The organism is Streptomyces asoensis (assembly GCF_016860545.1).
Lineage (GTDB): Bacteria > Actinomycetota > Actinomycetes > Streptomycetales > Streptomycetaceae > Streptomyces > Streptomyces asoensis.
On sequence record NZ_BNEB01000002.1, the window covers coordinates 1,545,315 to 1,602,397 of the forward strand.

Below are 57,083 nucleotides of genomic sequence, written 5' to 3' on the forward strand. Positions count from 1 at the left end.
AGCGACGACGTGGCCCTGCTGCTCGCCCGCACCCGGGTGCTGGGCGCGGACCGGGTCGCGACCTGGGACATCGAGCCGGACCCCGCCCACGTCGCCGTCACCCGCCAGGCGGCGACCGAGCAGCTGACCGCGTGGGGCCTGGAGGAGGCGGCCTTCGTCACCGAACTCGTCGTCAGCGAACTCGTCACCAACGCCATCCGCTACGGCGCGCCGCCCATCCAGCTCCGCCTCATCCGTGACCGGAACCTCATATGCGAGGTGTCGGACGGCAGTTCCACCTCGCCCCATCTGCGCCGCGCCCACGCCTTCGACGAGGGCGGCCGCGGCCTGCTGCTGGTCGCGCAGCTCACGCAGCGCTGGGGCAGCAGGCAGACGGACCGGGGCAAGACGATCTGGGCGGAGCAGACGCTCGACTCCGCGTGACCACGCGCACGACCACCCGCACGGGTGAGCGGGCCCGGCCGCTCAGAACTCCTCGTGCACCTCGGGGTCGCCGCCCAGCCGCCGGTGCGGGCGCTGCGCGATCGCCGCCAGCTGCGCCGGTCCGAGCTCGAAGCCGAAGAGGTCGAGGTTGGCGCGCTGCCGCTCCGGGCTGGAGGACTTCGGGATGGGGACCGCGCCGAGCTGGACGTGCCAGCGCAGCACGACCTGGCCGGGTGTCACGCCCAGCGACTCGGCGACGGAGACGACGACCGGGTCCTCCAGGAGCGCCGAACCGCGGCCCAGCGGGCTCCAGCTCTCCGTGCGGATGCCCTTGGCCTCGTGGAAGGCGCGCAGCCCGTCCTGCGGGAAGAGCGGATGCAGCTCGATCTGGTTGACGCAGGGCAGCACCCCGGTCTCCTTCTCCAGCCGTTCGATGTGCGCGGCGGTGAAGTTGGAGACGCCGATCGACCGGACCAGTCCGTCCTCGCGCAGCTTGATCATGGCCCGCCACGAGTCGACGAACCGGTCGACCCGGGGGAGCGGCCAGTGGATCAGGTACAGGTCCACGTAGTCCAGGCCGAGCCGCCGACGGGACTCCTCGAAGGAGGCGAGGGTCTCGTCGTGCCCGTGGTGGCGGCCGGGGAGCTTCGTGGTGACCACGATCTCCTCGCGGGCCACCCCGGACCGGGCCACGCCCCGTCCGACCCCGGTCTCGTTGCGGTAGTTCGTCGCCGTGTCCACGAGCCGGTAGCCCAGACCGAGCGCCTCGGCGACGGCCCGCTCCGCCTCGGCGTCGTCCATCGGCCAGGTGCCCAGCCCCACGGCCGGGAGCCTCGTACCGTCGTTGAGCGTGTGCTCCGGGATGTTGCTCACCAGGGGGACCTTTCCTCGACCGTGTCGTCCCTCCAGCCTCACCGATGATCCGGCGGGCGGACAACCGGACGCCGCGCACGGCGTGTCCGCCGCGGCCGGGGGCGGCCGGGGCACTGTCGCCAGGCCGCCGATTCGCTGTCACGATCTTCGGGAGCGGTGACGGCCGACGGGTGAGGACGAGCGGAGCACGCATGACGACGGACAGCCGGGCGACCCCCTTCGACGATCCGGCGGCCGAGAAGGCCGCCCGGGCGGCCGGGGTCGAGGTGAAACCGGTCGCCGGACACACCGGCGCCGAGATCGGGGGCGTCGACCTCGCGGCCGGGCTCGACGACGCCCAGGTCGCCGTGATCAGGGCGGCGGTGCTGCGCTGGAAGGTGGTCTTCTTCCGGGAGCAGCACCTGGACCACGCCGGACACGTGGCGTTCGCGCGCCGGTTCGGCGAACCGGTCGTCCTGCGCAGGCGCGGCAGCGCCTCACCGCCCGACTTCCCCGAGGTCGAGACGACCGCCGACCGGCTCGAACTGGGCGGGAGGTTCGGCATGGAGCACGAGGAGTGGCTGCGCCGCCGCCGGCACACCCTGCTGCGCGGCTGGCACTGCGACCACGGCGCCCGGGTCGACCCGCCCGCCGCGACGATCCTGCGCGCCGAGACGGTGCCGCCCTACGGCGGCGACACGACGTGGTCCAACCTGGCCGCCGCCCACGCCGGACTCTCCGCACCCCTGCGGGAGTTCCTGGCCGGGCTGCGCGCCGAGCACCGGCTGGGCGTCGGCTACCAGCCCCGCCCGGGCGACGACGCGTACGTCCGGCACCTCCTCGACCACCAGGTCGCCTCGGTGCACCCCCTGGTCCGGGTGCACCCCGAGACGGGCGAGCGGGTGCTGTACGTCAACGGCTACTACCTGGAGCAGATCACCGACCTCTCCCGCGCGGAGAGCCGGGCGATCCTGGACATGCTGCTGGAGGAGGCGACCCGCCCCGAGTACACGGTCCGTTTCCGCTGGGAGCCCGGCAGCGTGGCCTTCTGGGACAACCGGGCCACCATCCACCTCGCCCCCGCCGACAGCGCGCACCTGGGCTTCCCGCGCACCATGCACCGGGTGATGATCGGCGGTGAGGTACCCGTCGGGGCGGACGGCAGGCCGTCCGAGCCGGTGACGGGCACCGAGGCGGGCCGCTGGTGAGGATCCTCAGGCCGGGTCGGCGCCGGGCCGCCAGCCCAGCGCCGGACCCAGCTTCGTCGCCGTGTCGGTGAGGATCTGCACGTAGTCCTCGTGCTCGAAGGTGAACGGCAGGGCGAAGGCGACCTCGTCGATCTCGCGGAACGCGGCGTGCGCGTGCAGGCGTTCGGCGATCTCCTGCGACGTGCCGACCAGGTCCGGGGCGAAGAGCAGCCGGGCCGGCCCCTGCGGCGACGTCGTGCGGGGCAGCCGCTTCGCCGCGAACTCCTCGTACTTCGCGCGCTGTGCGGGCGAGGCGGAGTCGGTCGGGACGACCACCAGGCCCTGCGAGACACGGGCCGCCTCGCCGTCGGGGTGGGCGGCCCGGAAGGCGCGGACGTGGGAGAGCTGGATGTCGGCGAAGTCCCTTGTGTCGTCCGGGCCTTCGGCCTTGACGACACTGCTGGTGAGGAAGTTCATGCCGTGCTCCCCGGCCCACCGCGCCGAGCCGGTGCTGCCCCCGCCGTACCAGAGACGGCGGCCCAGGCCGGGGGAGTGCGGCTGCACCCGGTCGGAGAACACCTCGAACCCCTCGACCCCGCTGAAGTCGGTGGCCGGCTTGCCTCGCACCAGGTCCAGCAGCCGCCGCACCCGCTCGTAGCCGAAGTCCTCGGCGTCCGCGCTGTCCGGGTAGAGGGCCTCCTTGACCTGCTCGTAGTGCATCGGCGGGCCGACGCTCACCCCCGGGTTGAGCCGGCCCCCGGACAGGATGTCCACGGTGGCCAGGTCCTCGGCGAGACGCAGCGGGTTCTCCCAGCCCATCGGGACGACCGCGGTGCCGAGCTCGATGCGCCGGGTGCGCTGCGAGGCGGCCGCCAGCACGGCGACGGGGGAGGAGATGCCGTACTGGAGGTGGCGGTGGCGCACCCACGCGCTGTCGAAGCCGAGCCGCTCGCCCAGCTCGATGATCTCCAGTGTGGTCTCGTGCCCCCGGCCCGGGTCGTCCCCGTCGAACAGCCCGATGGTGAGGAACCCCAGTTTGCGCAGGGGGCGTGAGGTCGACGGCAAGGGTTCCTCCATCGTTCGACGGCCCTACGGCCGTGCGGCGGTTCTCCGGTGATTGTGGCACCGGTCCTCAGCCCAGCGGGATCACGACCTCGTCCTCGACCGGCGGGTTCAGTTCCTGCGCGCGGTTCCCGGTGGCCGCGAAGCAGCGCAGCCGGACCGACTCCGGGGTGACGTCCAGCCGCAGGAAGCTCTTGAAGAACGGCGGGCTGTACGTCGCCGAGCTCGGAGAGAAGAGCTGGGTGTAGATCTTGCGCACCGGCAGCCGCAGCCGCCTGCGGCGCTCCGGACGGCTCCCGGTGCCCAGCAGACCGGCCAGCAGACGGATCCGCCGGGTCACCCGCACCTGCGGGCCCGGCGCGCGGGTCGGCGGGATGCCCAGCCGTTCGGCGACGACGGCCTGGGCCTCGGCCTCCGTCAGGGCGAAGAAGCGCCGCAGCCGCAACCGGCGCCCGTAGAGCCGGCTGTAGAAGGCCAGGGAGTCGCCGCGCAGCGGATAGCAGCGGAAGTCGCGCTCGGTGACGCCGGCGACGGACACCCGGGGAATGGTGTGCGTGGCGTGCATGAAGGCGCCCCCGCCGCCCGAGACGACGTACTGGAGCGTCCGCCCGTCCGCCAGACGCACCGGATAGCGCTGGTAGTTGTGGATGTCGCCGCCTATCGCCGCGACGTAGTGGTGCTCGGGCGCGGTCACGATGTCGTCGACGGTGCCGCCCCCTTCGACGGGGCACGGGTGGTGTTCGCCGTCGACGTAGAGGGGGGAACCGGTGACGAGGATCTTCGGGCGCGGCCCGCGGGACACCTCGCGGAGCCAGGCGCCCTGTTCGGCGTCGAGGGTGCCGAGCAGTCCGGTGTCGATGCCTATGATCCGCACCGGTCCGGCGTCGATCGCCCAGTACGGCCCGGGCTGCACGGCCCGTTGCCCCGCCGCGGACCTCAACTCGCCCGCCTCCCGCAGGCGGAGGCCGTCGTGGGCGCGGCGCCGGTGCCAGAGCAGCGCCCGCAGCCGGGCGCGGCTGAACAGGCGCGGCGCGGGCTCGGTGGGCAGCGGCGGGGCGTCCGCGCAGAAGACCCGCATGAACGCGCCGAGGTCCTCGTACCAGTCGTGGTTGCCCGGTATCGCGTAGAAGGGCGCCGGGTAGTCGCGGTAGGGGCGGAAGAACTTGGTGCCGTAGTCGTCGGCGCTGCCCACCGGGTAGATCACGTCACTGGCGAGGACGGCGAAGGACGTGCCCTGACTGGCCCTCAGGAAGCCGGGGACGACGGCGTACTGGGGATCGTCGCCCTCTCCCGTGTCGCCGATGACCATGAAGGAGAAACTGTCGGGGTCCGCGCGCCGGATCACCTTGTCGGCGGGCGCGCCGGCCGCCGCCTGCTGCGCCACCAGACGGGAGCGGGTGCGGCCCGTCGGATCCCCGAACCACGACGCCAGCACGCCGTTGCGGGCCGCCCACAGCATCCTGGGGTCCAGCCACGAGATCTTCTGGGTCCGGTCCGGCATGAGGCGCCGGTACGTGCCCCGTTCGGCGCCCGACCAGCCGGCGCCTTCGGCGGTATCGCGTGAGGAGTCAGACACCGGTGCACCGTAGCAATGATCCACAGTCCGTCAGAACCCGTACCGCCGAGTTCATGCACCGTCATCTAATGCCCTTGACGGCGCCCGTCCCGCGGCCTGGCGCCGCGCCGCCCCCTCGCCCCGACACCTGCTCACGCCCCGCCGGGTGGCGCTCCTGCGTCCGCCGGGGCGGTCCACGGGCGCCGGTCGCAGGCATGCGGATGTCCGCCGTCGGGGTCCGTCCCCCAGAAGAAGACCTCGGTGCCCGGCCCGCGTGCGGAGAAGAGGCCGGTCGCGGACGCCTCCCGCAGGAGCCTGCGCAGGTCCGCCTCGAACGCGGCGCGGCGCGGGCCGAAGAGGTGCGGAGCCGAGAACGACATCGAGAACACCTCCGCGACGACGTCGTCCGGCGTGCGCCGCAGCAGCTGTCCACCGGGAACGACGAGCCGCCGCGGACCGGTGAACCCGGCCCGGGCGAGCACCGCGGCCTCGCCGCCGGGTGTTCCCTCCGGCAGCACGCCCCGGCCCGCCCGGCGGACGGGCCCCAGGTAGCGCGTGACCAGGTCCCGGATCGCCGCACCGGGCACCTCCGGGTACGGGAGCGCGCCCGCCGCGGGAGTCCCGGTCCTGAGATCCGAGACGTGCACCAGCGTCCCGCCGGGCCCGAGCAGGTCCCGGGTGGCCGCCGCCACCCGTGCACGGTCCATCCAGTGGAAGGACTGGCCGAAGGTCGCGACGTCGAACGTCCCCAGATCCGGGGGCAGTTCCTCGGCGCGGGCCCGAACCCACCGGACCCTCGCCCCCGTTCTGCGCGCCGCGGCCTCCCGTCCGGCCTCGGCGAGCATGTCCGCGTCCGGGTCGACCCCGACGACCTCGGCGAACAGCGGGGCCAGGTCCAGGGCGAGGATCCCCGGCCCGCAGCCCATGTCGACGAGGCGCCCGCGCCCGTCGGGACGCAGGACGCGGGCGAGCGCCTCCGCCAGTCCCGGGGCGTAGGGGAGCCGGCCGCGCCGGTAGTGGGCGGCGGTGCCCGCGAACAGCGTCTCGTCCCACTCCCACCCGTCCGCCACCCGCGCCCACCGCCTCCGGGCCGATCCCGTTCGTCCGAGCGTCGATGATCCCACGGTCCCGAGGACGGCCGGATCCCGTCGGTCCTTCGCCGGCGGCCCGGCGCGGGGCGCCACCGCACCCCGGCGTGCGGGTCCACCGGCAGGACAGTGAACGCACAGTTCACTCACAGCGGGGCCGGGGGCGGGCGGCCCGGCCGTGCGGGGAACCGAGGGATAACCCTTGAAGCGCCGGGCTTTGGCTGACATGCCACTGTCAAGCCTGCCATTCTCCACCCGACTGCCGCGTACCGGCGGCACGTCGTCTTCTTCGTGTTCACGGTCCCGCACCACTCAGCTCGTCCCGGACAGCACAACCCGTCTGCCCGGTCTGTCACCGGCCGTACCCCGCGGCCGCCGCAGGAGGAGAACGAGTGAGACCCAACCCCCGCAAGCGGACCTCGGTCGGAGCGGCCCTGCTCTCCACCGCCGCCCTTCTGGCCCTCGGCGTCCAGACGGTTCCGGCGTCCGCGCTGCCCGCCGCCCCCCACCCCGGCCCCCTGCGCACCGGCGGACTGCCCGCCGATCTCACCCCCGCCCAGCGCACCACGCTGATCAAGAACGCCGACGCGAAGGCGCCGGACACGGCCCGCTCCCTCGGCCTCGGCGCCCAGGAGAAGCTGGTCGTCAAGGACGTCGTGAAGGACAACGACGGCACCCTGCACACCCGTTACGAGCGCACCTACGCCGGACTGCCGGTCCTCGGCGGCGACCTCGTCGTGCACACGCCCCCGGCCTCGCTGGCGGCCGGCACGGTGAGCACCACCTTCAACAACAACCGGCGCAGCGTCTCGGTCAAGTCCACGACCGCCGTGTTCAGCAAGGCGGCCGCCCGGACGAAGGCCCTGACGGCCGCGAAGGCGCTCGACGCCAAGGACCCGGCCGCGCAGGGCGCGCGCAAGGTGATCTGGGCCGGCGAGGGCACCCCCAAGCTCGCCTGGGAGACCGTGGTCAGCGGCCTCCAGGACGACGGCACGCCGAGCAAGCTGCACGTCATCACCGACGCGGCCACCGGCGCGAAGCTGTCCCAGTTCGAGGGCATCGAGACCGGCACCGGCAACAGCCAGTACAGCGGCACCGTCAGCCTCAACACCACGCTGTCGGGGTCGACGTACCAGCTGTACGACACCACGCGCGGCGGCCACAAGACGTACTCCCTCAACAACGGCACGTCCGGCACCGGCACGCTGATGACGGACGCCGACGACACCTGGGGCACCGGGTCCGGCTCCAACACCCAGACCGCCGGCGTCGACGCCCACTACGGCGCCCAGCAGACCTGGGACTTCTACAAGAACACCTTCGGGCGCAGCGGCATCAAGAACGACGGGGTCGCCGCCTACTCCCGCGTCCACTACAGCACGGCGTACGTCAACGCCTTCTGGGACGACGACTGCTTCTGCATGACCTACGGCGACGGCAGCGGCAGCACCCACGCCCTCACCTCGCTGGACGTCGCGGGCCATGAGATGAGCCACGGTGTCACCTCCAACACCGCGGGCCTCAACTACACGGGTGAGTCCGGCGGTCTGAACGAGGCCACCTCGGACATCTTCGGCACCGGCGTGGAGTTCTACGCCAACAACTCCTCCGACGTGGGCGACTACCTCATCGGCGAGAAGATCGACATCAACGGCGACGGTACGCCGCTGCGGTACATGGACAAGCCCAGCAAGGACGGCGGCTCCGCCGACAGCTGGTACTCCGGGGTCGGCAACCTCGACGTCCACTACTCCTCGGGCCCCGCGAACCACATGTTCTACCTGCTCTCCGAGGGCAGCGGCACCAAGACCATCAACGGCGTCACCTACACCAGCACGACCTCCGACGGGGTCGCGGTCGCGGGCATCGGACGGGCCGCGGCCCTCCAGATCTGGTACAAGGCGCTGACGACGTACATGACGTCCAGCACCACGTACGCCCAGGCCCGCACGGCCGCGCTGAACGCCGCCTCCGCGCTCTACGGCAGCAGCTCCGCGCAGTACGCCGGGGTCGGCAACGCGTTCGCCGGCATCAACGTCGGCGGCCACATCACGGTCCCGTCGACCGGTGTGTCGGTGACCAACCCGGGCAGCCAGTCCGCCACGGTCGGTACCGCGGTGAGCCTCCAGATCTCGGCCAGCAGCACCAACAGCGGCTCCCTGACGTACGCCGCGACCGGGCTGCCCGCCGGACTGTCGATCAGCAGCTCGACCGGCCTGATCTCCGGTACGCCGACCACGGCCGGTACCTCCAGCACCACGGTCACGGTGACCGACAGCACCGGCGCGACCGGTACCGCGGCCTTCACCTGGACGGTGAGTTCCTCCGGCGGCGGCGGCTCCTGCACCGCCACGCAGCTGCTGGGCAACGCGGGCTTCGAGTCGGGCAACACCACCTGGACGGCGTCCAGCGGCGTGATCACCAACTCCAGCAGCCAGGCGGCCAGGACCGGCTCCTACAAGGCCTGGCTCGACGGCTACGGGTCGACCCACACCGACACCCTGACGCAGTCGGTGACGATCCCGAGCGGCTGCACCAACACCACGTTCACCTTCTACCTGCACGTGGACACGGCCGAGACCACCACCAGCACGCAGTACGACAAGCTGACGGTCACCGCCGGGTCCACCACCCTGGCCACCTACTCCAACCTCAACGCGGCGACGGGCTACGTCCAGAAGTCCTTCAGCCTCGGGTCCTTCGCGGGCTCCACCGTGGCCCTGAAGTTCTCCGGCGTCGAGGACACCTCCCTCCAGACCAGCTTCGTCGTGGACGACACCGCCGTGACGACCGGCTGATCCGTACCTCCCGTCCGCCCCACCCGCTCCGCACGACGACGTCCCGCACGCGGCTCCCGGCGCGTGCGGGACGTCGTCGTGTCCGCTCAGTTCAGCGGGTCGAGCGTCAGATAGGCCTGGCGCGGCGAGCCGTCGTGGACGAGGGACTCCTGCTGTCCGACGTCGTCGAAGGCGAACGCGTACGCCTTGCCGTCGGCCATCTGCGCGTGGATCTTGCGGGCGTAGTGGTTGGTCACCGTGTCCTGGTAGAAGTTCGCCGTCGTGGTGTCCGGCTGGTTGGGGTTGACCAGGAGCGTGGAGCGGTTGAAGCCCGCGCACAGGGTGCGGGAGATCGGTCCGCGCACGGCGTCGTTCGGCGCGTCCAGCAGCCGGTGGCAGCCGAAGATGCTGGAGGCGTCCGGCTTCTGGAAGCTGGTGACGACCGCGCCGGAGGAGTTGGTGAAGTTCATGACCCCGCCCGAGACGCGCCCGAAGTACTTGGTGCCGGGCTGGTCGGCGAACGGGCTGACGGTCAGCGTCGTCGTCGCGTACTTCTGCCAGACGCGGTTGACGTAGTCGTCCATCACGTTCGCCGGGAGGGCACCCGTCTCCACCCCGTACAGCGGGGCGAGAGCGCGCAGCACGGTGCCGTCGGACCGGGTCTGGATCAGGTTCGCCCAGCCGCCGGGCTGTCCGCGCAGGGCGTTGAAGAACCCGTTGTAGCCGCCCGACTTGAGGTGCCCGGTGCTCACCGTGCTCCCGTCGGCGCGCTGCACGCCGACCGCGTACGGCGCGGAGAACATGTCGACCTGGGTGCTGTTCAGCCAGAGCCCGGAGTCGTTCAGCGTGTACTCCGACCAGTTGAACAGGATGTCGCGGTTCGGGTCGCTCGGGTTCTGCACCGCCGGCTGCACCAGCCCGCCCGTGGTGAGCCGGAAGTCGAGCTTGCGGCCGTAGGAGAAGTAGATCCGGCCCGAGAACTTGGGGATGCGGATGGTGGTGGACTGGCCGGCTGCGGGGCCCGCGATCGAGGCGTCGGGAGCCGGTGTGGGCGGGTTGCCGCCGGCGGGCCAGGCGTGGAAGGAGCCGTTGGCGTCCGCCCAGCCCTGCTGCCCGGTGCTGAGGAGAGTGCCGAGGTTGTAGACGTAGAGGGCCTCGCCGCGCCCCGAGTTGTTGGTGATCTTCAGTGGGACGGTGGCGGGGACGGCCGCCTGCGCGGGCGGGCCGAGCGAGAAGAGCGCGCCGACGAGGGCGAGGGCGCCCGCGAGTCCGAGTGCGCGCCGTCGGGCGAGCGTGGGCGTGATCGTGGAGAGCACTCTCCACCTCCGTGCGGGTAGGCCTGTGGGGTTGGTCCGTACCATGTTGAGAGCGCTCTCAAAATCGCATCAGGTTGTGCGCATGTCAACGATTTGAACAAAAGGAGACGCCCGCGGACCGAAGCGGTCCACGGGCGTCCGGGTCCTCGGCGGGCGCTCAGGCGGTGGTCACAGGGTGCGGCCGAGCAGGTCGAGGAGTGCGGCCCAGTGCCGTTCGGCGCCCTTCTCGTCGTAGGCGGAGGTGTCGGCCTGGGTGAAGCCGTGCTCGGAACCGGCGTAGACCTCGCAGGTGTGCCGTACCCCCGCCGCGGTGAGGGCCTCCTCGAAGCGCTCGATCTGCTCGGGGGGCAGGCCGTGGTCGTTGTCGGCATGCCCGAAGTACACCTCGGCCCTGATCCGCCCGGCGGCCAGGTGCGGGCTGTCCGGCGCGTCGGTCACCAGTCGGCTGCCGTGGAAACCGGCCACCGCGGCGATCAGGTCCGGATGGGCCGCCGCGGTCGGCAGGGTGAGCCGGGCGCCCATGCAGTAGCCGGTCACCCCGAACGGGCCGTCCGCGACCAGCGGGCTCTCCCGCATGAACCGCAGGTACGCGGCCGAGTCCCGGACGATCAGCTCCGGGGTGAGGGCCAGGATGAACGGATACAGCGTCTCGAAGATCTCCGGGCGGGCGGCGGGGTCGATGAACTCCGGCAGCTCCATGAGCGGGGCCCGCCCCTGACGGTAGAACAGGTTCGGCACCAGCACGGCGTACCCGGCCCCGGCGAGCCGGTCGGCCATCGCCCTCAGGTGCGGGCGTAGTCCGAAGGCGTCCTGGTAGAGCAGGACGCCCGGCCGGGGCGCCCCGTCGCCGGGACGGGCGAGATAGGCGTCGGCGACGCCGTCCTCGGTGGTGATCTCCACGGCTGTGCCCTGTACGGAGGTCATGCGGGTGCCTCTCTGCGCGGTGCGTGACGGTGAGCGGACCGGCGATCGCCGGGCCCGGCGGGGTCCGGGGCGGCGACCATCGTTGCATGTACCATCCACCCGCCCGCCGGGACCCCCGCCGTGACCGGACGCGGCACGGAGCGTGCCGGCGGGGTCACTCGAAGCGCGAGGTGTCGCCCGCCCCGTGGCGCACGATCTGCGCCTCGCCGTCGGAGAAGTCGATGACCGTGGTCGGCTCGGTGCCGCAGTCCCCGGAGTCCAGGACGCCGTCCACCACGTGGTCGAGCTGGTCCTTGATCTCCCAGCCCTGGGTCATCGGCTCGTCCTCGCCGGGCAGCAGCAGGGTGCTGGACAGCAGCGGCTCACCCAGCTCGGCGAGCAGGGCCTGGGTGACCACGTGGTCCGGGATGCGCACGCCCACCGTCTTCTTCTTCGGGTGCTGGAGCATGCGCGGCACCTCCTTCGTCGCCGGGAGGATGAAGGTGTAGCTGCCGGGCGTCGACGCCTTGATGGCGCGGAAGACGTCCTTGTCCACCCGTACGAACTGGCCGAGCTGGGCGAAGTCCTGGCACACCAGGGTGAAGTGGTGGCGGTCGTCCAGGTTGCGGATGGCCCGGATCCGGTCGATGCCGTCCTTGCTGCCCAGCCGGCAGCCCAGCGCGTAGCAGGAATCCGTCGGGTACGCGATCAGCGCGTCCGCCCGGATGGCGGCCGCGACCTGGGAGATGGTGCGCGGCTGGGGGTTCTCGGGGTGCACGTCGTAGTACTTCGCCATTGGCTGAGCTTATGCCGTCCCGCCGGGCGGCGGCCGCGCAGGACCACCGCCGGTGGGCCGGTGGTGGCGGCGCCCCTCGTCGCCGGCAGTGCAGAGGCCCTGACGGCGCCCCTCGCCTCCGCGGGTGCCGAGGCCACGGTGAGGCCGGTACCCCGGACGACGGCAGTGCCCCTGTGCCCGCGCGGTCGGGGCCCGCCGTCGGCGAAGGCGGCCGACAGGGCCTCGTGAACGGTCTGCACGCCGCCTCGGCCGTCACCGGCCCGCCGCGCCTCGCCGGGGCCGCCGTGGCCGCAGTCGGCGTCCGCCCGTCCGCCCCCTCCGGCCGACCTGCGCCGCTTCCCGGCCTCCCGGGCCCGAGAGCGGACACGCCGGCCCGCGTGAGGTAACGTCCCCGACCGATATGACTGGTTCGGCCCGAACGGGCCGGGAGCGCCGAGGGACGAGGAGAGCGCCGACATGGCGGGCCGGGACGACGGGAAGCCCCACACGCACGCGACGGACGGCGCAGGACAGGACTGGGCGCGCGAACTCCTCGGACAGCTGCGCCCCGCGGACGGCGACCCGCGCCGGGTCCTCGACTGGCTGGCGGAGACGCTCGACGCGACCGTCTCCCTGCGCGACGACACCGGCACCGTCCTCGCCGGTCCGCTCACCGGACTCGACGAGGAGCTGGTCGCCGCCGTCACCGGCGGCCGGCTCGCCTCCGCCGCCTGGGAGGGCGAGGGCCGGTTCGTGCGCCTGCTCAGGGTCGAACTCCCGCGCCCCGCCTCGGCGGGCGTGCTCGCCGTGACCCGGCGCCACCCGTTCGACCGGCGCGCCGCCGCCATCGTCACGCACACCGCGGGCGTCGTCGAACTGCTCCTGCGGGCGCGGGAGACCGCGGCCACCGGACACCGGCTGACCCGCGCCACCGCCGACCTGCGCCTGGCCATCCTGCAACTGCTCATGGTCGAGGACACCGTCGCCGCCCGCCGCGTCGCCGCGGGCCTGTGGCCCGGCCTGCTCGACACCGACACCGCCTGCGTCTACGTCGTGGAGACCACCCCCGAGGAACGCGACCGGATCGCGGCCGCCTGTCTGGAGGCCACCCACGACGAGGCCCTCGTGGTGCGCTGCCCCGCCATGGACGGCCATGTCATCCTCGTCGTCCCCGGCGACGAGACGGGCCGTGAGCTGCGCGCCCTGTGCGGCCGTCATCCCGGGGCGTTCCTCGGCGGCAGCGCCCGCCAGAGCCTCGCCCGCACCGCCACCGCCTACGGACAGGCGGTCAGCGCCCTCGCCGTCGCCCGCTTCCGCCCCGACGAGGCGGCCGTCTACGCCGAACGCACCCATCCCGAACGCCTCATGGACCCCGAAGTCCTGCACACCTGGACGACCCGCCTGCTGCGGCCCCTCGACACCCTCCCGCACCACACCCGCGCCGAACTCCTCGCCACCACCCGGCTCGGCCTCGAGTTCACGGCCGTCAACGCGGCGAAGGTGCTCGGCGTCAGCCGCAACACCGTCCGCGCCCGCATGGAACGCGTCGAGAACCTCCTGCACGCCGACTTCTCCGACCTGACCGTCCGCGCCGTCGTCCATCTCGCGCTGCACGCCCAGGCCGGTGCCGCCGGGCCCCTCCCGGGGGCGGCGCCACGACCGGCGCGGCTCGGCGAGCTGCTCACCGGACCCGGCCTGCGCGCCTGGGCACGGGAACTGCTCGCCCGCCTCGACTCCGACGGACGGGACCTGCGCGGTACGCTCCGCGCCTGGATCAGCGCCGGCGGCAACGCCGAACGCGCCGCCCAGCTCCTCGGCGTGCACGCGCAGACCGTCCGTGAACACGTCCGCAGCGCCGAACCCGTCCTCGAACGCCAGCTGCTCGCCGCGGGCAGCGACCTCTACGAAGTCGTCCTGGCCCATGTGGCGGCGGGCGACCTCGACCAGCCCGACCTGCACGGACCCGCCCCGCGGACGGAATCGGGCCATCCGGACCCACCTGTGCACGGGTGAGTGTCCCGGCGCCCCGAGCGGGCATCGACACGATTCCCAAGCCGTGCGCCCGGGACGTACGTTCGACGGGCCGCGGGGGGTCGACCGGAACGGGGGACCGGTCGCACCCCCGCGTGCTCAGTCCCGCAGCCGGACCGGGATCTCCTGCCAGCCGCTCGCGATGAACGAGGGCACCTGACGCAGCTCCCCGGCCCCGCCGTCCAGCCGGATCCCCGGGAAGCGGTCGAACAGCGCGGGCAGCGCCGTGAGCGCCTCCATCCGGGCCAGCGGGGCCCCGATGCACCGGTGCACACCGATACCGAACGCCAGGTGGTCGTCCGCCGCGCGCGCCGCGTCGAACACGTCCGCGTCCGCCCCGTAGTGCGCCGGGTCCGCGTTGGCCGCCGCGTACGTCGTGATGACGGCGTCCCCGGCCGCGATCGTGACGTCGCCGACCGTGATGTCCTCCACGGCGAACCGCAGCGGCAGCGTGGCGATCGGCGGGTGCACGCGCAGCGTCTCGTCGACGACCGCGTCCCAGCCGATCTCGCCCCGCCGCACCGCCGCCAGCTGCTCGGGCCTGCGCAGCAGCGCCACCGCCGCGTTCCCGATGAGGTTCACGGTGGTCTCGAAACCGGCGCCGATCACCAGCAGCAGCGTGTACAGCAGTTCCTCACCGCTGAGCCGGTCGCCCTCCTCGTCGCGCACCCGGATCAGTTCGGTCGTCATGTCGTCGCCGGGGTGCTCGCTCTTGTACGCGATGAGCCCGCCGAGCACCGAGCCGATCTGCTCCTGCACGAACGCGGCGTGCTCCGGGGACGGGTCGGTGGTGTCCATGATGGCCGCGACGAGGCGGACGTGCGCCTCCCGCATCTCCTCCGGCACGCCGAACAGTTCGCAGACGATCCGCATCGGCAGCGGGTGGGCGAAGGAGGCCTTGAGGTCGGCCGTGTCGCCGCCCTTCTCCAGCACGTCCAGCAGTTCCGCGGTGATCGCCTCCACCCGCGTGCGCATCGTCTCGGTGCGCCGGTGGGTGAAGCTCGGCGCCACCAGCTTGCGCAGCCGCGCGTGGTCCGTGCCGTAGGTGGAGAGCATGTTGATCACGCCCACCCAGCCCAGGATCCAGCCCCAGGAAGGGCGTTCGCCGACCTCGGGCCACTGCCGCCAGTGCTGCCGCGGGTCCTTGCTGACCCGTGGGTCCAGGATCAGCGCCTTGAGTGCCTCGTACCCGGTGGGGGCCCAGGCCGGGATGCCGCCGGGCAGCTCCACGGGCACGATCGGGCCCAGGGCGCGCAGCCGGGCGCTCTCGGCGTGCACATCGGCGCCGAACGGGTCGAGGACGATGCGGTCGGTCACGGTCACGGACGGACTCCTGAGGATTCGGAAGCGGGGGAGCGGGGGCTGAAACGGACCGGCAGCGCCGTCAAGGACCGGTGGAACGGACCCGGCCGCCAGGTCAGCCGGTCGCGGGGCACGACGGGTTCGAGGTCGGGCAGCCACTGGGTGAGCCGCTCGATCGCCTCGGTGACGAGCAGCAGCGTGTGCTGCTTCACCGGACAGGCGTGCGCCCCCGCGCCCCACGACAGGTGCGAGGCGTCGTTGGGATGGCGGCCGCCGGTCGCCTCCCGCTCGGCGAGGATGCCGAGGGCCCCGTACGACACCACCACCGGCACCGCCTCGCGCAGCCACACCCCGTGGAAGGCCACCGGTCTGCGGACGTAGTAGATGCCGTAGTTCGCCAGCGGTGTCTCGTGGTGCAGCACCTCCACCACCGCGTCCATGACGGGCCGGGCGCCGTCGGTGAGGGTCGAGTAGTACAGCGGGTTGCCCAGGATCCGCGACAGGGTGTTGGAGAGCAGGTTCGCGGTCGGCCCGTACCCGGCGCCCAGGGTGAGGAACACCTGCCAGGTCACCTCCTCCCGGGTCAGCCCGGCGGGATGGTCCAGCAGCCGGCTCGTCAGGTCGTCGCCCCGCCGCTCGGTCTTGGCCGCGATGAGGTCCAGCACGTACTGGGCGTACTCCGCCTCTCCCGCGGCCGCCCGGTCGCCGCCCTCCATCATCTTGCCCACGCCGGAGTGCAGCCGGTCGCCCTGGCTCTCCGGCAGACCGAACAGGTCGTTGAGCACCAGCGCCATCAGCGGCTCGGCGAAGTCGCCGACCAGGTCGGCCTCGCCCCGCGGCCCGATCCGGCCCACCAGCAGCCGCACCGCCCGGTGCACCCGGCCCCGCAGGTCGTGCGGTTCCACCAGGTCGAACACGTCGATGAGCGTGGTCCGGTAGCGCAGGTGCGCGGCCCCGTCGGCGAACAGGGCGTTGGGCCGCCACCGCATCATGCCGAGCACCGGGGAGTCCGCGGGGACGGTCGACTCCCACGCGCGCGGGTCGTGCGAGAACGTCTCCTCGTCGTGCAGCAGGTCCAGCGCGGCCCGCCGGTCCGTGACCACGTACGCCGGCACCCCGGGCGCCAGCTCGGCCCACCCGACGGCGCCCTGCGCGCGCAGCGCCCGGTAGCGGCCGTACGGATCGGCGGCGAAGCCCTCGTCCCACAGCCGCACCGGGACGGAGCGGGCGAAGTCGTGCCGGTCCGGGGGATGGATGGTCACCGGGCCTCCATGGTGTCGTGTCCGATCAGATGGTCGACGAGCGCGAGCAGCGCGTCGACCGAGGAGTCGGGGTCCCGCGCGTCGCACGTCACCATCGGCGTCCCGGGCTCCAGGTCCAGCGCCCGCCGCAACCGCTCCTCACCGTGGTGCCGGGGCGCGTCGGGAAAGGCGTTGAAGGCCACCGCGTACGGCAGTCCGCTCTCCTCGACCAGCCCCAGCACATCGAACGACGCGTCGAGCCGGCGGCTGTCGACGAGCACCAGCGCGCCCAGCGCGCCGTACGCGATGTCGTCCCACAGCGCGCGGAAGCGCTCCTGGCCGGGCGTGCCGAACAGATACAGCACGACGTTCCCCGGCAGGCTGATCCGGCCGAAGTCGATGGCGACGGTCGTCGTCGACTTCTCCCGCACCCCGGCCAGATCGTCGACCTCGGCCGAGGCCTCGGACAGGTGTTCCTCGGTGTGCAGGGGGCGGATCTCCGACACCGAGTCGATCAGGGTCGTCTTGCCCACCCCGAACGGCCCCGCGACCAGGATCTTCACCAGGTCGCGTGCGGTGTCGGGCCGGTGCACGGCGCCGGGCGCGCCGGCGTCAGGTGCGGTGTTTGAGGGCGCGGAGGCCATCGGCCACTCTCTTCAGCAGGTCGGGGTCGAACCGTTCGGCGGGCGGGATCGGCGCGCGGGCGAGGACCAGGTCCCGGTCGACGAGATCGGCGGCCAGCACCCGCACCGCGGAGACCGGCAGCCTGAGCAGCGCGGCCGCCTCCACCACCGCGAGCGAGCCGTCCTCCAGGGTGTCGAGCAGGGCGAGTTCGGCGGCGGGCAGGCCGGCCGGCAGCGGCTCGCCGCTGCGGACGAGCACCGACAGCCGTTCCAGGTGGGACCGGCTGGGGCGGGCCACACCGCCGGTCGACAGATAGGCGGGGACGAGCGGCCGTCCGGCCGGGCGCGGGGTCATTCCGGCGCGGTGTCGTCGGCTCCTCGGGACGCGGCCGCCATGGCCTTCTCGCCCAGTCGCGCCACCTGGGAGTGCACCCGGTGCGCCAGCAGGTCCAGCCGCGTCTCACCGCTGCCGTACGCGGCCACGCAGGTGCCGTGGTCGGTCGGCACGATCAGGACGTAGCCGAGGTCGGACTCGATGACGATCTGGCGTACGTCGGCCCGCTCCCGGTCGGCGAACGCGGCGGCGGCCGTCCGGCAGGCCCCCTGCACGGTGCTGGTGATGGCGGCCACCCGTTCGGCCGACGGCTGGGACAGGGCGTCGGTGTAGCCCGTCACGAGTCCGTCCCGGGTCAGCATGACGGCGGCCAGCACGTGCGGCACCTGCAGGATCGGTTCCAGCACCCATGCCGTGTCGCCCGTGTTGCGGCTGGTCATCTGGCCGCTCCCCCTTCGTCGTCGGTGTCGTTGCGGTGGCCGGTGTGGTCGGTGTTCCCGGCCCGGTCGGCCCGGCCGGAGTCCCCGGCGGGGTGAGTCGGTCCGCTGTGCGCGGTCCCGTGGGCGCCGTCCGCCGCACCGGCGGGTTCCGTTCCGTCGGTGCGGTCGGTGCGGTCGGTGCGGTCGGTGCCGTCGGACGGGCCGGTGGGGCCTTCCGGGGCGATGAGGGCGTCCGGGGCGGTGCGCGCGGCCGGGACGGTCGCGCGGCCGTCGGCGGCGGCGCTCGCCGCGGCGCGGGCCGCCGCCGTGCCGGATTGCAGCGCGCCGAGCGCGGCCGCCGCCTGCTCAGGGCTGCGCCCCGGACCCTCCGCGGCGAGCGGACCGGGTGCGGGTGCCGGCGCGGGCGGGGCGGCCCTGCCGCGGCGGCGGCGCTGCGGCAGGCCGTCGGTCTCCGGCGACTCCTGGTGCCCGGGGGCCGCCTCGGGGGCGCCGGCCTCCGTCCCGTAGGCGTGGGAGGGGACGGGGGAAGGGCGTTCGCCGTCCGTGCGGCGGGTGGTGCGCGGCGCGCTCGCGGCCGGCGGGCGGTCCGCCGGGTCCAGGCGGCTGAGCAGATGGCTGTCGACCCGCAGCACCGCGCGCACCCCGCCGTAGGGGGATGCCGAGGACACGTCCACGCTCAGGTCGAACTGCCGGGTGAGCCGGCCGACGGCGGCCAGCCCCATGCGCGGCGGATCGCCGAGGTCGGTCAGCAGGATGAGGTCGTCCCCCGCCACCAGCCGCTGCGCCCGGTCGCGTTCGTCGCGCGTCATGCCGAGGCCGGCGTCGTCGACGGTGACGCACACGCCGTGGTGGACGTGTTCCAGGCTCACCACGACGTCGGTGTCCGGCGCGGAGTGCCTGAGGGCGTTGTCGAGCAGTTCGGCGACGATGATGGCCACCGGCTCGACGGCGTGCGAGACGAGGGCGGTGCCGGTCTCCAGGTGATTGTGGACCCGAACCCGGTGGTACCCCGCGAGCCGGGCCTGACCGCCGGTCACCGCGTCCACCAGGTGGGACTCCTCGCGCGCCAGTCCGACCCAGGCCCCGCACACCACGGCGGTGACCTGCGCGCGGCGCAGGGACTGCTCGTTCTCGTGGTCGAGCCGGAACAGGGTCTGCGCCAGCTCGGGGTCGTCGTAGCGCTGCTGGAGTCCGCGCAGGGCGTCCTGGAGCCGGTAGAGGGCCGCCTGGATCTCCCTGGTCGCGCCCCGCATGCCGGCCTGTGCGGCGGCGTCGACCCGGGTGCGCTGGGCCGCCACCTCGGACTGGAGGGCCAGCACCACGTTCTCCAGCGCGGTGCCCAGGGAGGTGCCGGCGGTCAGCGGCTGGAGCGGGCCCGGTTCGGGCAGGTGCGGATGGGCCACCTGGCGGGCCGCGGCGGGCACGCGCCGGTCGGCCAGGTGTTCGACCTCCGCCGTGAACGCCCGTATGGATCCGTCGAGTTGGGTGCGCAGCGCGGCTGTCTCGGCCCGCTGGCGGGTCAGTTGCCGCCGCAGCCGCAGCAGACTGCCGCCTAGGGCGAGCGCGGACAGGGTGCCGGCGGCCAGTCCGCCGGCCACGAGGTCCGGTAATTCCATCATCGATTCGGTTCCAGGGAGGTTCGGGCGTCGTCTCTGAACTCGGAGCAGGGGTGGATCCGGCCTGTCGCGACCGGGTACTCGCTGCACAGTACACACCGTCATCGATCGATCCCGCACGGTTGAGCGATACTTGCCTCTCGTAGTGACCGGTATCTGTTCGCTTCTGTGCCGACTGTCTGAATTGCCGTACGCGGTAAGCGAGTTCTATCGGCAGCCCAGCGGGGTCAGGACCGCCAGCGTGCCGTTGGCCTGGCGCAGGGCGAGCTCCAGGGTGACGGGCGCGTGCAGTGCGCCGGTGCCGTCCGGGGGGACCAGCCACTCCAGGAACCGCGCCGCCCGGTACGGCGGCGGCACCGCCACCCATGAGCCCCGGCCGGCACTGCGCAGCCCCGCGCCGATCCACCGGCTGCCGGGATCCGGCGGGAGGAAGAATCCGACCCGGTGGGCGGCGGTGTCCACGAGGGTGGGTCCGGGGAAGGGGCGCGGCGCCTGCCACAGCAGGTCGAGGGCGAGCATGCCCAGCCGGTCGGGCACGCTGAGCACGTCCCAGTAGCGGCCCGCCTCCAGCAGGACGATCCCGTCGCCCTGGTCCCACTCCCGCTTGCACAGCCGCGGGTCCGTCGCGGCGGCGGCGAGCCATTCCACGCCGCGCGTCCACATCGCATCGCTCATGTCGGCTCCGAGTGACGTCCGCCCCCGGCCGCATGCCGATCGGGCATATGCATGCTGGTGGATATTTCTACGTGGCGGAAGGGGTGGCGGACCGTGGCGTTCAGGTGTGTTTCGTTCGAGTTCCGAGCCCCTGTTCGACACCGCCTCCCGCGGCGCCCTGCGGGTGGTCTCAGCGGCCGGTCGCCAGGTGCAGCTTGAGCAGGTCGACGCCGTGGTCGCCGCCGTCGGGTGTGCGGACGATCGTGTGGATGTGCTGCTGGGTCGGTGTGCCGCCGGGTCCGCCGGGAGCCGGCGGACCAGCCGGTCATGGCCGTGATCGCGGCGACGCCGCCCGCGAGCAGCGCCCTGTTCGTGAACCGGCGGCGGTCGCGTCCGGTCGCGGGAGTACGTGGTCGGTGTCCATGCATGCGCCCACGGTTCAGGACGTACCTGAAGGAAACCCGAGGCCGCTCACCCCCGCCCCGTCACGGGGGCGCGGGGCCGCCCCCGGTACCGGAAGCGGCGGGTCGGCCTGGCGCAGTTCCGCCAGCAACTCGTTCTGTCCCGCCAGCAGTTCGGTGAGGATGCGGCGCGCGGCCCGCAGCAGTTCGGCCACGTCGCCGCCGGCGAGCGCGTAACTGACCGTCGAGCCCTCCCGGATCGACACCACGATCCCGGAGCGGCGCAGCACCGCCAGCTGCTGGGACAGGCTGGACGGTTCGATCTCGATCTCGGCGAGCAGGTCCCGTACGGCGACGGGGCCGCCCTGGAGCAGTTCGAGGACCCTGATGCGGACCGGGTGCCCGAGCATGCGGAAGAACTCGGCCTTGGCCTGGTAGAGGGGAACCTGCATGGTCGATCGCTCGCTCCCTGCCGCGTACGGTGCGTGCTGCGTCACGATCCTGGTGGCTGCGGGCCCCGCACACCCGTGTGATGCGCTGATCTGGATGTCTCGAGATGAAGAAATCTTCAATTCGAGGGCGTGCGAAGCCCCGCGCCGTCAGGTCCGTTACACCTCGAGTTCGGCCTCGATGCGCTTGAGCTGGTGGCGGGCCATGGCCAGGTTGGACCGCCCGCGGTCCAGGACCAGATAGATGAACAGCCCGCTGCCGCCCCGGCCCTTGAGCAGCCGGATGAGGTGGTACTGACTCGCGAGGGTGATCAGGATGTCCTCGATCTCGCCCTTCAGTCCGAGGTGCTCCATGGTGCGTACCTTGGCGCGGATCACATCGGTGTTGCCGGCCGCGGCGACGTTCAGATCGAGGTCCTTGCCCCCGCCGAGTGTGCCGAGTGCCATGCCGCTGGTGTAGTCCACGACAGCGACCCCCACCGCCCCCTCGATCGCGGTCATCGTCTCCTTCATCGAGATCTCCAGATTCGCCACGGCGCTCCTCCTGCCGGTTGCGCGGGCCCGGGTACCTCCGGCCCCGCTGGTCCCCCGAACGTACGGAGCCCGTCCCCCCGGAGAGTGACGGGCTTCGGGACTGGCCCGAGAAGTTCCGCAACAGCAAGATCTGTGATCTCTTCTGAGCTCGCCAGTAAGGAAGTTGACCGTCCCGCTAGCGGACGAGCTGCCAGTCCTGGGAGCCGTCCGTGCGCGAGGTCTCCAGGGTCAGCTGCACTCCGGCGGAGGCCCCCGTGAGGTACAGGCCGGTGTTCTTGACGGACCGGAGCCGGTAGTACCCGTCGGTGGTCGGGACGAGGGTCCAGCTGCCGGTGGCGCTGTCGTCCACCCACTGCCCGATCTTCTGGCCGGCCGTGGCGTTGCCGGTCCAGATCGCCGCGGCGCGGCCGCCCGACTTGTTCAGCAGGCTCACGCCGCCGTTCGGTTCGGCCGTCACGTGCCAGTACTGGGTGTCGGCGTCAGCTGCCGCGCCGCGGTCCTCCAGGGCGACGTCCGGCTTGTCCGCGTTGCCGAGGTCCGCGTCGTTGGTCCTGTTGCCGGTGCCGATCACCTGGCCGGTCCTGCGGTTCAGGAGCTGGTGATACGCGCCGGCCGAGTCGCCGAGGTCGACCTCCGCGTGGGCGATCGTGGACGTGCCCTGGTTGTTGAGGATCGCGATCCGGCCGGTCCCCGCCACGTACTGGAGGTTGCGGCTGTAGCCGGCGGGCGAGGTGGTCCGGTACTCCGTCCACACGCCGTCGCCGCGACCGCTGTCGTTGACCCAGACGTCGCCGCTCCCGGCCGCGTTGTAGACCAGGCGCCCGTCGGGGAGCGCGACGACGACCGGGCTGCCGCCCGTGGCGAGCGGCCGCGAACCGGCGAGGACCGGCAGCGAGGCGACCCCCATGCCGGTGGCGGACCCGCGGTAGAACCGGAGGGGATCGTCCGCCAGCACGTACCTGGTGTCGGCGCCCCCGGCCCAGTACTCGAACGTCAGCAGCCACCGCCCGTCCGTCGTCGGCACCACGTTCGTCATTCCGGGCCGACCGCCGCCGATCTCCTTCTTCCCGCTGCCCATGTCCTGCTCCGAGCCGGCGACGTCGACGACGGGAGCGCTCCAGTTCCTGCTCTTCCCGTTCCAGGTCCGGTGCACGAGGATCTGGCCGTGCGAGTCCGGGGCGGTGTCGTTGGCCGGGTCGAGGACCGGCACGCCGGTGACGGGGTCGAAGCCCGTGTAGTCGTTCTCGTCGGAGTAGTAGGCGACGAGCTTGTTCCGGTGGACCATCAGGTACGGCTCCCAGAGGGGGTCGACCTGCCTGTCCGTGTTGGCGGCGGCGACGTTGCGGCCGACCGCGCCCGCGCTGCCGCCCTGCCAGCCGCCGGTGGCGATGATGCCGACGACCTTCCAGGTCCTGCCTTCGTCCCCGCTGGAGTACAGGGCGATGGCCAGATCCTTGCGGTCCCCGTCGTTGTCCGGCGTCCAGGCGGGGTCGGCCGCCTTGTGCTCCTTGTAGTAGTAGTCGTCCCCGGACACGACACTGGCCAGCAGCAGCGTGCCCTTGCCGAGGTCGCCGACCCGCTCCGGAAGGACGTACAGGTACGGGTTCGTCCAGTTGCTCGTGTACTTCGCGTACCTGGGATCGTCGGACAGGTACGCGGGCGCCTCGACCTCGGACAGCGGCTGCCAGCTCGTTCCGTGGTCGTCACTCTTGTAGACCGGGAGGGTCTGTCCGTCGGCGCTGCCCGACGCGGGCACGACGGTCGACCTCTCGAACGACGCCACGAGGCGCCCGCTCGGCAGCTGCGCCGACTTCGGGTAGACGGCGCAGTTGCCCCGGCCCTTCAGGCACGGCTCGCCGCCGAGCCGGTACAGGGTGCCGCCCGTCGGGTTGTACGCCCGCGCGCTGACCATGGGCAGCGCCAGCATCGCGGACGTCGCGACGACGGTCGTCAGCATCCTGATCGTTCTTCTGCTCTGCATGACCCCTCCTGGGGACGGCCGGTCGATGGGTGCGGGGTGGGCTCAGGCGACGAGGACGCGGACGTCCCAGGGACCGAGGCCGAGGGCGGTGCCCACGGGCACGGCGGCGCCGCTCAGCACGTCGGAGAGGTCCACGGGGACGGTGACGTCCACCGGCTCCCAGCTCCAGTTGTGGACGACGTGCACGCGTCGTCCGTCCGGTGCGGTCGCGGACGTCGCGGTGACGGAGTCCGGCAGGTCCCGCCAGGTCTGCCGCGCGGCGGGCGCCAGCCACGCCGCGAGGGCGCGGGCGAGGTCGCGCCCCGGCGCGGTGCCGACGTAGGTGACCCGGCCCGCGCCGTGCCTGCGGCTGGTGACGGCGGGCCAGCGCCCGAAGTGCGGATGGTCGTACGTGACCAGCACCTCGGCGTCGGTGACGGTCAGCGCGTCGGCCCAGCGGGTCGCCGTCGCGCCCTCGGGAAGGCCGAACGGGGCCCCGGGCGCGGACCGCACGGGGATCTCCCCGACGAGGTTGCTGAACTCGTCGTAGCGGACACCGGCGACCTCGGTCAGCCGGCCGGGCGCCGCCTCGTGCCGGGCACGCGCCTCGTGGTCGGCGTAGCCGGTGCGCGGGCCGAGGACCAGGTGGCCGCCGGCCTCGGCGTAGGCCGCGAACCAGTCCAGCATCGAGTCGGCCGCCAGGTACAGCGCCGGCACCACGAGCACCGGATGCCGGCGGGCGGCCTCCTCGGGCGTCGGGCCGTCCCCCTCCCGCGCGGACGAGTGCGGGCCGCGCGGGTCGTGCAACTGGCGTGCGTGCACGATGCGCACCTGGCGCCCCGCCTCGAAGGCGCCGCGGTAGAAGGGATCGAAGAAGCGGTGGTAGGCGGCCGGGTCGGGCTCGCCGTCCGGCTTGGCCAGCGGCGGGTACTTCTGCATCAGCCACTTGCTCGGCGTCGAGTACACCATCGTGATGTCCGCGTCCGGTTCGAGTCCGGCGACCAGCTCCCCGGCCCGCTCGAACTCCGCCCCCAGGCGGGCGAGTTCGGCGTAGGTGCGGCCCGGCTGCCCGGTATGGGGCAGCACACCGCCCCAGTAGGTCTCGGCGCCGAAGTGCAGGGTGTTCCAGTGCCAGTACTCGATCATGCGGGCGCCGCGCGCGACCAGCGCCCAGGCGGCCTGGCGCCACTGACCGTCGTAGGCGGGGCGGTTGTCCCACGGGAACCCGATGGAGCCGGCGTTGGTCTCGGTGACCAGGAACGGCTCCTGACGGGAGGAGTACATCCAGTCGGCGGTCTGGTACAGCGCCCAGACACCGGTGGTCCTCCAGATCTGCTCGTGGCCGTCGGGGGTGGGGTCGGGCAGCAGCAGATCGTCCTGCATGCCGTAGTACGGGTTGCCCGCGGTGACGTCCAGGCGGTCGGTCAGCTCGTCGTCCTCCACCGCGGGCCGGGTGTAGGAGATGCACGTCGTGACGAACTGCCCGGCGTCGGCGTACTCGCGCACGACGTCCGCCTGCCAGCCGATGAACTCGGCGACCTGACGGGCCTGGAACGCGCGCCAGGCGACGTCGTACTGGGGCTGGGCGTTGCCGTCCGGGGTCCACAGGTCGGCCCAGGTGGACAGACGGTGCGACCAGTAGACCAGGCCCCACTCGCGGTTGAGGGTCTCGACGTCGCCGTACGTGCCGCGCAGATGGTCCACGAAGCGCTGGAAGACGCCGTGGTTGTGGAACAGCTCCAGCCCGGGCTCGTTGTCCACCTGGAAGCCGATGACCGCGGGGTGCTCCGCGTACCGCGCGACGATCGCGCGGATCACCCGCTCGGCGTGGAAGCGGAACGCCGGGTGGGTGAAGTCGACCTCCTGACGGGCGCCCCAGCCGATCCGCTCACCGGTGCGCCGCTCGCCCGTGATCTCGGGGTACTGGCGGGCCAGCCACGGCGGCACGGCGTACGTCGGCGTGCCGAGGACCACGCAGATGCCGCGCTCGTGGGCCCCGTCCAGCACCGGCAGCAGCCAGTCGAGGTCGAACCGTCCGTTCTCCGGCTCCCACGTGGACCACACCGACTCGCCGACCCGGATGACCGTGACGTGCGCGTCGGCCATCAGGTCGAGGTCGGTCTTCAGGCGCTCCTCGGTCCGTTCGGTGCCGTACGGGGGCCGGTACTCGTGGTAGTACGCGGCGCCGAAGAGGACGCGGGCAGGCAGGGCCGCCATGAGGGAAACCTCCGGAATTCGAGGGGGGGGGAAGGGGTCACTGCTTGACGCCGCCGGCGGCCAGGCCGCTCTGCCAGTACCGCTGGAGCAGCAGGAACGCCACGACGAGCGGCACGATCGAGACGAGGGAGCCGGTCACGACCAGGGCGAGCATGTCGCTGCTGGCGCCCGCCCCGCCGTTCTGCGCCTGCGCCGCCCAGGAGGAGAGGCCGACCGTGACGGGGTACAGGTCCGGGTCGTTCAGCATGATCAACGGCAGGAAGTAGTTGTTCCAGGTCGCCACCAGGGTGAACAGCAGTACCGTCACCAGGCCCGGAGCCAGCAGCCGCAGCGCGATCCGGAAAAAGATCCGGGCCTCGCCGGCCCCGTCGATGCGGGCGGCCTCCAGCACACTGTCCGGGACGGCGTCCTGCGCGTAGATCCGCATCAGGTACAGGCCGAACGGGTTGACCAACGAGGGCAGGACGACCGCCCAAGGAGTGTTGACCAGGCCCGCCTCGGCGAAGAGCAGATAGGTCGGGATCGCCAGCGCGGTGGTCGGGACCATGACGGCGCCGAGCACCAGGTTGAAGGAGATCCGGTCACCGCGGAAGCGGAACTTGGCGAACCCGTACCCGCCCGCGGCGGCCAGCAGGGCGGCACCGACCGCGCTGACACCCGCGTACAGGACCGTGTTCAGCAGCCAGTGCACGAAGACGCCGTCGTCCTGCGTGAAGGTCTGCCGGACGTTCGTCAGGAACTGCGGGGCGTGCGAGAACCACAGGCCGAAGCTGTTGAACAGGTCCTGGGTGCTCTTGGTCGAGGCGATCAGCAGCCAGAACAGGGGGAGGAGGAAGTACGCCAGCACGGCCAGCATGGCGATCGTCAGCGGGGTGCTGCGCCGGGCCCCGCGCCGCGGGCGTGCCGGGGTGGCCGCGGGTACCGTCCGCACCGGCCCGGCGGTCGTGGCCGTGGGGGTCGTGGTCGTCACGGGGTCCTCCTGCGGTTCGCGGTGAGCAGGACGGCGTAGGAGGCGATCACGATGACGAGGCCCAGGAGGAAGGACACCGTGGCCGCGTAGTTGACCTGCTGACCGGTGAACGCGAGCGTGTAGGCGTAGAGGTTGGCGGTGTAGGAACTGCTGATCACGTCGGGGGCGATGGTCATCAGCAGCTTCGGCTCGTTGAACAGCTGGAAGCTGCCGATCACCGAGAACAGCAGGGTGAGCATCAGCGCCGGGCGCAGGGCGGGCAGCTTGATCGACCAGGCGATGCGCCAGGCGCCGGCCCCGTCCACGGCGGCCGCCTCGTACAGCTCCTCGGGGACGGTCCGCAGGGCGGCGTACAGGATGATCATGTTGTAGCCGACGAACTCCCAGGTGACGATGTTCGCCAGGCTGGCCAGCATCCAGCCGTCGCCGAGGAAGTCGGGGACGGGCAGGCTCAGCGACCGCCCGAGCTGGGCGAAGGGGCCGAAGTCCGGCCCGTACAGATAGCCCCACATGAGCGCGGCGACCACGCTCGGCACGGCGTACGGGACGAAGATGCCCAGCCGGACGACACGGGCGAGCCGCAGCAGTCCGCTGTCCAGGGCCAGGGCGAACGCCAGCGCCAGCAGCAGCATCACCGGGACCTGGATCACGAAGAACAGCGCGACCCGACCGATGCCGTGCAGGAACTGCGGATCGCTCAGGGCCTGGGTGTAGTTGTCGAGTCCGACGAACGCCGTGCCGCCGATGAGCCGTTCCTGGAACAGGCTGAGGTAGGCGGCGTAGCCGAGCGGGGCGAGGAAGAGCAGCAGGAACAGCACCATGAAGGGCGCGACGAACAGCGGGCCCGCCGCCCGTTGACGGTTCATCTCAACTCCCCTTGACGGTGAAGCCCTGGTTCTTGGCGTACGAGGTGAGCCGTGACTGCCAGGTGCCGAGCGCGCGGAGGGTGTCGGACTTGTCGGCGAGGGACTTGCCGACCGTCTCGGTCCAGTCGGTGGCCGCCTGGTCGAGGAACGGAGGCCACTGGAACGAGGCGTTGACGGTGGAACTGATGTCGGCGAAGACCTGGTTCACCTTCTGGCCGCCGTAGAACGAGGGGGCGTCGGCGACGAACTCGGCATCCGTGAGCAGGGCCTTGGTCGCGGGGAAGAAGAACTGCTCGGTCGCGAACATCTTCGCGCTGGCGGGGTCGGTGTTGAGGAACTGCGCGAACACCGCGGCCGCGACGGGATTCTTGGTCGAGCGGATGACGGCGGTCGTCGAGCCGCCCCAGTTGCCCGAACTCGGCTTGGCTGCGTCCCACTGCGGCAGCGGAGCGGCCCGCCACTTGCCCGCGGTGGCCTTGGCCGAGCCGGAGAGGAAGACCGGCCCCCAGGCCGCGGTGATCCAGGTGGCGTACTTGCCCTTGTTGAGGGCCGCGTACCAGGAGTCGGTGAAGTCCGGCTCGACGCCGATGACCCCTTCCCTGGCGAGACCGCCCCAGTACTCGCCGAGCTTCCTGGAGGTGGCGTCGTCGACGCTGATGGTGATGTCGCTCCTGCCCGAGGTGACGTATGGCTTGGCGCCCGCCTGCCACAACAGGCCGTGCCACGCGGCGACCTGGTTGGCCGCCAGGTTCGTCAGGTAGACGTCGGGGTCGGCCTTGTGCAGCTTGCGCGCCGCCGCGGCGAACTCCTCCCAGGTCCCGGGGACGTCGATGCCGTGCTTGTCGAAGATGTCCTGCCGGTACAGCATGCCCATCGGGCCGGTGTCCTGGGGGATCGCCCAGACCTCCCCGTCGCTGCCGCTGACCTGGCCCCATGTCCAGTCCACGAAGGTGGACTTGAGCGCGGAGGCGCCGTAGGGCCGTAGGTCCAGCAGGCTGTCGGTGATGGTGAACGTCGGGATCGCCTGGTACTCGATCTGCACCAGGTCGGGGGCGCCGCTGCCGGCCTTCAGCGCGGTGCGCAGCTTGGTGTACTGCGGGGTGCCCTGACCGGCGTTGACGACCTTGACCTTGATCGCCGGATACTTCTTCTCGAAGAGCGCGACCTCGTCCTCGATGTTCGGCACCCAGGTCCAGAAGGTGAGTTCGGTCGGCGTCCGCATCGCCTTGTCGATGTCGGCCCGGGCGACCGCCTTGCCGGAGCCCGTGGAGCCGCCGGAGTCACCCCCGCCGCAGGCGGTGAGGGCGGCGCCGAGCGACAGGGCGCCCGTCGTGGTGAGGAACAGCCGGCGGTTCATCGAGGAGCGGCCGGGCATGGCTGGGAAGGGATTCTGGGGCATGGTGAACTCCCGCCGGGGGCGATGGTCACGGCACGCCGGACGAGGGCGTGCGCGGGCATGGGGTGGAGGAAGATGTGGACGCGACGACCCGGGACCGGCTCACCGGTGCGGTCGTGGCTGGAAGTGGCCGTAAGAAGCCGGAACAACGGGAAGAGCGGGAAGAGCGGAAGGAACCGGAGGACCGGAGAAGGGGACGCGCGGGTCGGAGTCCCGGTCGGGGGCCCGACGCGATCGGCGGCGGCCCGGTGCGGCTCCGGGTACGGGGCGGTCCTGAGGGGCGTGGACGGTGTCAGCGGCTCGTCCACGGCTCATGGGCGCGGCCGTGAGTCGATGAGGTGCGGTCGGCAGGGCCGGTGGTGCTGGTCAGCGGGCCGGTCGTGCCGCTCGTGCCGCTCGTGGCGGTCAGTGCGGTGTCGAGGGGCCTCCGTTCGCCTGTGGTCCGGTGGCGCCGGTGTCGGCGCCGGGGGAGTTGGTGGCGGCGGAGCGCTCGCCGCGAGCCGGGGTCGTCCGGTTCGGCGGGGGCGCGGTCGAGGAGCGGACGAGGAGGTCGACCGGTGGGTCGCTCGCGGGCAGCGGATCGGCGTGCGGGTTCTCGATGGCGTGCACGAGGCGTTTGAGCCCCTCCTGCGCCACGGCGTCGAACGGCTGGGGCACCGTGGTCAGCGGAGGAGTGACATAGGCGGCGACCGGAATGTCGTCGAAGCCCACGACACTGACGTCCTCGGGCACCCGACGGCCCGCCTCCGTCAGCGCGCGGATCAGGCCGATCGCCATGTCGTCGTTGGCGGCGAACACCGCCGTGACGGCGGCGTCCGAGGCCAGGAGCCGTCCGGCGGCGTAGCCGGACGCGGCCGACCAGTCGCCCTCGACGACCGCGGGCACCGCCCGGCCGTGGGCGGCCAGCGTCGTCCGCCAGCCATCCAGCCGGTCCCGCGCGGCGTACCAGCGCTGCGGCCCGGCAAGGTGATGGACCGTCACATGTCCCAGTGACAGCAGGTGTTCGGTGGCGATACGGGCCATCAGGTCGGCTCCGTCGCCCGCGGTCAGCACCGTGGGAGCGCCGACGGGGGACGGTGCGCCCAGGACCAGGACCGGCACGTCCACCCGCAGGGCGACGCCACCGTCGGTCTTCTGCTCGTCGATCGGCTCGGAGATGACGATGCCGTCCACCCCCTGGTCGAGGAGCGAGTCCACCGCGCCGGCGATGCCCGCAGGGTCGCCTTCCATCGTGTTGACCACACGCAGCGCGTACCCGGTGTCCCGCAGGGCGCGCTCGACTCCCATGAGCAGGGAGGCGGGTCCGTACAGGGCCGTGCCCAGCGTCACCACGCCGATGGAGCGGGTCCGCCCGGACGCCAGCGCCCGGGCGGCGTTGTTGCGCCGGTAGCCGAGCTCCTCGGCGGCTTCGAGGACGCGTCGGCGCACGTCGGCGGAGACGTACTGCTCGTCGTTGAAGACCCGCGAGACCGTCTTCTGCGAGACGCCGGCCAGTCGGGCCACGTCCACGCTGCGCGGCGCGGCGGGGTTTCCGCCCCGCCCTGTCCCTCGCGTCATCGTCGCCCTCCCGGTGGCCGTCGTCTCCGCACGATAGTGCCAGACGTGGTCCGCATGACTGCGCAGTCATGTCTGCGCTGACATGTCTACGCAGTCATAAGGCGGGCGTCAAGAGGTGGGACGGGATCCGTCACCTACGGGGGGATCGGCGCGTCTCTCGTCGTGCGCTGGTGACCCGGCGCGGGCGGCCCGCTTGAGCCGTATCGCTGCGCGACGCCTGCGCGTCACGTCAGGTCGTCCGCGCGTCAGGGCGTCTGTGCGTCATGTCGCCCGTGCGTCATGTCGCTCGTGGGTCGGTGTCAGTCCGTCGGCAGCCATTTCTCGAGGGCGTCGATGAGAGCGTCGAGCGCCGGGACGTCGGAGGAGCGGTCCGTCGTCACCGCGCGGTCGTCGAACTGGAGCGTGTACCGGAAGCGGTCCGCCGCCCCGCCGTCCAGCGAGAACGCGGGCACGTCGGCCAGCGCGGGATCTCCGAGGAGGGTCCGCAGCGACGTGAACTGGGCCGGTGTCGTGCGGCGCACCGCGGACCGGCCCCGGTCGGTCGTGCGGACCGTCCCGTCGCCCCGGAGCACCAGCTGCCGGTTCACCCCGGCGAAGCCTCCGCTCACCGTCATGATCACCAGCTTCTGCTCCGGACCCGTGACCGGGACCGGCGACTGGCTCCCCGCCGCGGACCCCGGTGCGGAGGCCGAGGCGGAAGGGGAGACGGGGGCGGAAGGGGACGCGGCGGCGGAGATCGTGGGGGAGGGCGGGGCCGACGCCGTCGGACCGTCGGACACGCTCACCGTGACCACGGACTCGTCCGGCGGCTCGGCCGCCTTCCCGTCGTCCCCTGCCGAGCAGCCGGCGAGGGCCAGCGCGGCGGCCGTGCACACCATCACCGAACTCCGAGTGAGCACCTCGTCCTCCCTGAAGGTCGTGAGCCTCTGAGTACCCGTCAGTGTGCCCGACCATGCCCCTGCGGGAGGGCATGGGAGGGCATGGGAAGGGACGGGAGGGCATGGAAGGGCGCGGGAGGAGGTCGGGCTGCCGGGCGGTGGCACGCCGTGCCGTGACCACCCAGGGTTCTGCGCGGCACCCGATGCCGTCGGGGCGGGAGCGCCAGGAGGCGGAAAACGGCGGGGCGACCCGACCAATCCGGCCGCACGACGGCTCCGGATTACCCGTGGGCGGTACTCGGGACGAGGACCGCCCGAGCGGCCGCCCGCACGAGGGATACGGGAGGGCGGCCTGCTCCCGAGCCCCCGAGCACGGCGGTGCGTCGGGGGCTCGGTCCAGCACGGCGAGCCCTCCACCCGCCGCACGGGCGGGGGGTGAGAGTGGAGGTGCGCAGCGAGCGAGCGTCGGGGTACCGGTACCGGTAGGACACCGTCGGGCAGCCGCTCGAGGCATGCATCGCGAGATGGAGGGTAGTGGGGCACGCGTGAATGGAGCATGAAGGCGCCACCAGGGGGATCGCAGGCCGGCGGCGACGGCTGTGCCGGGCCGGACGAGCACTTGATCCGTGCCGGGTACTCGCTCGGCGGCGGCGTCGGCTGCATCGCCGACGCCCGCCACCACGCCGTCGCCTTCCTCGACCAGGCCGAGGCCGACTACCCCGTGTCGGTGCCCGCCCACGTACGGGATCTGACGCAGTTGGTGGTCAGCGAGCTGGTCACCAACGCCTGCAAGTACGCCCCCGGCCCGGTCCTCGTGGAGCTGCGCATCAGCCTGCGCGCCGTGGACATCGTCGTCTGGGACAGCGACCCGCTCGTACCGGCCGTCCGGGCCGCGGACCCGGACCGGGTCGGGCAGCACGGCCTGGAGATCGTCAAGGCCGTGAGCCAGGACCTGTTCGTCGAGCAGGAGCCGGTCGGCAAGCGCATCACGGCCCGTATCCCCCTGTCCTAGACCCCGGGACGGGGCCGGTGGACGTACGCCCGACGGCGTCGGCCGGGCGAATCGAGCCCGCGTCGGGCGGCGGCCGCGCCGCTCGGCGGAGATCAGGTGGTGGGCGCCGGTGCGCCCTCGCGGTGCGGCTGCTGTTCCGCCCACTGCTCCTTGGTGATCTCGTACCGTACGCCGCCGTGCTCGGCGCCCTCGACCATCTGCATGTCGGGTGGAGTGGGGATGGTGTCCGTGTGCGTCATCCGGAGCTTTTCCATGATGTTGCGCGAGCCGCGGTTCATGGACATCGTCTCGGCCCAGACCAGGCGCAGACCGAGCTCGTCGAACGCCTTGCCGAGCAGGGCCCGTGAGCCCTCGGTGCCCAGCCCTCTGCCCCAGGCCGCCTGCCGCAGCCGGTAGCCGAGTTCGACCTCGTCCGGCGGGCCCTCCGGTTCCGGACGCAGGAGGAACCAGCCGATGAACGCCCCGTCCTCCTTGTCGTGGGCGGCGAACAGCCCGAGGTCGCCGCCCCACTTCTCGTATCCGGCGACGATGTACGGCAACTGGCGCTCGCGGACGAGCTCCGGCGGGGTCGCAGCGCCGCCGCTCAGGTAACGCATCACGGCCGGGTCGCTGTCCAGCTCTATCAGCAGGTCCGCGTCGTCGGCGGTGAAGCGGCGCAGGATCAGGCGCTCGGTCTCCAGGTAGATGTCCACGCGCCGATGATGACCGAACCGAGTCGCCCGGCCCAACGGGTTTTCCCGCGGTGCGGTGATCGTCGCGCTGCCGCTGCCTCTGCCTCTGCCTCTGCGGGGGACTGGGCCGGGGACGGGGACGGGGACGGAGGGGCGGGCGCCGCCCGATGCGGAGCCGATCCCTTTCCAGGTGTCCGATGAGTTCTACCGCCCGGCTCGGTCTACAGGACGTACGCGATCGAGACGCCGACTGGAGACCCGCCATGACGAATCCCGCACACCCCGGCCGCATGCTGTTCGTGAACATGCCCGTCGCGAACCTCGAGCGCAGCAAGGCGTTCTTCGCCGCCCTAGGGTTCGGTTTCGACCCGAAGTTCACGGACGAGGGCGCCGCGTGCATGCCGGTCGGCGAACACGCCTTCGTCATGCTGCTCAGCCATGAGAAGTTCGCCCAGTTCTCGAAGCTGCCGATGGCGGATCCCGCCACGCACGCCCTGGCGCTGTACTGCTTCAGCGTGTCCTCCCGCGAAGAGGTCGACGCGGTCGGTGCCGCCGCACTCGCGGCGGGCGGCTCCGAGGCGGACGGTGCCGAGGACCACGGGTTCATGTACGCGCGCAGCTTCTTCGACCTCGACGGTCACGGCTGGCAGGTGATGTGGATGGACCCGGCGGCGCCGGCCCAGGGCCCCGAGGCGTTCGCGGCCTCCGCGCAGGACGCCGGCGCCCCGGCCTGACCCGTCACCTCGGGCGGCGCGACCGGCCCGGCGGGGTGATCGGTCCGGCGGCGGGAGCGGGGGTGACCGACTGATCGCCGGTAGGCTGCGGCGGTGCGCACGGTGGAGCTCTTGCTGGACGAGGCGGCGGACCTGGCCGTCCGGGACGCCTGGCGACGGCTGGCGGACGCGGGGCTGCCCAGCCAGGCGCGTCACCGCTCGCCGACGAACAGTCCGCACCTCACCCTGGCCGCCTGCGCGGAGCTGACCGCCCCGATCCGCTGGGAGCTCGCCGAGGTGGCCGCCGCGCTGCCCCTGCCGGTGCGGTTCACGGGCGTGGTGCGCTTCGAGCGGCCCACGTCGGTGCTGGCCTGGGCGCTGGAGCTGGACAGTGCGCTGGCCGACCTGCACCGCCGGGTGTGGGAGGCGGTCGCCTCGGACAGCCCGGCCGCCACCCTGAACCCCTTCCACGAACCCGAACGCTGGAGCCCTCACATCACCCTCGGCCGGACCCGCCGGGCCGGCGCCTTCGCGGACCGGCGCGTCCTCGAACTGCTGCCGGTGCCGCCCCTGTCGGTCCGCCTCACGACCTTGCGCAGCTACGACACCGAAACCGGCACCTTGGAGGTACTGGCGCCGCGCCCCTGAGACGAGCAGGCCCTCGAACCGTCGCAGTGAGATCCCGATGTCGGTGCAGCCGTCTACCTTCGTCTCTCATGACAGACACCGATCATGCCGCGTTCGGTCGCGAGTGGACTCGCTTCGCATCGTGGCTCCTTGCGCACTCGTCCTGCGATCACGCAGCACTCCGTGGTCCGGCGGGACGCGAAGGCCTGGACGAACTGGAATCGCGGCTGGGCTTCCCCCTGCATCCGGAGCTGACGGCACTCCTGGAGCTGCACGATGGAACGACCGACGCCGGCGCCGTGCCGGCTCCTCGCGCGGTTCGACCCGCTGGATCGTTTCTCCCTTTGCAACACCGGCTGTGCGGTGCGGCGGACATCGCGACGATGTACGAGGTGCTCGTCGAGGTCGGCGAGGACTTCGTACACACGGAGTCGCCGGACGACGACGAGGACTCGGACGACGACGAGGACCTGGCCGCGCGTCTGCACCTGTGTGTCCCGTTCGCGCTCCCCGACGACGGCGGCTTCGCCCTGGTCGATCACCGGCCCGGTCCTACCTACGGGCACGTGTACGAGCTGGGCATCGGCTCGGGGGACCTGGACGGAACCCTCTGGGCGACAAGCCTGACAGCCCTCTTCCGAGCCCTGTCCGACGCCGTGGAAACAGGCACCCCTTTCTTGCACTACTGGCCCACGACCACCAAGGACGAGTCGGGCCGTGCCCACCTTGAATGGCAGATCCAACCCTGAGCGCGCCGAGCCGCCACTGCCGACGGGCGCCGACCTCGCACCTGGGCGTGCGGTCGGCGGAGGTCCTGCTTGCGGACGAGGGAGGGGGCGGGCAGGGTTTCGGGCTGTGGCCATCTTGCTGATCGTTCATCACACACCCTCGCCCCACTGCCAGGCGCTGTTCGAGGCGGTCGTCTCGGGTGCGACCGCGCCGGAGATCGAGGGCGTCCGGGTCGAGCGGCGGGCTGCACTCGCCGCGACCGCCTCCGACGTGCTGGCCGCCGACGCCCTGCTGCTCGGCACGCCCGCCAACCTCGGCTACATGTCCGGCGCGCTGAAGCATTTCTTCGACCAGATCTACTACCCCTGCCTCGACGCCACCCGCGGCCGGCCCTTCGGCTACTACGTGCACGGCGGCAACGACGTCACGGGTGCGGTCCGTGCCGTCGACGCCGTCACCACGGGCCTGGACTGGCGCCGCGCCGCGGATCCGGTCACGGTCACCGGGGAACCGGGCAAGGACGATCTCACGGCCTGCTGGGAGCTGGGGGCGACGCTGGCGGCCGGCCTGATGGACTGAACCGGCAGGGGGGCACCGGGAGTCTGCGCGGTGCACCGGGCCGAAGCGGCGGGTACCGGCTCAGTTCCAGAGGGGGTACGTCACCACGCGTCCGAACTGGTCCGGCCGGTCGCCGAGGTAGGTCAGGGTGATCCGGCTGTAGTGCTGCACCTGCGGGTGCTTCTTCCACGGTTGCGGCCGGTCCAGCTTCACGACGACGGCGTAGGGGTGGAAGTGGCCCGCCGCGCAGTAGGGATCGCAGTCGTTGACGACGTTGACGCCCGTCCCGCGTGCCGAGCCCTGGCCCCAGGTGTCCCAGTGCAGCGAGACGAGCCTGCTGTTGCCGTCGCCGCACGCCAGGATGAAGTCGCCGGGCCGCACCTTGGCGTGCCAGAGGCAGTCGACCAGTACCGGTGGCGCGGTCTGCCGCGCCGCGGCCGCGCGTGCCGTGGCTGTGGAGGACGTGGCCGGGACGGCCGAGGCCGAACCGACGGCCGCCGTGAGGCACAGTGCTGCACAGAGCATGACCGCTGTTCTCGTCGTGTGTCGCATGTCCGCTCCCGCCCGACCGAACCGGGAGCCGTCTGCGTGCCGTGCCCCGGTGGGATTCCGGATTCCCTACCGACGCTACGACGACAAGCGGAAGGCGACCACTCGAACGGCCCATCGCCCACCCCGCGCCGTGGCCCAGGAGTGCCCTGTCACGCCATGTCCCGGGACACGTCCTCCCATGCCGTCGGAGGAGCCGGCGCCTGCTCGCCGGACCGGGCCTCGGGCGGGCCCTCCGTGGCGATCACGACGATGTCGTCCGCGCGGCTCCAGACCCGTCTGCCGGTCTTCGGCGGATTGAGCCGGACCGTGTACCCGGCCGGGGTCGCGGTGGGATCGTGACAGCGGTAGCCGATCGCGCACTCGCCCCGGTCGCGTGCCGCCGCCACCACGGTGGCGAAGGACGCGGGGCGGTCCGCGGGCACATAGTGGTGGGCCGGGCGCAGCCGCAGTGCGCTGCCGCCCGCGGCGAACAGCTCCTCGAAGACCGTGGCGAGGAGTCCGTTCTGGGAGACCTGGGCCATCAGCAGGCCGGTGAGCTGCCCGGCGACGACCGCCTCGGAGCCCGGTCCCAGCGGGGCCAGCGCCCGGTTGCGTTCGTCGGCGAGTTCCGCGACCACCGGCACGGGCCGCCCGCTCTCCTGCGCCAGCGCTCTCAGGACGAGCAGGACGAGCAGGGTGCGGTCGTCCGACCGGCCGTCGGTGTCCCCGGTGTCCGGCGCGAGCACGACGACGCGGTCGTAGGAGTGCGGCTCGAGACCGCGCAGGGACACCGGGTCCGTCGGATCGGCGCGCCCGTGCGTCACGGTGAGGCCCGTGGGGTGCGCGGCATCCCCGCGCGGTTCCGGCACCGAGGGCGGTGCCTGCTCGGCCGGGCCGGTCACGACGTGGAGGACCGAGCCAGGCCGTGCGCTGCCGCGCAGCCGGTCGACCAGCAGCGGCGCCCGGCGGTTCCAGCCGAGCAGCAGGAAGCGCGACGGGCCGTCCGCGCCCGGGCCGGGCCGGGACGGTGACCGCGGCTCCACGGGATCCCGGTGGTCCTCCCACCGCGCGGTGTGCTCGTCCGCCGCCACGACCAGGAGCCGGTCGCCCGCGCCGAGGAGGGTCTGCGGCGGCGGGTTGAGCAGGGGAGTGCCGTCGGCCCGCACCAGGCCGGCCACGGCCGCCGTCGCGCAGCCGAGCAGGACGTCGCCGAACCGCCGCCCCGCGGGCGGGGGAGCCTCGGTGACGTGGAACTCCTCGCCGTCGAAGTCGAGCAGTTCCCGAAGGACGGGCATCAGGCCCGGGTGGAGCGCGCAGTGGGCGAGGAGGCCGGCCGCCGTCCGGTCGGACTCGAGAACGAGGCCCCGCGGTCCGGCGGCGAGCGCCGCCGCGGTGCGGTAGCGCTCGTGCCGTACACAGGCGACGACGGGCGGGCCCGGATGCTCGCCGAGGACCGCGCGCAGCGCCAGCAGGGTCCGTACGGTCTCGGCGTCCCCGCCGGTCCGGGTGCCGGGCAGGACCAGCACCGCGTGCGCCGACGCCGGACTGACCAGGGCGACCGCTCCGGGGTCGGTCAGGGAGCCGCTGCGGCAGATCAGACGGGTGGTGCCGGTGGGTCCGAGAGCCGCCGCCAGGGCCTCCTCCATCTCCGTCTTGTCCCGGTCGGCGAGCACCACGACCGCGCTCCAGCGCTGCCGAGCCCGCGCCGCGACCAGCTCCCGGACGACCGTGAACACCTGCTCCGACCAGCCGAGCACCACCGAGTGGCCCGTCTCGACCACCGTGGAGCGCCCGCGGCGCAGCTCGGTGAGGCGGTCGGTGAGCCCGGTGGTGATCAGTCCGATCAGGGTCGACACGTACAGCAGGGCCACCAGGCCCAGCAGGACGGACAGCAGCATCCGCAGCGGTGCCCCGCTCACCGCGCCCAGCCGCAGGGTCTCGGCGCTCACCCGCCACACCGCGAGCAGCCGCCCGGACAGCGACCGCGGCGAGGAGGGATCCGTCCACACCAGCAGGGCGCTCGCCGGGACGACGAGGCCCAGGCAGACGACGGCCAGCCAGCCGACCAGCCGGCCCGTGCTGCGGGCCAGAGTGCTGTCGAACCGGTAGCGCAGCCGGTCCCGTAACGAGACCGGCGCCCGCCGCTGCCCTTCCACCGTGCCCCCTGTGTGCCGCCGCCGACTCCCGCCGGCTCCCGTCGCCACCTGAACTCGCAGCGTGCTGCGCCCGGTGCCCCGACACGCCGTGGCGGTCGCCGTATTCACCCGTTCGGGAAGGCCGGTGGCCGCCGCGGCCGAAAACGTGCGGTGAGCAGCCGGGTTCCGCGCATGGACATGGTCATTTCAAGCCGTTGTCTTGGCATTCCCATGACAAACCTGTGCACGCAGTGCCACGCTGCTGCCGAAGTTCACCATTCCTTCACACCCGCATCATGCGGGGCATCCCCCACTCACCCCCCACCTCCTTCCACCCGCCTGCCGTGCAGCGCTCCGGACCGGCCCCATCCCGTCGGTCCGCCCCCACCTCGGCCCGCACCCCGGGCCGACCGTCGCACAGAAGGAGAACACCTTGCCCCGGCGACACCACCCCACCCTCCGGCGCAGACGCGCCACCGCCCTCGCGCTGACCGCCATCGGCACCCTGCTCGCCCTGGGAGCCCCCGCGGCCCCCGCCGGAGCGGCCCCGGCCGACCCCGGCCTCTCCACGATCACCGCCACGCCCCGCGCGGGCGCCGCCGCGACCCCCCTGTCACCTGCCCGCCGCACCGCCCTGATCAAGAGCGCGCAGACCGCGGCCGGCAGCACCGCGCGGCAACTCGCCCTCGGCGACCAGGAGAAGCTCGTCGTCAAGGACGTCGTCCAGGACGCCGACGGCACCACGCACACCCGCTACGAGCGCACCTACGCCGGGCTGCCCGTCCTCGGGGGCGACCTGGTCGTCCACCTCAAGGGCAGCCGCACCACCGTCACCAGGGCGAGCGCCGCGACGCTCACCCTGCCCTCGCTCACCCCGAAGCTCTCCGCCGCCGACGCCGGAGGCAAGGCGCTCGCCTCCGCCAGGAGCGCCGAGGTGACCGGCGCCGAGACCGGGCGGGCGCCCCGCCTCGTCGTCTGGGCGGGAGCCGGCAAACCCGTCCTGGCCTGGGAGACGGTCGTCGAGGGCGTCCAGCAGGACGGCACGCCGAGCGAACTCCAGGTGGTCACCGACGCGACCACGGGCAAGCAGCTCCTCGCCGCCGAGAAGGTGCACACCGGCACCGGCACCGGCCAGTACGTCGGCACCGTGAACGTCGGCAGCACCCGGTCGGGATCGACGTACCAGCTGACCGACGGCGACCGCGCCGGGCACAAGACGTACGACCTCAACCAGGGCACGTCCGGCACCGGCACCCTCTTCACGGACGACAACGATGTCTGGGGCAACGGACTCCCGTCCGACCGTCAGACCGCCGGTGTCGACGTCGCCTTCGGCGCCGCGGCCACCTGGGACTACTACAAGGACGTGCACGGCCGCAACGGCATCCGCAACGACGGTGTCGCGGCCTACAGCCGCGCCCACTACGGCAGCAGCTACGTCAACGCCTTCTGGCAGGACAGCTGCTTCTGCATGACCTACGGCGACGGCTCGGGCAACACGCACCCGCTGACCGCCCTCGACGTGGCCGCCCACGAGATGAGTCACGGCGTCACCGCGGCCACCGCCAACCTGACCTACTCGGGCGAGTCCGGCGGCCTGAACGAGGCGACCTCCGACATCTTCGCCGCCGCCGTCGAGTTCCACTCGAACCTCGCCGCCGACCCGGGCGACTACCTCGTCGGCGAGAAGATCGACATCAACGGCAACGGCACCCCGCTGCGGTACATGGACAAGCCCTCCAAGGACGGGTCCTCCCGCGACAACTGGAGTTCCACGCTGGGCAGCGTGGACGTCCACTACTCCTCGGGCCCCGCGAACCACTTCTTCTACCTGCTCTCCGAGGGCAGCGGCGCCAAGACCGTCAACGGCGTCGCCTACGACAGCCCGACCTTCGACGGCCAGGCCGTCACCGGCATCGGCATCGAGAACGCCGCGGCCGTCTGGTACCGGGCGCTGACGACGTACATGACCTCGTCGACCAACTACGCCGGGGCACGCACCGCCACCCTGTCGGCCGCCGCCGACCTGTTCGGCGCCTACAGCCCCACCTACCTCGCCGTCGCCGACGCCTGGGCCGCCATCAACGTCGGCAACCGGATAGCCCTCGGCGTCAACGTCGCCCCGATCGCCGACCAGACCAGCGGCGTGGGCCAGTCGGTCGGCCTCCAGGTGGACGCCTACACCACCAACTCCGGTGCGGGCCTGACCTACGAGGCCACCGGCCTGCCCGACGGGCTGACCCTCGGCGCGAGCGGCCTGATCTCCGGGACGCCCACCACCGTCGGCACCAGCGACGTCACCGTGAAGGTCACCGACAGCACGGGCGCCTCCGTGACGGACACCTTCACCTGGCGGGTCGCGTACATCTACGCCACCGCCACCCGTGTCGACATCCCCGACAACGGCGCCGCCGTGGAGTCCCCGATCACCATCTCGGGACGCGACGGCAACGCCTCCGCCACCACCTCCGTCTACGTCAACATCGTCCACACGTACCGCGGTGACCTGACCGTCGACCTGGTCGGTCCCAACGGCACCGTGTACTCGCTCCTCAACCGCAGCGGCGGCTCCGCCGACAACGTCGACCAGACGTTCACCGTCGACGCCTCGGCGCAGCCCGTCGACGGCACCTGGAAACTGCGGGTCCAGGACCGCGCGTCGATCGACGTCGGCTACATCCAGCGCTGGCAGCTCACCCCCTGACCACCGAGCGCCCCATGCCGCCGCCCGGGCCCTCACGGCCCGGGCGGCGGTGCGTGCGGGGAAGTGACGGGGGACAAATGGGTGTTGGCCCCGATGGCGCCGGACCCCGTCGTCACGCGATCGTGGAGAAGGCCCGCGACGCCGGGCGACGCCGAGGAGGGCCCAGCGCGGCCACCGGCGCATCCGACACTCCACGAAGGAGATCAGCCCATCCACTCCCGTGCCCTGCAACGAGCCCGACTCAGCCTCCCCCGTGAGGAGGTGACGCATGGGACACGCTGACACCCTGCTGGCCATGGGCGGCGCCTTCCTCGCCGCGGCCTTCTTCGCCCGCCTCGGCAACCGCATCGGCCTGCCCACCATCCCCCTGTTCACCCTCGCGGGCATGCTGCTCGGACCGCACACCCCGGGCTTCGTCCTGGTCGAGGACGCCCACGACTTCGAGATGCTGTCCGCTCTGGGCCTGGTGCTGCTGCTGTTCTACCTGGGCCTCGAGTTCCACCTCGACGACCTGAAGACCGGCGGCAGACGCCTGGCCCTGGCCGGCGGGAGCTACCTCCTGCTGAACGTCGGAGCCGGCTTCGGCTTCGGCCTCGCGCTCGACTGGGGAATCCGCGAAGCGCTCGTCCTCGCGGGCGTCCTCGGCATCTCGTCGTCCGCCATCGTCACCAAGATCCTCATCGACCTGGGCCGCCTCGGCCGTCCGGAGACCCGCCTCATCCTCGGCGTGATCGTCGTGGAGGACGTCTTCCTCGCGCTCTACCTCGCCGCCCTCCAGCCCGTCATCGGCGGCGCGCACGGCGTCGCGGAGGTCCTGTTCCAGGTGACGAAGGCGTTCGCGTTCCTGCTGGTGCTGGCCGCCACCGCCCGCTACGGCACCCGCCTGATCGGCCGGCTCATCCACGTGCGCGACGACGAACTCCTCGTCATCAGCTTCCTGGGCGCGGCCGTCCTCGTCGCGGGGGTGTCCGAACTCCTCGGGGTCGCGGACGCCATCGGCGCCTTCATGGTCGGTCTGATCCTCGCCCAGACCCCTTCCGCCGCCCGCATCCGCCGGCTGGTGCACCCGCTGCGCGACGCGTTCGCCGCGATCTTCTTCTTCGCCTTCGGACTGGCGATCGACCCCGGTGACTTCGCGGCCGTCCTGGTCCCCGTGGCTGTCGCGGCCACCCTGACCCTGCTCATGAACGTGGCGGCGGGACTGATCGTGGCCCGCCTCTACGGGTACGGTCCCGGGCCCGCCGCCGACATCGCCGCCACGCTCCTGGCCCGCGGCGAGTTCGCGCTGATCCTGGCCGCGATGGCCGCGACCGCGGGGCTCGACGAGCGCCTCGCCCCGTTCATCGCCGGTTACGTCCTCGTCCTGGCCGTGCTCGGCCCGGTGGCCGCGGGCCGCGCGCACCTCGTCGTCCGCAGACTGACCGGCGGCCGCACACCGGACGGGCCTGACGACCTCGCACCCGTCGAGGCCCCGGAACGGACGACCAGCGCCTGACGCCGACGCACGACGGGCCCCGGACGGGGGGCCGCGGCCCTTCCGGCCGGGCGCCACCGCGCGCGACCCGCGGCCGTCCACGGTCGTCCGCGGGCCGGCTCACTGCCGTCGGCCCGCGGCCGCCTGTCCGCCCGCGAGCTCGGCCAGGGAGGTGCCGCACGCCCACAGCCGGAGCCGGGGACCGTCGATGAGATAGGTGTGTCCCTCGCGCGAGGCCCACACCTCGTCCCGGTGCGTGAACGTCCCGCGGTGCACCACGAGCCGCAGCGGCGGACCGGTCCGCGCCCGGGGCCGGATCCGGGTCAGACAGGAACAGGCCGCCGCCTCGTCGGGCAGCGGTTCGGCCACGGGTCGGAAGGCCACGTCGAGCAGCCGTCCGCGGCCGTCGCGCGCGGCGAGGTGGAGGGTGTCGTGCCGGGGCGGCGGCAGCACCCGCCAGCCGTCCCGCCGGAGCATCCTGGCCACGGCGACGACGAGCCCGGACATGTCCAGCTCCGCCAGCTCCTGGGCGGTGTAGTAGCCGCCCCGGCGCCGGGCGGGGCGCCGGGACCTGCGGCGCAGAACGGCGGCGGTCACCACGAGCGGCACCACGAGCAGCGCGCAGAGCGGCCAGCCCGACGTGCGGTAGACCAGGGCGAGTCCGGCGAGCGCGGCCGACACGACGACGACCGAGCCGGCGAGGGCCGGCAGGACCTCCGGCAACCGGGGCCCGTAGCGGCCCGAGGCGCGCAGCTCCCGCACGGTCCGGCGTCTGCGGGCGCGCGCCGACTCACCACCCCGCCCCCGCTCCCGCCTGCGTGCCATCAGGGTCGGCCCCCCTGCCCCCTGCACGAACGATGTGCAGAAGGGATACCCGTCGGGCCGCGCGTCGTCCCCGGATGGCGCTTTTCCGCCTGCGTCTTGGCCGAAGACCGTCCGGCGGGCCGTTGTCAGTGGTGGGTGACAAGCTGCTGACCATGGACGAGGCCGAATTCTTGCGGGGCCGGGTGTACGGCGCCGACCACGACGACGCGGGCCCCCGCCCGGAGCGCGCGTACGCGCAACTGGTGGGGGGCCCGCTGGACGGACTGCTGCTGGACGTCACGGACCGCTCCGAGCAGGAACTGCGCGAGGTCGCCCTGGTCACGGAGATAGGCCGGTACGGACCCGGCGGCCGCGCCCTGTACGGGCGACGCGGTGAAGACGGCCGCCGGTTCGACTGGCGCGGCGACGCCCCGGGCGCTCCCTGAACCCGCCCGGGACCCGCACGCGGCGCTACTTGAGGTACGGCCCGTCGGCGCCGATCTTGCCGGGCCCGTTCAGCACGTACACCCGCAGGTTGCCCTTCCCGGGGGCCGCCACCGTCAGGGTGCCGTTCGACACGCTCCGCACGTCGCCCGTGACGGCGTCGGTGTACGTGCCGTTCGGAATGCCGGTGAAGCTCGCTGTGCCGGTGACCGTGACCAGCGCGAAGCTGTCCGTGCCGCCGCCGGTGTAACGGCGCTTGAAGGCCATCCCGCCGCTGATCCCCTCGGTCGAGTACTGGCCCGTCTGGAGGGCCGGGACCGCGCGGCGGATCTGGTTCAGCCGCTGGAGGTGCCGGACCAGCGGCTGGGACAGGGTGGTGGCGACCGTGCCGCTCGCGCTCGCCACCGTGCCGAAGTCCGAGGCGGTGACGGATCCGGCGAGCTGGTCCCCGAAGTAGGCGCGTCCGGTGGACGCCAGCGGGCAGGTCGGCCCGCAGTCGATCTGCTTGCCCTTCTGGAATTCGGTCTCCGATCCGTAGTAGAGCGTCGGGATGCCGCGGAACGTCCACATCAGGGCCATGTTCTCGGCCCAGGCGTCGGTGCCGCCGCTGTAGCGCGTGCTCGACTTGTTGGGGCCGTAGTCGTGGGAGTCCACGTAGACGACGTTGTAGGTGGCGTCGTTGACGCTGTCGTCGGAGTCCTTGCCGTTGCTGTAGGCGTTCTGCGCGTCACCGAAGTTCATGTGCATGCGCATGTCGATGATGTTCATCCCGGAGAACCGGCTGCGGTCCGGTGTGTGGTAGCTGTTGCCGTCGAGGAAGGCGTTGGTGGACGTCGGCTGGTTGCCGGTGCCCAGGTCGTTCTCGTAGGTGAACTGCTCGATGGCCGCGGTCTCGTCGTCCGCGCTGTACTCCTTGCGCTCCCTCCAGGTGAAGAACTGCGCGGAGTGGTTCACCGACCCCCGGTTCCACTTGTCGTTGACGAAGGCGCCGACCTCGCCGAAGACGAAGAAGTTGCGGGCCGCCTCGGTCCCGAACCGCTGGGTGACGCGGTCGTGGATGGCGGGCAGGAACCGGCGGTTCCAGGTGACGCGGGGAATGTGGACGGCCGTGTCGATGCGGAAGCCGTCGACGCCCATGTCGATGTACTTGTCGTACGCGCCGATGAGGTAGTTCTGCACGGGCGTCGACTCGGTGTCGAAGTCCGCGAGGTCCTCGTGCAGCCAGCAGGAACGGGAGTCCTCACCCTCCCAGTTGCCGATCCAGCACCGGTGGTAGTAGGCCTTCGGGAACATGCCCGAAGTGGGGCTCGGCCACTGGCAGTTGTACAGCGTGTAGCCCTCGGCGCTCTTGCCTCCGGTGGGCTTGCCCCAGTTCAGGCAGGTGTTGCCGGCCGGCTCGGCGGTGGACCACAGGTCGCCGTTGTAGTACGACTTCCCGGACTTCGGCTCCACGGTCAGGCCGTCGTACTCGAACCCCTCGGCCTTCTCGTCGTAGTACCAGCTCCACTGCGTGTCGCGCACGCCGTACACGGTCGGGGTGAACAGGCCCTTGGCGCCCCAGCGCGAGCTGTGGTTGTAGACGACGTCCTGGTAGATCTTCATGCCCTTGGCGTGGGCGGCGTTGATCAGGTCCTGGTACGAGGCGCCCGCGGACTCCAGGCGCGGGTCCACCTTGTAGAAGTCGTAGCCGTGGTAGCCGTGGTAGTCGTAGTCCGAGCGGTTGAGGACCACGGGCGTGATCCACACCGCCGAGAAGCCGAGCGCCTTGATGTAGTCGAGCTTCTCGACCAGACCCTTGAAGTCCCCGCGGAACATCGGGTCGTTGTTGGCCGCGTTGCCGGACTTGACGTGCTGGCTGCCACCGCGGTCGTTGGTGGTGTCGCCGTCGTAGAAGCGGGCGGTGAGCACGAAGTAGATGGGGTCCTTGCGGGGGTCGGTGCCCAGCGGGGTGCCGCTCGCGGGGGCGGGGGCGCGCTCGCCGGTCGTCACGGTGGCGGGAGCGGAGGCGGGGGAGGTGTTCCCGGCCGCGTCGACCGCCTTCACGGTGTACGTGTAGGTGGTCTTCTCGTCGAGCCCCGTGTCGGACAGGACCGTGGAGCCGACGTCCGTGATCACCGTGCCGGAGGTGCCGCCGGTCCGGGTGACCTGGTACTTCGTCACCCCCTTGTTGTCGGTGGCCGCGTCCCAGCCGACCACCACCGAGGTGCCGGTGGCGTTGGCCGTGACCTTGGCGGGGGCGGTCGGCGCCTGCGTGTCGGGCGCCTCGGCCGCGCAGGGGTCCGCGGCGCCGGAGGTGACCGTGCGGTCCTTCACGGTGGTGGTGCCCAGCGGGATCGTGTAGTCGGAGCCGTTGTTGTTGTCCCACACGCCGTTGCCGTTGTTGAACGCGGCTCTGAGTCCCCTCGCGGTGCCGAGGTCCAGGGTCTTCTTCCACCAGCCCGTGCAGGCGGTCGTCATGCCGAGGCCGGGGGCCGTCGTCCATGAGCCGCCCGTGGGGGCGTAGTGGATGTTGGCGGTGGTCCATCCCGAGGTGACGGTCGAGTAGTAGACGGTGGCCTGGTTGCCGCCGCCCGTCCCGGTGCCCGAGCACGGATCGCTGTGGGCGATCACCCCGTCCTTGACGGTCACGGTGCCGGTGCCCAGCGCGTAGTTGCCGCCGCCGTTGTTGTCCCAGGTGCCGCTGCCGTTGTTGAAGGTGGCCTGGAGTCCTGCGGCGGCGCCGAGATCGACGGTCTGTTTCACCCAGTCGGTGCAGGCGCTCTCCATCCGGACGCCGGGCACGGTGGTCCAGGCGCCGCCGTCAGGAGCCCAGTGGAGGTAGGTGGCGGACCAGTTCTTGGTCTTCGTGTAGTAGAAGACCGTCGCGCTGTTCGCCTCGGCGGCGGCCGTCCGTACCGGGACGGTGGCGGTCTCCGCTTCGGACGGTGCCGCGAGCAGTGCGACCAGCCCGCCGATCGCCAGCACGGCGGCGAGCGGGCGTGGGGACCTGCGTCCGGCGGACGTACTCGGTGCGCGCTTCATGGCTTCTCCCGGTCCGGGCGGGGTGGAGGGAGTCGCCTTGAAAGAGCAACCGGCAACTTCCTGAAAGGACTTGCGTACGGAAGTTACAGGGACATGACATGCCCGTAAAGGGATCCGGCGCCGACCGATTTGGCGCGGACATGACTGAGGCGGCATGGCTTGTTCACGCCCGGTTCACATGGACACCTCCTCCGTCGCCGATCCTCGCGATCATGAAATCTCTGAGGACCCTGAGAGTGACCGTGCCCATGGGACTCGCCGCCCTCCTGCTCGCGGTGGCCGGCTCGCTGTCCACCGCGTCGGCCACGACGTACTGGACGTACGCGAACGACCACGAGGGCAACTGTCTCGTCTCGTCCACCGTGAGCGACAAGGTCTGGTCGGACGCCTGCGACGACTCGCTCTCCACCCGCAACTGGTACTGGGGCGCGGACTCCTACACCCGCAACTACGACGGCGTCGTCTTCCGTCGGCTGGTGAGCAAGGCCAACGGCATGTGCCTCACCACGGACAGCAAGACCGCGACGAACGCCGTCTGGATGAGTGGCTGCGGTAATGCCCCCGGGCAGTGGTGGAGCAACGACGGCCACTACCTCGAGTGCGATTTCGTCAACGGCACCGGGGTGTTCCTGCGCACCTCGGACAACGGGAACGCCGTCTACACCACCGACTACATCGGCCAGGGCGGCATCGACCGCACCGCGTGGGTCTGGTGGGGCGCGCACAGCTGACCCGGCGGCGAGCGGAACAATGGCTTCCATCGCGGCGGGGTGATCAAATGTGCGAATGTCCACAGGAACGACACCCACAGCCCCGCCGGCGGCCGCCATGCCGGTGGTCCGTCACGGCTGGCACAAACTGCTCATCGGCCTCGTTCTGCTGGGTCGCGCCACCCGTGTCCCGGCCGCCATGGACGGCGCGACGGGCGGGACCCCGTCGGGATGGTGGAACGTGCTGTGGGAGGTGCTCCTCCTGGTGCTGGCGGCCTTCGCCGTGAGCGAGTGGGAGATCCTCGCCGCGACCTCGTGGCGGATGTCCGTGACGCAGTGGATCTGCATGGTCGTCTTCCACATCGGCTTCATCGGATTCATGGCCACGGTCCTGTTCCGGCTCTTCTAGGCCGACGCCCTTATTCCAGACAGTTCATGACCAGCCGTCACCGATGACCTCCCGGTGGCGGCTGGCTCGTTTGTTCGATCGTACGAACATGGCTTCGGCGGGGTTACTTCTGTCGTCCGAGCTTGATAGGAAACTTTCCTGTCAGTTGCAGTGCAGAGTAATTCCACCCCCCACTCCCCAACTGGAGCCACTGTGGTGCACATGTCCCGGCCGTCCGACGGCCCCGCCCCCGCCTCCCGTCGCCTCTTCCTCGCCCTCACCGGCGCCCTCGCCCTGACCCCGTTCCTCGACTCCCGCGGGGCGTCCGCCGTCACCGCGGCGAAGAACCTCGACGACCCGGCGAAGAAGGAGATCGCCATGAAGCTGGTGTCGAGCGCGGAGAACTCCTCGCTCGACTGGAAGGCCCAGTACCGGTACATCGAGGACATCGGCGACGGACGCGGCTACACCGCCGGCATCATCGGGTTCTGCTCCGGCACCCACGACATGCTCGACCTCGTCCAGCTCTACAGCGACCGCAAGCCCGGCAACGTCCTCGCCAAGTACCTGCCCGCCCTGCGTGCGGTCGACGGCTCCGACTCCCACGCCGGTCTCGACCCCGACTACCCGAAGGACTGGCGCAAGGCCGCCCAGGACACGGCGTTCCAGCAGGCCCAGAACGACGAGCGTGACCGCGTGTACTTCAACCCTGCGGTGCGGCAGGGCAAGACGGACGGTCTGCGGGCCCTCGGGCAGTTCGCCTACTACGACGCCATCGTCATGCACGGCGACGGGACCGATCCCACCAGCTTCCGCAACATCCGCAAGCGTGCGCTGAACAAGGCGAAGCCGCCGGCCCAGGGCGGTGACGAGACGGCGTACCTGAACGCCTTCCTCGACGCCCGGGTCTGGGCCATGAAGCAGGAGGAGGCGCACAGCGACACCACTCGCGTGGACACCGCCCAGCGGGTGTTCCTGCGCAAGGGCAACCTCGACCTCGACACGCCCCTGGACTGGAAGGTGTACGGGGACAGCTTCCACATCGGCTGAGCGGTCCCGGGCGCGGCGGCGGCCGGTACGAGGGGAGAACGCGTACCGGCCGCCGTCGACTCGTGTCAGAGCGTGTTGACTCGTGTCAGGGCATGAAGGGCAGCAGGGCGCAATTGGACGTGACCGGGCGGTCCTTGAGCCGGTCGGTCAGCCAGGAGATGGCGTCGCCCTGGTCGGTGAGCAAGGGGGTGACGTGGTTGAGGATGGAGCGGCCGAGGCCGGGCAGGATCACCGGCTTGTAGGTGACGTCGACGCCCTTGGCGCACCATGCGACGGCGAGGGCGCGTGCCTGGGCGTGCGGCACGAGGTCGTCCGCGGTCCCGGTCGCCACCCGCACCGGGGAAGCCGGTGCGAGGGCGCCGATGCGCTGGTCGGCGAGGAACGCCTTGAGGGCCGGTTCGGACCGGATGATGTCGCTGAGGGAACGTCCGTCGGTGGTCCAGGCCGTGCTCTTCGCGGAGTTGTACGCGAGCAGGGCGTCACCCACGCACATCGTCGACAGGTCCTTGAGCGCGGCGCGGCCGGTGGCGTTCAGGTGCGCGTCGGCGATCGGCGCGAGGGCGGGGTCGGACTCCAGGAAGCCGTTCACCGACCAGCCGAGCGCGCCGGCCAGGTCGCTGCCGTCGATGGCCTTCGTGACGGCGACCAGATCGGCCGGCGGCGCCCCGCTGTAGGTTCCGGCGAGGGTGACGTCGGGGGCGTACGCGGGCTGGAGTTCGGCGGCCGCCGCCGTGGCACCGCCGCCCTGGCTGTAGCCGTAGAGCGCCACCCGGGAGCCGGCGGTCAGCGACGCGGTGTCCAGCGACCGGGCCGCGCGTACGGCGTCCAGGACGGCGTGGGCCTCGTCGATCCGGTTGACGTAGGTGTGCAGCCGGTCGGTCGCGCCCAGGCCGGTGTAGTCGGTGACGACGACGGCGATGCCCCGGGCGAGGAGCCGGTAGACCGCCAGGTCCTCGTAACCGACGGACAGCGTCTGGCTGTTGACGGAGAGCGGGCGTTCGAGGCCGAGGGAGGCGGCGCACTGGTCGCCCTGTCCCATGGTGCCCGGGGCGACGACGACCAGGGGGCGCGCTCCGCTGCCCGTCCAGCGGGCGCTCGGTTCGATGTAGGCGCCGGTGACCGCCATGGGCCGGCCGGCGGAGTCGGTGGACTTGTACATGAGCCGGGTGGCCGTACCGGGCAGCGGGCCGTCGAGCCCCGGCAGGCTCAGGGCCAGGGGCAGCCGCTCGGAGCGGATCAGGGTGCCGTCGGCCGCCGGGAGGGTGGCGGGCGGGTTGTAGAACGCGGGGATGGTGACGCCGCGCGAGACCACGGCGTCCGACTGCGAGGTCGCGTGGGCGGGTACCGCGGTGACGCCGAGGCAGGCGGCAGCGGAGACGGCTGCGGCCAGCAGGCGGGTGGGGGCGGGCATGGCGGACCTCCGGAAAGGTGGGAGGCCGAGCCTTCGTCTGCGGCTCGGGTGGCGGACGGCCCGGTGGGGTGCGGACCGTGACGACCGAGCGGTGCGGGGCCCCGGTCGTCCACCGTTGCCCCGCACCGCTCTTAGACGAACTGTCAGGACCGTAGCGAGGGATGAGTTACCTCGGGTAGCGGCCGGTAGGTTACGTTTCAGTAATATGACTCCCCAGTAGCAAGGCGGTAGCAACGCGGAGTCTTCGCTTCGTTCACCCTGGCGATCGGACGCACCGCAACCGCCGCCCATAAGCGGTCTCTTGGCGTCAATCGCCGACAAAGCGCAACCCCGGGACGGCCCGCGGCTAGCGTCCCGGCCATGAACACCGACCGCACGCGCGGCACGCAACTCGGCGACCGCGACTCCCGCGACGACGCCCTGGTACCGCCCCCGACCGGCAGCCACCACTCCTCGAACCAGACGGCGACCGCGAGCGGCAGCGCCAGGATCACGCAGAAGAACACCCAGCTGAAGTTCTCCGTCCCCGTGATCGGACCCCTCATCGGCATGGCGTACGCGCATCCGCTGATCGCGGGGCTCACCGCGGTGGCGGTCGTCGGGGGAGGCGGCGCGGCGATCAGCGCGGCCCTGCCCGACTCGCCGTCCTCGCCCTCGACGGCCCTGGTCCGCGGCTTCGTCATGGAACGCTCGGACGGCCAGAAGGCCCCGACCGGCTACGACTTCACCTCCACACCGCCCGTGGTCGCAGGCCCCGGCGCGGACGCCCTCTACCTCCAGGGCGGCTTCCTGATGTCCACCGACGGCAAGCTGGCCTCGTGGGGTTCGTCCGGGGTGCCCACGGCGCAGGACTGCCGCAAGGCCGTCGCCGATGACCCGTCACGCAAGGCGGCCGTCTCCGTCGGCTACGCCATGTGCTACCTCGACCGCAACGGCGACCCGGGCTACCTCACCATCACCGCCTCGCAGGCGGACTCCGTCACCGTCGACACCGCCCACCTGGGCTGACCCGTCCGGCGGCGGAAGGGTCACCGGACCGGTGTGGTTGACTGCTCGTGTGCTGCACGAGTCGGTCTTCCGCACCACTGACCTGCCGGTGGACGTCCGGTTCGAGGCGTGGACGGAACGCATGGGCCGCACCCACGCGCCCATGCGGCTCACCAGTGACCGTGTCGCGGACTACCACGCCCACCAGCGGGTGATCGAACTCGGCGACGTCGTGGTGTGGTCGGCCACCTTCGACCACCTGGTCTTCCGCCGCACACCCCGGCTCATCCGCCAGTCGGACCCCGAGAGTTACCACCTGTCCCTCCTGATCGAGGGCGAAGGGGCGGCCGACTGGGGCCGACACCGTGCGGCCTACCGGATCGAGGACTTCCACACCAACTCCTCCTCCCGGTCCTACGAGATCGTCACCGGCCCCGACCCGGTCACCCTCGTCGCCGTCGAGCTCCCGCGCGCTCTCGTGGCCGTGCCCGGGCACCGCGCCGACCAGGTCGTCGGGCGCCGCGTGTCGGGCCGCGAGGGGACGGGCGCCCTGCTGGCGCAGTTCCTGCGCCGGCTGGTCTCGGACACCGCCTCCTACCGGCCCTCCGACGGACCCCGGCTCGGCACGGTCGCCACGGACCTGGTCAGCGCCGTCTTCGGACACGCCGTGGACGCCGACGTCGCCCTGCCGCCCGAGACCCGCGAACGCACCCTCGCCCTCCACGCCAAGGCGTTCATCGGCCGGCACCTCGCCGACCCGGACCTGACCCCCGCCTCGGTCGCCGCCGCCCACCACGTCTCCCGCAGCTACCTGTACCGCCTCTTCCAGGCCGAAGGCCTCACCGTCGCCGCCTACATCCGCGAGCGGCGACTGGCCAATGCCCGCCGCGACCTCACCGACCCCCGGCTGCGCGGGCTGCCCGTCCACGCCATCGGCGCCCGCTGGGGCTTCCCCCGCGCCGCGGAGTTCACGCGGGCGTTCCGCGCCGCCTACGGCCATCCGCCCAGCGTCCTGCGCGCCCCGTCACCACCCCCGGACGTCGGCTGATCCGCCCCCGGTGGACGCAGTGCCAAGCAGCTGTGGACCGTCCGCCAACGACACACCCCGCGCGCCTCCCGCATCCTGGTGATCACCGCGGCCCACCGCCGCGGAACCCGGGGCCGTGCCAGGACGACGGGGGAGTCCTGGCACGGCACGGACACACGCCGTCGCACCGGGCGCGTGCGGCCCGAGTGGTGACGGTCCGGACGCGGGCGTAGCGTCTAACGGTGGACCCGACGGCGGACACCACGTCCGCCGACCTCTCCCAGGGCCCGCTCCCGAGCGGGCGACACGCCATGAGCCAGCCCTCGCAGCCGACCTCAGCGCCCCGAACCACCACCCGGCAGGACGGTGGCAGCAAGGCCATGGCGCTGCTGGTCATCGCCTCGTGCCAGCTGATGGTGGTCCTGGACATCACCATCGTGAACATCGCGCTGCCCGACATCCAGCGCTCCCTGGACTTCTCCACCACCAGCCTCGCCTGGGTCGTCAACGCGTACACCCTCACCTTCGGCGGCCTGCTGCTCCTCGGCGGCCGGGTCGGCGACATCCTCGGCCGGCGACGGGTCTTCATCTTCGGCGTGCTGCTGTTCGTGCTCGCCTCCCTGCTCGGCGGACTCGCCCAGAACGAGGGCCAACTCCTCGCCGCGCGGGCCGTGCAGGGTGTCGGCGGCGCCATCGCGTCCCCGACCGCCCTCTCCCTGGTCAGCACCACGTTCCGGGAAGGACCCGAGCGCAACCGGGCCTTCGGTGTCTTCGCCGCCGTCTCCGCGGGCGGCGGCGCCATCGGTCTGCTCGCGGGCGGCATCCTCGTCGAGTACCTCGACTGGCGGTGGGTGCTCTTCGTCAACGTCCCCATCGGACTGCTCATCGCCCTCGCCACGCCCCGCTACATCAGGGAGTCCGAGCGCCATCCCGGCCACTTCGACATCGCCGGCGCGCTGACCTCCACCGTGGGCATGGTGCTGCTGGTGTACGGGTTCATCAGAGCCGCTCAGGAAGGCTGGCGGGACACGCTCACGATCGCCTCGTTCGTCGCGGCCGTCGTCGTCCTCGGCGTGTTCGTCCTCGTCGAACGGCGCTCCCGGCAGCCGATCACGCCGCTGCACATGTTCGCCGACCGCAACAGGGCGGGCACGTACGGCATCATGCTCTGCCTCGCCGCGGCGATCTTCGGCATGTTCTTCTTCCTCACCCTCTTCGTGCAGAACGTGCTCGGCTTCAGCCCGCTCGCGGCCGGCTTCGCCTTCCTGCCCGTCAGCGCCGTCATCGCGGTCGGCGCCGGACTGGCCTCACGGTTCCTGCCCACGTACGGCCCGAAGCCGTTCATGGTCGTGGGCGCCCTCCTCGCGGCGGGCGGCCTGTCCTGGCTGACCCTGACCGACGTGGACTCCACCTACCTGGGCAGTGTGCTCGGCCCGATGCTCGTCTTCAGCCTGGGCATGGGGATGGAGTTCGTCTCGCTCACACTGATGGCCCTCTCCAACGTGTCCCCGCGCGAGACCGGGGCGGCCTCCGGACTCCTCAACGCCACCCAGCAGGTGGGCGGTTCGCTCGGACTGTCCATCCTGGTCACGATGTTCGGCACCGCCAGCCGCAACGAGGCGGACAAGCAGGTCCCCGCCTTCCTGGCCCAGGCCACCCCGGTCGAACGGCTGCGCTTCCAGCGCACCGGGCAGCTGCCCGCCCCGTGGTCCGACGAGGTGCTCACGTCCGGTGTCTCGGCCGCCTTCGTCATGGCCGCGATCTTCACGGTCCTGGCCGCCCTGATCGCGATCGTGGTCATCCAGGTCCGCCCCTCGGACCTGGAACGCCTCAAGGGCGGCTCCGTGCCGGGCGCGGGCGCCTGACGCGGGACCGTCCGACGAGAGACGTGAACCGCACGGGCACACGCCCACCCCGTGCCTGCGTCCACCTACCGTCCACCTGACCGTCCGTCTCCCGTGCCCGTGGCCGGGAGGGCCGGCCGGGCGGCCAGGGTCCGCACATGGGGCGACGAGACGTGGGAATCCTGCACCCGGGATCGATGGGCGCACAGGTGGCGGCGCAGGCCGTGGCGGCGGGAGCGACGCTCCGGTGGCTGCCGCAGGGCAGATCGGCGGCGACCCGGGAGCGCGCCGGGGACATCGGGCTGCGGCCCGCCGCCGACCTGCGGGAGCTGGCGGGGGCGTGCGAGATCCTGCTGAGCGTGTGCCCGCCCGCCGCCGCGCTCGACGTGGCGGCGCAGGTGGCGGACGCCGGCTTCCGGGGCGTCTACGTCGACGCCGACGCCGTGGGACCCGAGCGGATGGCCGAGATCACGGACGTCTTCGAGGGCGGCGCCGTGACCGTGGTGGACGGGGGGATCGCCGGCCCGCCCCCGGCGAGCCCGCGCGGACCCGGTGCTACCTCTCCGGGGACGACACGGCCGTGGCGCGCGTCCGCGACCTGTTCGAGGGCACCGCTCGCACCCCGTTCGTCCTGCCGGGGCCCGTCGCACGGGCGTCCGCGCTGAAGCCGGCGTTCGCCGCCTACAACAAGACGTACGCCCTCGCCGCCCGGGCCTGCGCTCTCGCCGACGGCCACGGTGTACTGGACGACCTCGTCGACCTGGCGGGGCACCTCCTGCCGGACACCCCGCTGGGCACGCCGGAACATCTACCCACCGCGGGGGCGAGGGCCTGGCGCCGGGAACCGGAGATGCGCGAGATCGCCGGGGCCTGCCGGGCGGCTGGGGTGTCCGCCGCATTCGCCGAGGCGGCCGCCGCGACGTTCGGACGGTGGGAGGCGCACAAGGACGACCAGGCCGTGACCGCCGGGGAGTTGATCGCCGAGCTCGGCCGGGGGACCCCGTCCGGGACGTCGCCCGGACGGAAGGGTTTGCCGTCGCGGTGAGCGGCAACGCGAAGTCCATGAGTGAACCGAACAGGAAGACGAGTGAAGAGTCCGCGACCAAGCGGGTGACCGCGTCCAAGGCACGGCGCACCGCGGACAAGGCGACCGCTCCGGCGTCCCGCGCGGCGAAGACCGCCGCGGCCAAGACCGACGGCGCCGCCTCGGCCACCAGGGCCGGGGTCCAGCGCTCGGCCGAGGTGACGACCGGTGCCGTGCAGAGCGCCGCGCACAGTGCCTCGCGCGGCGTCGAGGCGAGCCGCCAGGCCATCGTCGCGACGTCGGGTCAGGTCGCCGCGACCGCCAAGACGGCCTGGACGGTCATCGCGCACCGCAAGCTGATCGCCGCCGGTGTCGGCGCCGGTCTGTCCGCGCTGACCGCCGCGTCGTACGCGGTGGGCCGTCGGTCCGCCCGGCACACGCACGGTCCTCTGACCCGGCTCACGGGCGGCCGGATCTGACCCCACCCGGTCGAGGTCGGCAGATCGGCCCCCGGTGCGGACACCGCACCGGGGGCCGGGCCGTGCCCGCCCCCACAGATCGCCACCACGGATCGCATCCGCGAACTTCTTGAGCCCACCGCCGTCACCCGCCGGCCCGCCATCGAGAACCGGGGAGCCCTGGCCCGCGCGGGACACCGCCGGGCCGCCCTGCGGGAGGCAACTCGGCATTTTGTGAGCGTAGTTGTGCTCACCGAACGGCGAATTCCGGCCTTGCGCAAGGGTGCCGCGCCGCCCCGTCACCGCACACCGCCTACGTGCTGGCGACCTGCGTTGCCCTTCCCGAAGGTGAACTACGGCCGCCCGCCGAGAGCGGGCTCCGCCGCCGTCCACGCCGCCGGTCGCGGTCAGGCGCCCGGCCGACCTCTCGGCCGTGGGCCAGGACGCACGCCGCACCCCGCCCGCCTCCCCGACCCGCGCCCCGCTCACCCCGGGCGGGATGCGTCCAGCATCTTGACCTTGCTCCGCGCCGCGGCTTAGCGTTCCCGCGTTCGAGTCGGATTGAAACGATTCAACTTCGGGAACGATCACTTGGGAGCGTTCATGCGGGAACCGGTCGAGCAGCGCGACGGCATGTCACGGCGGGCGGTGCTGGCCGCCGGGGCGACGGTGGGCGTCGCGGCCGGCATCGGCCTCACCCTCGGGTCCGGCGCGGCCGCGTCCGCGGCGCCCTCCGCCACCGGCGCGACGGGGGCCGACGCCGCCTGGTTCGCCGCTCCCGGCCGCCCGGTGCGGCCCAAGTTCCGCTGGTGGTGGCCGGACGGCCTGGTCGACCCCGACGAGATCGCCCGCGAGGTCGACCAGATCGCGGACGCGGGATTCGGCGGTGCGGAGATCGCCGCCGTCCACCACAGCGTCAAGGACAAGTCGGTCCTGGACACCGCACACCACGGCTGGGGCAGCAGGCCCTGGCGCGACGGGGTCGAGGCCGCGCTGCGCCGGGCGGCGAGACGCGGACTGACCATCGACCTCACCCTGGGCCCGAGCTGGCCCGTCGCGGTTCCGGGAGTCAGCCCCGACGACGACGCGGCGGCCAAGGAACTGGTCCACGGCCGGGCCTCGTTGACCGCCGGAGCCACCTTCCGCGGGCCGGTGCCGCCGCCCGTGCACGAGCCGGCCGCGGGGGTCGCACGGCAACGGCTGTTCGCGGTGCAGGCGGCCCGTGTCGAGCCCGCGTACGCCACGCGCAAGGAGACCGGCCTCGACCCCTCCAGTGTCGTGGACCTGACCGCCACCGTCGCCGGGGACGGCACCCTGACCTGGACCGCGCCCGACGCGGGGGAGTGGGTGCTCA

At 72.3% G+C, this 57,083-nt stretch carries 52 protein-coding genes (2 of these 52 cut by a window edge); 23 read left to right on the forward strand and 29 right to left on the reverse strand.

Annotated elements, in window-relative coordinates; all coding sequences use genetic code 11:
• Positions 1–423 carry the 3' portion of an ATP-binding SpoIIE family protein phosphatase gene (locus Saso_RS09820; RefSeq protein ID WP_189918634.1) on the forward strand. 2,028 nt of this gene lie to the left of the window's left edge, so the window shows 423 of its 2,451 coding nt (coding positions 2,029–2,451); the start codon falls outside the window, past its left edge; the stop codon is at positions 421–423.
• A gap of 42 nt (positions 424–465) precedes the next feature.
• Here the strand turns inward: Saso_RS09820 and Saso_RS09825 are convergent, their stop codons facing one another.
• The gene (locus Saso_RS09825; protein ID WP_189918636.1) at positions 466–1,296 is read right to left on the reverse strand and encodes an aldo/keto reductase; all 831 of its coding nucleotides are present in this window, start codon (positions 1,294–1,296) and stop codon (positions 466–468) included.
• A 191-nt stretch (positions 1,297–1,487) separates the two neighbouring features.
• Here Saso_RS09825 and Saso_RS09830 point away from each other — a divergent pair, with 191 nt between their 5' ends.
• Positions 1,488–2,483: a TauD/TfdA dioxygenase family protein gene (locus tag Saso_RS09830; RefSeq protein ID WP_189918638.1), complete on the forward strand. Its 996-nt coding sequence runs from the start codon at positions 1,488–1,490 to the stop codon at positions 2,481–2,483.
• Between the two features lie 6 nt (positions 2,484–2,489).
• Here the strand turns inward: Saso_RS09830 and Saso_RS09835 are convergent, their stop codons facing one another.
• From Saso_RS09835 to Saso_RS09845, 3 genes are all read right to left on the reverse strand, one after another.
• Complete coding sequence (locus tag Saso_RS09835) at positions 2,490–3,527, reverse strand: LLM class flavin-dependent oxidoreductase (protein WP_189918640.1); 1,038 nt, start codon at positions 3,525–3,527, stop codon at positions 2,490–2,492.
• Between the two features lie 67 nt (positions 3,528–3,594).
• Positions 3,595–5,100: a metallophosphoesterase family protein gene (locus Saso_RS09840; protein WP_189918642.1), complete on the reverse strand. Its 1,506-nt coding sequence runs from the start codon at positions 5,098–5,100 to the stop codon at positions 3,595–3,597.
• Positions 5,101–5,231: 131 nt separating this feature from the next.
• Complete coding sequence (locus Saso_RS09845; protein WP_229901091.1) at positions 5,232–6,149, reverse strand: class I SAM-dependent methyltransferase; 918 nt, start codon at positions 6,147–6,149, stop codon at positions 5,232–5,234.
• A gap of 410 nt (positions 6,150–6,559) precedes the next feature.
• Here Saso_RS09845 and Saso_RS09850 point away from each other — a divergent pair, with 410 nt between their 5' ends.
• A complete protein-coding gene (locus Saso_RS09850) occupies positions 6,560–8,965 on the forward strand; it encodes a M4 family metallopeptidase (protein ID WP_189918646.1) in 2,406 nt (801 codons plus the stop codon).
• An 86-nt stretch (positions 8,966–9,051) separates the two neighbouring features.
• Here Saso_RS09850 and Saso_RS09855 read toward each other — a convergent pair whose 3' ends face one another.
• The 3 genes from Saso_RS09855 to Saso_RS09865 all read right to left on the reverse strand — a co-directional run bounded on the left by Saso_RS09855 (position 9,052) and on the right by Saso_RS09865 (position 11,959).
• The gene (locus tag Saso_RS09855; RefSeq protein ID WP_189918647.1) at positions 9,052–10,260 is read right to left on the reverse strand and encodes a glycoside hydrolase family 64 protein; all 1,209 of its coding nucleotides are present in this window, start codon (positions 10,258–10,260) and stop codon (positions 9,052–9,054) included.
• A gap of 168 nt (positions 10,261–10,428) precedes the next feature.
• Positions 10,429–11,184, reverse strand: coding sequence for a dienelactone hydrolase family protein (locus tag Saso_RS09860; protein ID WP_189918649.1), 756 nt, complete (start codon positions 11,182–11,184; stop codon positions 10,429–10,431).
• A 154-nt stretch (positions 11,185–11,338) separates the two neighbouring features.
• Positions 11,339–11,959, reverse strand: a complete 621-nt coding sequence (locus Saso_RS09865; protein ID WP_189918651.1) for an L-threonylcarbamoyladenylate synthase — start codon at positions 11,957–11,959, stop codon at positions 11,339–11,341.
• A gap of 456 nt (positions 11,960–12,415) precedes the next feature.
• On the opposite strand from Saso_RS09865, the gene Saso_RS09870 reads away from it, so the two are divergent.
• The gene (locus tag Saso_RS09870; RefSeq protein ID WP_189918653.1) at positions 12,416–13,951 is read left to right on the forward strand and encodes a PucR family transcriptional regulator; all 1,536 of its coding nucleotides are present in this window, start codon (positions 12,416–12,418) and stop codon (positions 13,949–13,951) included.
• Between the two features lie 117 nt (positions 13,952–14,068).
• On the opposite strand, the gene Saso_RS09875 is transcribed toward Saso_RS09870, so the two are convergent.
• The 16 genes from Saso_RS09875 to Saso_RS38190 form a co-directional block, all read right to left on the reverse strand.
• On the reverse strand, positions 14,069–15,292 hold the full coding sequence (locus tag Saso_RS09875) for a cytochrome P450 family protein (RefSeq protein ID WP_189918655.1): 1,224 nt from the start codon (positions 15,290–15,292) through the stop codon (positions 14,069–14,071).
• A complete protein-coding gene (locus Saso_RS09880) occupies positions 15,289–16,533 on the reverse strand; it encodes a cytochrome P450 (RefSeq protein WP_189918657.1) in 1,245 nt (414 codons plus the stop codon). Before Saso_RS09880 ends, Saso_RS09875 begins: the two co-directional genes overlap by 4 nt.
• Entirely contained in the window at positions 16,530–17,156 is a 627-nt protein-coding gene (locus Saso_RS09885; RefSeq protein WP_189918659.1) for a GTP-binding protein, read from the reverse strand. Before Saso_RS09885 ends, Saso_RS09880 begins: the two co-directional genes overlap by 4 nt.
• Positions 17,125–17,490 (reverse strand): DUF742 domain-containing protein, encoded by a 366-nt coding sequence (locus Saso_RS09890; protein WP_189918661.1) that lies wholly within the window; start codon positions 17,488–17,490, stop codon positions 17,125–17,127. Before Saso_RS09890 ends, Saso_RS09885 begins: the two co-directional genes overlap by 32 nt.
• Complete coding sequence (locus tag Saso_RS09895) at positions 17,487–17,909, reverse strand: roadblock/LC7 domain-containing protein (protein ID WP_189918662.1); 423 nt, start codon at positions 17,907–17,909, stop codon at positions 17,487–17,489. Before Saso_RS09895 ends, Saso_RS09890 begins: the two co-directional genes overlap by 4 nt.
• Positions 17,906–19,528 carry an ATP-binding protein gene (locus Saso_RS09900; protein WP_229901092.1) on the reverse strand — a complete coding sequence of 541 codons (1,623 nt, stop codon included), beginning with the start codon at positions 19,526–19,528 and terminating at the stop codon, positions 17,906–17,908. Before Saso_RS09900 ends, Saso_RS09895 begins: the two co-directional genes overlap by 4 nt.
• Positions 19,529–19,732: 204 nt before the next feature.
• Entirely contained in the window at positions 19,733–20,200 is a 468-nt protein-coding gene (locus Saso_RS09905) for a hypothetical protein (protein ID WP_189918664.1), read from the reverse strand.
• 418 nt (positions 20,201–20,618) lie between these two features.
• On the reverse strand, positions 20,619–21,032 hold the full coding sequence (locus Saso_RS09910) for an ArsR/SmtB family transcription factor (protein WP_189918666.1): 414 nt from the start codon (positions 21,030–21,032) through the stop codon (positions 20,619–20,621).
• A 156-nt stretch (positions 21,033–21,188) separates the two neighbouring features.
• Positions 21,189–21,563 carry a hypothetical protein gene (locus Saso_RS09915; RefSeq protein WP_189918668.1) on the reverse strand — a complete coding sequence of 125 codons (375 nt, stop codon included), beginning with the start codon at positions 21,561–21,563 and terminating at the stop codon, positions 21,189–21,191.
• A 175-nt stretch (positions 21,564–21,738) separates the two neighbouring features.
• Complete coding sequence (locus Saso_RS09920) at positions 21,739–23,544, reverse strand: RICIN domain-containing protein (protein ID WP_372442416.1); 1,806 nt, start codon at positions 23,542–23,544, stop codon at positions 21,739–21,741.
• A gap of 42 nt (positions 23,545–23,586) precedes the next feature.
• Complete coding sequence (locus Saso_RS09925; RefSeq protein ID WP_189918670.1) at positions 23,587–25,740, reverse strand: beta-galactosidase; 2,154 nt, start codon at positions 25,738–25,740, stop codon at positions 23,587–23,589.
• 37 nt (positions 25,741–25,777) lie between these two features.
• Positions 25,778–26,710 carry a carbohydrate ABC transporter permease gene (locus Saso_RS09930; RefSeq protein WP_189918672.1) on the reverse strand — a complete coding sequence of 311 codons (933 nt, stop codon included), beginning with the start codon at positions 26,708–26,710 and terminating at the stop codon, positions 25,778–25,780.
• Complete coding sequence (locus Saso_RS09935; RefSeq protein ID WP_189918674.1) at positions 26,707–27,576, reverse strand: carbohydrate ABC transporter permease; 870 nt, start codon at positions 27,574–27,576, stop codon at positions 26,707–26,709. Before Saso_RS09935 ends, Saso_RS09930 begins: the two co-directional genes overlap by 4 nt.
• A gap of 1 nt (position 27,577) precedes the next feature.
• Positions 27,578–28,975 (reverse strand): ABC transporter substrate-binding protein, encoded by a 1,398-nt coding sequence (locus Saso_RS09940; protein WP_189918676.1) that lies wholly within the window; start codon positions 28,973–28,975, stop codon positions 27,578–27,580.
• A gap of 402 nt (positions 28,976–29,377) precedes the next feature.
• On the reverse strand, positions 29,378–30,529 hold the full coding sequence (locus Saso_RS09945; RefSeq protein WP_229901093.1) for a LacI family DNA-binding transcriptional regulator: 1,152 nt from the start codon (positions 30,527–30,529) through the stop codon (positions 29,378–29,380).
• A gap of 299 nt (positions 30,530–30,828) precedes the next feature.
• Positions 30,829–31,143 (reverse strand): hypothetical protein, encoded by a 315-nt coding sequence (locus Saso_RS38190; protein WP_229901094.1) that lies wholly within the window; start codon positions 31,141–31,143, stop codon positions 30,829–30,831.
• On the opposite strand from Saso_RS38190, the gene Saso_RS38195 reads away from it, so the two are divergent.
• Positions 31,142–31,459 (forward strand): hypothetical protein, encoded by a 318-nt coding sequence (locus Saso_RS38195; RefSeq protein WP_229901095.1) that lies wholly within the window; start codon positions 31,142–31,144, stop codon positions 31,457–31,459. The genes Saso_RS38190 and Saso_RS38195 overlap by 2 nt on opposite strands.
• A gap of 504 nt (positions 31,460–31,963) precedes the next feature.
• Positions 31,964–32,419 (forward strand): ATP-binding protein, encoded by a 456-nt coding sequence (locus Saso_RS09955; protein ID WP_189918678.1) that lies wholly within the window; start codon positions 31,964–31,966, stop codon positions 32,417–32,419.
• Positions 32,420–32,511: 92 nt separating this feature from the next.
• On the opposite strand, the gene Saso_RS09960 is transcribed toward Saso_RS09955, so the two are convergent.
• Complete coding sequence (locus Saso_RS09960; protein ID WP_189918680.1) at positions 32,512–33,111, reverse strand: GNAT family N-acetyltransferase; 600 nt, start codon at positions 33,109–33,111, stop codon at positions 32,512–32,514.
• A gap of 242 nt (positions 33,112–33,353) precedes the next feature.
• On the opposite strand from Saso_RS09960, the gene Saso_RS09965 reads away from it, so the two are divergent.
• The 4 genes from Saso_RS09965 (at position 33,354) to Saso_RS09980 (ending at position 35,738) form a co-directional block, all read left to right on the forward strand.
• On the forward strand, positions 33,354–33,824 hold the full coding sequence (locus Saso_RS09965; protein ID WP_189918682.1) for a VOC family protein: 471 nt from the start codon (positions 33,354–33,356) through the stop codon (positions 33,822–33,824).
• A gap of 93 nt (positions 33,825–33,917) precedes the next feature.
• Complete coding sequence (locus Saso_RS09970; RefSeq protein ID WP_189918684.1) at positions 33,918–34,451, forward strand: 2'-5' RNA ligase family protein; 534 nt, start codon at positions 33,918–33,920, stop codon at positions 34,449–34,451.
• 68 nt (positions 34,452–34,519) lie between these two features.
• On the forward strand, positions 34,520–35,179 hold the full coding sequence (locus Saso_RS09975) for an SMI1/KNR4 family protein (protein ID WP_189918685.1): 660 nt from the start codon (positions 34,520–34,522) through the stop codon (positions 35,177–35,179).
• A 106-nt stretch (positions 35,180–35,285) separates the two neighbouring features.
• On the forward strand, positions 35,286–35,738 hold the full coding sequence (locus Saso_RS09980; protein ID WP_189918687.1) for a flavodoxin family protein: 453 nt from the start codon (positions 35,286–35,288) through the stop codon (positions 35,736–35,738).
• Between the two features lie 60 nt (positions 35,739–35,798).
• On the opposite strand, the gene Saso_RS09985 is transcribed toward Saso_RS09980, so the two are convergent.
• Together Saso_RS09985 and Saso_RS09990 are read right to left on the reverse strand one after the other, a co-directional pair.
• A complete protein-coding gene (locus Saso_RS09985; protein ID WP_229901096.1) occupies positions 35,799–36,242 on the reverse strand; it encodes a hypothetical protein in 444 nt (147 codons plus the stop codon).
• Positions 36,243–36,418: 176 nt separating this feature from the next.
• Positions 36,419–38,404: a CASTOR/POLLUX-related putative ion channel gene (locus tag Saso_RS09990; protein WP_229901097.1), complete on the reverse strand. Its 1,986-nt coding sequence runs from the start codon at positions 38,402–38,404 to the stop codon at positions 36,419–36,421.
• A 412-nt stretch (positions 38,405–38,816) separates the two neighbouring features.
• Here Saso_RS09990 and Saso_RS09995 point away from each other — a divergent pair, with 412 nt between their 5' ends.
• The gene (locus Saso_RS09995; protein WP_189918691.1) at positions 38,817–41,087 is read left to right on the forward strand and encodes a M4 family metallopeptidase; all 2,271 of its coding nucleotides are present in this window, start codon (positions 38,817–38,819) and stop codon (positions 41,085–41,087) included.
• Positions 41,088–41,355: 268 nt separating this feature from the next.
• Positions 41,356–42,582, forward strand: coding sequence for a cation:proton antiporter (locus Saso_RS10000; RefSeq protein WP_189918693.1), 1,227 nt, complete (start codon positions 41,356–41,358; stop codon positions 42,580–42,582).
• Positions 42,583–42,681: 99 nt separating this feature from the next.
• Here the strand turns inward: Saso_RS10000 and Saso_RS10005 are convergent, their stop codons facing one another.
• The gene (locus Saso_RS10005) at positions 42,682–43,386 is read right to left on the reverse strand and encodes a hypothetical protein (protein ID WP_229901098.1); all 705 of its coding nucleotides are present in this window, start codon (positions 43,384–43,386) and stop codon (positions 42,682–42,684) included.
• Between the two features lie 152 nt (positions 43,387–43,538).
• Here Saso_RS10005 and Saso_RS10010 point away from each other — a divergent pair, with 152 nt between their 5' ends.
• Entirely contained in the window at positions 43,539–43,811 is a 273-nt protein-coding gene (locus tag Saso_RS10010; protein ID WP_189918695.1) for a hypothetical protein, read from the forward strand.
• 25 nt (positions 43,812–43,836) lie between these two features.
• Here the strand turns inward: Saso_RS10010 and Saso_RS10015 are convergent, their stop codons facing one another.
• Positions 43,837–46,830: a carbohydrate binding domain-containing protein gene (locus tag Saso_RS10015; RefSeq protein WP_189918697.1), complete on the reverse strand. Its 2,994-nt coding sequence runs from the start codon at positions 46,828–46,830 to the stop codon at positions 43,837–43,839.
• Between the two features lie 212 nt (positions 46,831–47,042).
• Between Saso_RS10015 and Saso_RS10020 the strand changes: the two genes are divergently transcribed.
• The 3 genes from Saso_RS10020 to Saso_RS10030 all read left to right on the forward strand — a co-directional run bounded on the left by Saso_RS10020 (position 47,043) and on the right by Saso_RS10030 (position 48,978).
• Complete coding sequence (locus tag Saso_RS10020; protein ID WP_189918699.1) at positions 47,043–47,561, forward strand: hypothetical protein; 519 nt, start codon at positions 47,043–47,045, stop codon at positions 47,559–47,561.
• 55 nt (positions 47,562–47,616) lie between these two features.
• Positions 47,617–47,949, forward strand: a complete 333-nt coding sequence (locus tag Saso_RS10025; RefSeq protein WP_189918701.1) for a hypothetical protein — start codon at positions 47,617–47,619, stop codon at positions 47,947–47,949.
• A gap of 201 nt (positions 47,950–48,150) precedes the next feature.
• A complete protein-coding gene (locus tag Saso_RS10030; RefSeq protein ID WP_189918703.1) occupies positions 48,151–48,978 on the forward strand; it encodes a chitosanase in 828 nt (275 codons plus the stop codon).
• Positions 48,979–49,063: 85 nt separating this feature from the next.
• Here Saso_RS10030 and Saso_RS10035 read toward each other — a convergent pair whose 3' ends face one another.
• Positions 49,064–50,389, reverse strand: coding sequence for a lipase family protein (locus Saso_RS10035; protein ID WP_189918705.1), 1,326 nt, complete (start codon positions 50,387–50,389; stop codon positions 49,064–49,066).
• Positions 50,390–50,749: 360 nt separating this feature from the next.
• Between Saso_RS10035 and Saso_RS10040 the strand changes: the two genes are divergently transcribed.
• The 7 genes from Saso_RS10040 to Saso_RS10070 all read left to right on the forward strand — a co-directional run.
• Positions 50,750–51,397 carry a hypothetical protein gene (locus tag Saso_RS10040; RefSeq protein ID WP_189918707.1) on the forward strand — a complete coding sequence of 216 codons (648 nt, stop codon included), beginning with the start codon at positions 50,750–50,752 and terminating at the stop codon, positions 51,395–51,397.
• Positions 51,398–51,446: 49 nt separating this feature from the next.
• Complete coding sequence (locus tag Saso_RS10045; RefSeq protein WP_189918709.1) at positions 51,447–52,424, forward strand: helix-turn-helix domain-containing protein; 978 nt, start codon at positions 51,447–51,449, stop codon at positions 52,422–52,424.
• Positions 52,425–52,783: 359 nt separating this feature from the next.
• Positions 52,784–54,268, forward strand: coding sequence for an MFS transporter (locus Saso_RS10050; RefSeq protein WP_189919477.1), 1,485 nt, complete (start codon positions 52,784–52,786; stop codon positions 54,266–54,268).
• Between the two features lie 137 nt (positions 54,269–54,405).
• Positions 54,406–54,912, forward strand: a complete 507-nt coding sequence (locus tag Saso_RS10055; RefSeq protein WP_189918711.1) for a hypothetical protein — start codon at positions 54,406–54,408, stop codon at positions 54,910–54,912.
• The gene (locus Saso_RS10060) at positions 54,828–55,292 is read left to right on the forward strand and encodes a DUF1932 domain-containing protein (protein WP_189918713.1); all 465 of its coding nucleotides are present in this window, start codon (positions 54,828–54,830) and stop codon (positions 55,290–55,292) included. Before Saso_RS10055 ends, Saso_RS10060 begins: the two co-directional genes overlap by 85 nt.
• A gap of 17 nt (positions 55,293–55,309) precedes the next feature.
• Positions 55,310–55,750, forward strand: coding sequence for a hypothetical protein (locus tag Saso_RS10065; RefSeq protein ID WP_189918715.1), 441 nt, complete (start codon positions 55,310–55,312; stop codon positions 55,748–55,750).
• Between the two features lie 582 nt (positions 55,751–56,332).
• Positions 56,333–57,083 carry the 5' portion of a glycosyl hydrolase gene (locus tag Saso_RS10070; RefSeq protein ID WP_189918717.1) on the forward strand. Its footprint extends 2,282 nt past the window's final position, so only the first 751 of its 3,033 coding nucleotides appear in the window; its start codon is at positions 56,333–56,335; its stop codon lies beyond the right edge, outside the window.

Excerpts from the sequence above, each read along its gene's own strand:
- Saso_RS09830 (WP_189918638.1), top strand. The coding sequence starts at position 1,488 with ATGACGACGGACAGCCGGGCGACCCCCTTCGACGATCCGGCGGCCGAG.
- Saso_RS09860 (WP_189918649.1), bottom strand. The coding sequence starts at position 11,184 with ATGACCTCCGTACAGGGCACAGCCGTGGAGATCACCACCGAGGACGGC.
- Saso_RS09865 (WP_189918651.1), bottom strand. The coding sequence starts at position 11,959 with ATGGCGAAGTACTACGACGTGCACCCCGAGAACCCCCAGCCGCGCACC.
- Saso_RS09870 (WP_189918653.1), top strand. The coding sequence starts at position 12,416 with ATGGCGGGCCGGGACGACGGGAAGCCCCACACGCACGCGACGGACGGC.
- Saso_RS09885 (WP_189918659.1), bottom strand. The coding sequence starts at position 17,156 with ATGGCCTCCGCGCCCTCAAACACCGCACCTGACGCCGGCGCGCCCGGC.
- Saso_RS09890 (WP_189918661.1), bottom strand. The coding sequence starts at position 17,490 with ATGACCCCGCGCCCGGCCGGACGGCCGCTCGTCCCCGCCTATCTGTCG.
- Saso_RS09895 (WP_189918662.1), bottom strand. The coding sequence starts at position 17,909 with ATGACCAGCCGCAACACGGGCGACACGGCATGGGTGCTGGAACCGATC.
- Saso_RS09900 (WP_229901092.1), bottom strand. The coding sequence starts at position 19,528 with ATGATGGAATTACCGGACCTCGTGGCCGGCGGACTGGCCGCCGGCACC.
- Saso_RS09905 (WP_189918664.1), bottom strand. The coding sequence starts at position 20,200 with ATGAGCGATGCGATGTGGACGCGCGGCGTGGAATGGCTCGCCGCCGCC.
- Saso_RS09910 (WP_189918666.1), bottom strand. The coding sequence starts at position 21,032 with ATGCAGGTTCCCCTCTACCAGGCCAAGGCCGAGTTCTTCCGCATGCTC.
- Saso_RS09920 (WP_372442416.1), bottom strand. The coding sequence starts at position 23,544 with ATGCAGAGCAGAAGAACGATCAGGATGCTGACGACCGTCGTCGCGACG.
- Saso_RS09925 (WP_189918670.1), bottom strand. The coding sequence starts at position 25,740 with ATGGCGGCCCTGCCTGCCCGCGTCCTCTTCGGCGCCGCGTACTACCAC.
- Saso_RS09935 (WP_189918674.1), bottom strand. The coding sequence starts at position 27,576 with ATGAACCGTCAACGGGCGGCGGGCCCGCTGTTCGTCGCGCCCTTCATG.
- Saso_RS09940 (WP_189918676.1), bottom strand. The coding sequence starts at position 28,975 with ATGCCCCAGAATCCCTTCCCAGCCATGCCCGGCCGCTCCTCGATGAAC.
- Saso_RS09945 (WP_229901093.1), bottom strand. The coding sequence starts at position 30,529 with ATGACGCGAGGGACAGGGCGGGGCGGAAACCCCGCCGCGCCGCGCAGC.
- Saso_RS38195 (WP_229901095.1), top strand. The coding sequence starts at position 31,142 with ATGATCACCAGCTTCTGCTCCGGACCCGTGACCGGGACCGGCGACTGG.
- Saso_RS38190 (WP_229901094.1), bottom strand. The coding sequence starts at position 31,143 with ATGACGGTGAGCGGAGGCTTCGCCGGGGTGAACCGGCAGCTGGTGCTC.
- Saso_RS09955 (WP_189918678.1), top strand. The coding sequence starts at position 31,964 with ATGAAGGCGCCACCAGGGGGATCGCAGGCCGGCGGCGACGGCTGTGCC.
- Saso_RS09965 (WP_189918682.1), top strand. The coding sequence starts at position 33,354 with ATGACGAATCCCGCACACCCCGGCCGCATGCTGTTCGTGAACATGCCC.
- Saso_RS09975 (WP_189918685.1), top strand. The coding sequence starts at position 34,520 with ATGACAGACACCGATCATGCCGCGTTCGGTCGCGAGTGGACTCGCTTC.
- Saso_RS09985 (WP_229901096.1), bottom strand. The coding sequence starts at position 36,242 with ATGCTCTGTGCAGCACTGTGCCTCACGGCGGCCGTCGGTTCGGCCTCG.
- Saso_RS10000 (WP_189918693.1), top strand. The coding sequence starts at position 41,356 with ATGGGACACGCTGACACCCTGCTGGCCATGGGCGGCGCCTTCCTCGCC.
- Saso_RS10005 (WP_229901098.1), bottom strand. The coding sequence starts at position 43,386 with ATGGCACGCAGGCGGGAGCGGGGGCGGGGTGGTGAGTCGGCGCGCGCC.
- Saso_RS10010 (WP_189918695.1), top strand. The coding sequence starts at position 43,539 with ATGGACGAGGCCGAATTCTTGCGGGGCCGGGTGTACGGCGCCGACCAC.
- Saso_RS10015 (WP_189918697.1), bottom strand. The coding sequence starts at position 46,830 with ATGAAGCGCGCACCGAGTACGTCCGCCGGACGCAGGTCCCCACGCCCG.
- Saso_RS10020 (WP_189918699.1), top strand. The coding sequence starts at position 47,043 with ATGAAATCTCTGAGGACCCTGAGAGTGACCGTGCCCATGGGACTCGCC.
- Saso_RS10025 (WP_189918701.1), top strand. The coding sequence starts at position 47,617 with ATGTCCACAGGAACGACACCCACAGCCCCGCCGGCGGCCGCCATGCCG.
- Saso_RS10030 (WP_189918703.1), top strand. The coding sequence starts at position 48,151 with ATGTCCCGGCCGTCCGACGGCCCCGCCCCCGCCTCCCGTCGCCTCTTC.
- Saso_RS10035 (WP_189918705.1), bottom strand. The coding sequence starts at position 50,389 with ATGCCCGCCCCCACCCGCCTGCTGGCCGCAGCCGTCTCCGCTGCCGCC.
- Saso_RS10040 (WP_189918707.1), top strand. The coding sequence starts at position 50,750 with ATGAACACCGACCGCACGCGCGGCACGCAACTCGGCGACCGCGACTCC.
- Saso_RS10050 (WP_189919477.1), top strand. The coding sequence starts at position 52,784 with ATGGCGCTGCTGGTCATCGCCTCGTGCCAGCTGATGGTGGTCCTGGAC.
- Saso_RS10055 (WP_189918711.1), top strand. The coding sequence starts at position 54,406 with ATGGGGCGACGAGACGTGGGAATCCTGCACCCGGGATCGATGGGCGCA.
- Saso_RS10065 (WP_189918715.1), top strand. The coding sequence starts at position 55,310 with ATGAGTGAACCGAACAGGAAGACGAGTGAAGAGTCCGCGACCAAGCGG.